The 57,671-nt window shown below is 38.3% G+C and carries 53 protein-coding genes, 1 pseudogene and 1 riboswitch (1 of these 55 running past the window's edge); of the genes and pseudogenes, 23 read left to right on the forward strand and 31 right to left on the reverse strand.

Features of this window, described 5'->3' with window-relative positions; genetic code table 11:
- Nucleotides 1–234: 234 nt before the first annotated feature.
- Nucleotides 235–1,014, reverse strand: a complete 780-nt coding sequence (locus M992_RS13000) for a sulfite exporter TauE/SafE family protein (protein WP_053908991.1) — start codon at nt 1,012–1,014, stop codon at nt 235–237.
- Between the two features lie 541 nt (nt 1,015–1,555).
- Here M992_RS13000 and sanA point away from each other — a divergent pair.
- Complete coding sequence (sanA, locus tag M992_RS13005; RefSeq protein ID WP_053908992.1) at nt 1,556–2,257, forward strand: outer membrane permeability protein SanA; 702 nt, start codon at nt 1,556–1,558, stop codon at nt 2,255–2,257.
- A gap of 36 nt (nt 2,258–2,293) precedes the next feature.
- Here the strand turns inward: sanA and yeiB are convergent, their stop codons facing one another.
- On the reverse strand, nt 2,294–3,430 hold the full coding sequence (gene yeiB / locus M992_RS13010; protein ID WP_053908993.1) for a DUF418 domain-containing protein YeiB: 1,137 nt from the start codon (nt 3,428–3,430) through the stop codon (nt 2,294–2,296).
- Nucleotides 3,431–3,439: 9 nt separating this feature from the next.
- Nucleotides 3,440–4,099 (reverse strand): GTP cyclohydrolase I FolE, encoded by a 660-nt coding sequence (gene folE, locus M992_RS13015; protein WP_053908994.1) that lies wholly within the window; start codon nt 4,097–4,099, stop codon nt 3,440–3,442.
- A gap of 509 nt (nt 4,100–4,608) precedes the next feature.
- Here folE and moeA point away from each other — a divergent pair.
- The 5 genes and pseudogenes from moeA to M992_RS15680 form a co-directional block, all read left to right on the forward strand.
- On the forward strand, nt 4,609–5,850 hold the full coding sequence (gene moeA, locus M992_RS13020) for a molybdopterin molybdotransferase MoeA (RefSeq protein ID WP_053908995.1): 1,242 nt from the start codon (nt 4,609–4,611) through the stop codon (nt 5,848–5,850).
- Between the two features lie 4 nt (nt 5,851–5,854).
- The gene (moeB, locus tag M992_RS13025) at nt 5,855–6,613 is read left to right on the forward strand and encodes a molybdopterin-synthase adenylyltransferase MoeB (RefSeq protein WP_072165966.1); all 759 of its coding nucleotides are present in this window, start codon (nt 5,855–5,857) and stop codon (nt 6,611–6,613) included.
- 134 nt (nt 6,614–6,747) lie between these two features.
- Complete coding sequence (locus M992_RS13030; RefSeq protein ID WP_053908996.1) at nt 6,748–7,086, forward strand: DUF1622 domain-containing protein; 339 nt, start codon at nt 6,748–6,750, stop codon at nt 7,084–7,086.
- On the forward strand, nt 7,073–7,807 hold the full coding sequence (locus M992_RS13035; RefSeq protein WP_053908997.1) for a DUF481 domain-containing protein: 735 nt from the start codon (nt 7,073–7,075) through the stop codon (nt 7,805–7,807). The genes M992_RS13030 and M992_RS13035 overlap by 14 nt, the downstream gene beginning before the upstream one ends.
- A gap of 290 nt (nt 7,808–8,097) precedes the next feature.
- Nucleotides 8,098–8,250 (forward strand): annotated as a pseudogene (locus M992_RS15680) (IS3 family transposase); the annotation flags it as partial.
- 25 nt (nt 8,251–8,275) lie between these two features.
- On the opposite strand, the gene M992_RS13040 reads toward M992_RS15680, so the two are convergent.
- Both M992_RS13040 and M992_RS13045 read right to left on the reverse strand, forming a co-directional pair.
- Nucleotides 8,276–9,874, reverse strand: a complete 1,599-nt coding sequence (locus tag M992_RS13040) for an ABC-F family ATPase (protein WP_047255686.1) — start codon at nt 9,872–9,874, stop codon at nt 8,276–8,278.
- 404 nt (nt 9,875–10,278) lie between these two features.
- The gene (locus tag M992_RS13045; RefSeq protein WP_053908998.1) at nt 10,279–10,857 is read right to left on the reverse strand and encodes an LOG family protein; all 579 of its coding nucleotides are present in this window, start codon (nt 10,855–10,857) and stop codon (nt 10,279–10,281) included.
- Nucleotides 10,858–11,274: 417 nt separating this feature from the next.
- Between M992_RS13045 and rhtA the strand changes: the two genes are divergently transcribed.
- The 3 genes from rhtA (at nt 11,275) to M992_RS13060 (ending at nt 13,591) form a co-directional block, all read left to right on the forward strand.
- Nucleotides 11,275–12,159, forward strand: a complete 885-nt coding sequence (gene rhtA, locus M992_RS13050; RefSeq protein WP_053908999.1) for a threonine/homoserine exporter RhtA — start codon at nt 11,275–11,277, stop codon at nt 12,157–12,159.
- A 360-nt stretch (nt 12,160–12,519) separates the two neighbouring features.
- Entirely contained in the window at nt 12,520–13,026 is a 507-nt protein-coding gene (gene dps, locus M992_RS13055) for a DNA starvation/stationary phase protection protein Dps (RefSeq protein ID WP_047255689.1), read from the forward strand.
- Nucleotides 13,027–13,372: 346 nt separating this feature from the next.
- On the forward strand, nt 13,373–13,591 hold the full coding sequence (locus M992_RS13060; protein ID WP_053909000.1) for an alkylphosphonate utilization protein: 219 nt from the start codon (nt 13,373–13,375) through the stop codon (nt 13,589–13,591).
- Nucleotides 13,592–13,666: 75 nt separating this feature from the next.
- Here the strand turns inward: M992_RS13060 and dinG are convergent, their stop codons facing one another.
- Nucleotides 13,667–15,778 (reverse strand): ATP-dependent DNA helicase DinG, encoded by a 2,112-nt coding sequence (dinG, locus tag M992_RS13065; protein WP_053909096.1) that lies wholly within the window; start codon nt 15,776–15,778, stop codon nt 13,667–13,669.
- Nucleotides 15,779–15,967: 189 nt separating this feature from the next.
- Between dinG and M992_RS15155 the strand changes: the two genes are divergently transcribed.
- Nucleotides 15,968–16,177, forward strand: a complete 210-nt coding sequence (locus tag M992_RS15155; protein WP_134473731.1) for a hypothetical protein — start codon at nt 15,968–15,970, stop codon at nt 16,175–16,177.
- Nucleotides 16,178–16,459: 282 nt separating this feature from the next.
- Nucleotides 16,460–17,299 (forward strand): 3-mercaptopyruvate sulfurtransferase, encoded by an 840-nt coding sequence (gene sseA, locus M992_RS13070; RefSeq protein ID WP_053909001.1) that lies wholly within the window; start codon nt 16,460–16,462, stop codon nt 17,297–17,299.
- A gap of 105 nt (nt 17,300–17,404) precedes the next feature.
- On the opposite strand, the gene M992_RS13075 is transcribed toward sseA, so the two are convergent.
- The 3 genes from M992_RS13075 to rhlE form a co-directional block, all read right to left on the reverse strand.
- On the reverse strand, nt 17,405–17,653 hold the full coding sequence (locus tag M992_RS13075) for a GlsB/YeaQ/YmgE family stress response membrane protein (protein ID WP_047255694.1): 249 nt from the start codon (nt 17,651–17,653) through the stop codon (nt 17,405–17,407).
- A gap of 321 nt (nt 17,654–17,974) precedes the next feature.
- Complete coding sequence (gene dusC, locus M992_RS13080) at nt 17,975–18,907, reverse strand: tRNA dihydrouridine(16) synthase DusC (RefSeq protein WP_053909002.1); 933 nt, start codon at nt 18,905–18,907, stop codon at nt 17,975–17,977.
- Nucleotides 18,908–20,239, reverse strand: a complete 1,332-nt coding sequence (rhlE, locus tag M992_RS13085; protein ID WP_174721783.1) for an ATP-dependent RNA helicase RhlE — start codon at nt 20,237–20,239, stop codon at nt 18,908–18,910.
- Nucleotides 20,240–20,545: 306 nt separating this feature from the next.
- Here rhlE and M992_RS13090 point away from each other — a divergent pair, with 306 nt between their 5' ends.
- The 5 genes from M992_RS13090 to M992_RS13110 all read left to right on the forward strand — a co-directional run bounded on the left by M992_RS13090 (nt 20,546) and on the right by M992_RS13110 (nt 26,462).
- The gene (locus M992_RS13090) at nt 20,546–21,286 is read left to right on the forward strand and encodes a CerR family C-terminal domain-containing protein (protein ID WP_082335442.1); all 741 of its coding nucleotides are present in this window, start codon (nt 20,546–20,548) and stop codon (nt 21,284–21,286) included.
- Between the two features lie 151 nt (nt 21,287–21,437).
- Complete coding sequence (hlyD, locus tag M992_RS13095; protein ID WP_053909004.1) at nt 21,438–22,439, forward strand: secretion protein HlyD; 1,002 nt, start codon at nt 21,438–21,440, stop codon at nt 22,437–22,439.
- A gap of 9 nt (nt 22,440–22,448) precedes the next feature.
- Nucleotides 22,449–24,197, forward strand: coding sequence for an ATP-binding cassette domain-containing protein (locus M992_RS13100; RefSeq protein ID WP_053909005.1), 1,749 nt, complete (start codon nt 22,449–22,451; stop codon nt 24,195–24,197).
- Nucleotides 24,194–25,342 carry an ABC transporter permease gene (locus M992_RS13105; protein WP_053909006.1) on the forward strand — a complete coding sequence of 383 codons (1,149 nt, stop codon included), beginning with the start codon at nt 24,194–24,196 and terminating at the stop codon, nt 25,340–25,342. The genes M992_RS13100 and M992_RS13105 overlap by 4 nt, the downstream gene beginning before the upstream one ends.
- Nucleotides 25,343–25,355: 13 nt before the next feature.
- Nucleotides 25,356–26,462, forward strand: coding sequence for an ABC transporter permease (locus tag M992_RS13110; protein WP_053909007.1), 1,107 nt, complete (start codon nt 25,356–25,358; stop codon nt 26,460–26,462).
- Nucleotides 26,463–26,631: 169 nt separating this feature from the next.
- Here M992_RS13110 and M992_RS13115 read toward each other — a convergent pair whose 3' ends face one another.
- From M992_RS13115 to moaA, 10 genes are all read right to left on the reverse strand, one after another.
- Nucleotides 26,632–27,345 carry a Bax inhibitor-1/YccA family protein gene (locus M992_RS13115; protein ID WP_047255702.1) on the reverse strand — a complete coding sequence of 238 codons (714 nt, stop codon included), beginning with the start codon at nt 27,343–27,345 and terminating at the stop codon, nt 26,632–26,634.
- A gap of 276 nt (nt 27,346–27,621) precedes the next feature.
- Nucleotides 27,622–28,371: a fimbrial biogenesis chaperone gene (locus tag M992_RS13120; RefSeq protein WP_053909008.1), complete on the reverse strand. Its 750-nt coding sequence runs from the start codon at nt 28,369–28,371 to the stop codon at nt 27,622–27,624.
- Nucleotides 28,371–29,687, reverse strand: a complete 1,317-nt coding sequence (locus M992_RS13125) for a fimbrial protein (RefSeq protein ID WP_053909009.1) — start codon at nt 29,685–29,687, stop codon at nt 28,371–28,373. Before M992_RS13125 ends, M992_RS13120 begins: the two co-directional genes overlap by 1 nt.
- A gap of 9 nt (nt 29,688–29,696) precedes the next feature.
- Entirely contained in the window at nt 29,697–32,234 is a 2,538-nt protein-coding gene (locus M992_RS13130; protein WP_082335443.1) for a fimbria/pilus outer membrane usher protein, read from the reverse strand.
- Nucleotides 32,235–32,261: 27 nt separating this feature from the next.
- The gene (locus M992_RS13135; protein ID WP_053909010.1) at nt 32,262–32,984 is read right to left on the reverse strand and encodes a fimbrial biogenesis chaperone; all 723 of its coding nucleotides are present in this window, start codon (nt 32,982–32,984) and stop codon (nt 32,262–32,264) included.
- 54 nt (nt 32,985–33,038) lie between these two features.
- Entirely contained in the window at nt 33,039–33,608 is a 570-nt protein-coding gene (locus M992_RS13140) for a fimbrial protein (protein ID WP_053909011.1), read from the reverse strand.
- Nucleotides 33,609–34,412: 804 nt separating this feature from the next.
- Nucleotides 34,413–34,892, reverse strand: coding sequence for a molybdopterin synthase catalytic subunit MoaE (gene moaE, locus M992_RS13145; RefSeq protein WP_053909012.1), 480 nt, complete (start codon nt 34,890–34,892; stop codon nt 34,413–34,415).
- Between the two features lie 5 nt (nt 34,893–34,897).
- The gene (gene moaD / locus M992_RS13150) at nt 34,898–35,143 is read right to left on the reverse strand and encodes a molybdopterin synthase sulfur carrier subunit (protein ID WP_053909013.1); all 246 of its coding nucleotides are present in this window, start codon (nt 35,141–35,143) and stop codon (nt 34,898–34,900) included.
- Nucleotides 35,140–35,619 carry a cyclic pyranopterin monophosphate synthase MoaC gene (moaC, locus tag M992_RS13155; protein ID WP_047255705.1) on the reverse strand — a complete coding sequence of 160 codons (480 nt, stop codon included), beginning with the start codon at nt 35,617–35,619 and terminating at the stop codon, nt 35,140–35,142. The genes moaD and moaC overlap by 4 nt, the downstream gene beginning before the upstream one ends.
- Nucleotides 35,620–35,728: 109 nt before the next feature.
- Nucleotides 35,729–36,709: a GTP 3',8-cyclase MoaA gene (gene moaA, locus M992_RS13160; protein ID WP_053909014.1), complete on the reverse strand. Its 981-nt coding sequence runs from the start codon at nt 36,707–36,709 to the stop codon at nt 35,729–35,731.
- Nucleotides 36,700–36,838, reverse strand: a riboswitch (molybdenum cofactor riboswitch). Its footprint overlaps the gene before it by 10 nt.
- A gap of 427 nt (nt 36,839–37,265) precedes the next feature.
- Between moaA and yvcK the strand changes: the two genes are divergently transcribed.
- Nucleotides 37,266–38,192, forward strand: coding sequence for a uridine diphosphate-N-acetylglucosamine-binding protein YvcK (gene yvcK, locus M992_RS13165; protein ID WP_053909015.1), 927 nt, complete (start codon nt 37,266–37,268; stop codon nt 38,190–38,192).
- 142 nt (nt 38,193–38,334) lie between these two features.
- On the opposite strand, the gene uvrB is transcribed toward yvcK, so the two are convergent.
- The 5 genes from uvrB to bioB all read right to left on the reverse strand — a co-directional run bounded on the left by uvrB (nt 38,335) and on the right by bioB (nt 44,851).
- Nucleotides 38,335–40,353: an excinuclease ABC subunit UvrB gene (gene uvrB, locus M992_RS13170; protein WP_053909016.1), complete on the reverse strand. Its 2,019-nt coding sequence runs from the start codon at nt 40,351–40,353 to the stop codon at nt 38,335–38,337.
- A 669-nt stretch (nt 40,354–41,022) separates the two neighbouring features.
- Nucleotides 41,023–41,703, reverse strand: coding sequence for a dethiobiotin synthase (gene bioD / locus M992_RS13175; protein ID WP_053909017.1), 681 nt, complete (start codon nt 41,701–41,703; stop codon nt 41,023–41,025).
- A complete protein-coding gene (gene bioC, locus M992_RS13180; RefSeq protein WP_174721776.1) occupies nt 41,696–42,577 on the reverse strand; it encodes a malonyl-ACP O-methyltransferase BioC in 882 nt (293 codons plus the stop codon). Before bioC ends, bioD begins: the two co-directional genes overlap by 8 nt.
- A complete protein-coding gene (bioF, locus tag M992_RS13185; protein ID WP_072165967.1) occupies nt 42,549–43,814 on the reverse strand; it encodes an 8-amino-7-oxononanoate synthase in 1,266 nt (421 codons plus the stop codon). Before bioF ends, bioC begins: the two co-directional genes overlap by 29 nt.
- The gene (gene bioB, locus M992_RS13190) at nt 43,814–44,851 is read right to left on the reverse strand and encodes a biotin synthase BioB (protein ID WP_047255710.1); all 1,038 of its coding nucleotides are present in this window, start codon (nt 44,849–44,851) and stop codon (nt 43,814–43,816) included. The genes bioF and bioB overlap by 1 nt, the downstream gene beginning before the upstream one ends.
- Nucleotides 44,852–44,934: 83 nt before the next feature.
- On the opposite strand from bioB, the gene bioA reads away from it, so the two are divergent.
- On the forward strand, nt 44,935–46,251 hold the full coding sequence (bioA, locus tag M992_RS13195; RefSeq protein ID WP_390892503.1) for an adenosylmethionine--8-amino-7-oxononanoate transaminase: 1,317 nt from the start codon (nt 44,935–44,937) through the stop codon (nt 46,249–46,251).
- A 119-nt stretch (nt 46,252–46,370) separates the two neighbouring features.
- Here the strand turns inward: bioA and pgl are convergent, their stop codons facing one another.
- Both pgl and M992_RS13205 read right to left on the reverse strand, forming a co-directional pair.
- Nucleotides 46,371–47,354: a 6-phosphogluconolactonase gene (gene pgl / locus M992_RS13200; protein ID WP_053909018.1), complete on the reverse strand. Its 984-nt coding sequence runs from the start codon at nt 47,352–47,354 to the stop codon at nt 46,371–46,373.
- Nucleotides 47,355–47,501: 147 nt separating this feature from the next.
- Complete coding sequence (locus M992_RS13205; protein WP_053909019.1) at nt 47,502–47,867, reverse strand: hypothetical protein; 366 nt, start codon at nt 47,865–47,867, stop codon at nt 47,502–47,504.
- 405 nt (nt 47,868–48,272) lie between these two features.
- On the opposite strand from M992_RS13205, the gene M992_RS13210 reads away from it, so the two are divergent.
- Nucleotides 48,273–49,088, forward strand: coding sequence for a pyridoxal phosphatase (locus M992_RS13210; RefSeq protein WP_047255713.1), 816 nt, complete (start codon nt 48,273–48,275; stop codon nt 49,086–49,088).
- Between the two features lie 86 nt (nt 49,089–49,174).
- Here M992_RS13210 and modC read toward each other — a convergent pair whose 3' ends face one another.
- The 4 genes from modC to M992_RS14845 form a co-directional block, all read right to left on the reverse strand.
- Nucleotides 49,175–50,239 carry a molybdenum ABC transporter ATP-binding protein ModC gene (gene modC, locus M992_RS13215; RefSeq protein WP_047255714.1) on the reverse strand — a complete coding sequence of 355 codons (1,065 nt, stop codon included), beginning with the start codon at nt 50,237–50,239 and terminating at the stop codon, nt 49,175–49,177.
- Nucleotides 50,233–50,925 (reverse strand): molybdate ABC transporter permease subunit, encoded by a 693-nt coding sequence (gene modB, locus M992_RS13220; RefSeq protein WP_047255715.1) that lies wholly within the window; start codon nt 50,923–50,925, stop codon nt 50,233–50,235. Before modB ends, modC begins: the two co-directional genes overlap by 7 nt.
- 17 nt (nt 50,926–50,942) lie before the next feature.
- Nucleotides 50,943–51,713: a molybdate ABC transporter substrate-binding protein gene (modA, locus tag M992_RS13225; protein ID WP_053909020.1), complete on the reverse strand. Its 771-nt coding sequence runs from the start codon at nt 51,711–51,713 to the stop codon at nt 50,943–50,945.
- Between the two features lie 360 nt (nt 51,714–52,073).
- A complete protein-coding gene (locus M992_RS14845) occupies nt 52,074–52,217 on the reverse strand; it encodes an AcrZ family multidrug efflux pump-associated protein (protein WP_072165977.1) in 144 nt (47 codons plus the stop codon).
- 196 nt (nt 52,218–52,413) lie between these two features.
- Between M992_RS14845 and modE the strand changes: the two genes are divergently transcribed.
- From modE to M992_RS13245, 4 genes are all read left to right on the forward strand, one after another.
- Nucleotides 52,414–53,205, forward strand: a complete 792-nt coding sequence (gene modE / locus M992_RS13230; protein WP_053909021.1) for a molybdenum-dependent transcriptional regulator — start codon at nt 52,414–52,416, stop codon at nt 53,203–53,205.
- Nucleotides 53,206–53,497: 292 nt separating this feature from the next.
- On the forward strand, nt 53,498–54,997 hold the full coding sequence (gene modF / locus M992_RS13235) for a molybdate ABC transporter ATP-binding protein ModF (RefSeq protein WP_053909022.1): 1,500 nt from the start codon (nt 53,498–53,500) through the stop codon (nt 54,995–54,997).
- Between the two features lie 337 nt (nt 54,998–55,334).
- Entirely contained in the window at nt 55,335–56,087 is a 753-nt protein-coding gene (gene gpmA / locus M992_RS13240) for a 2,3-diphosphoglycerate-dependent phosphoglycerate mutase (RefSeq protein ID WP_053909023.1), read from the forward strand.
- Between the two features lie 167 nt (nt 56,088–56,254).
- A complete protein-coding gene (locus M992_RS13245) occupies nt 56,255–57,028 on the forward strand; it encodes a hypothetical protein (RefSeq protein WP_134473739.1) in 774 nt (257 codons plus the stop codon).
- 88 nt (nt 57,029–57,116) lie between these two features.
- Here M992_RS13245 and aroG read toward each other — a convergent pair whose 3' ends face one another.
- Nucleotides 57,117–57,671 carry the 3' portion of a 3-deoxy-7-phosphoheptulonate synthase AroG gene (gene aroG / locus M992_RS13250; protein ID WP_053909025.1) on the reverse strand. Its footprint extends 498 nt past the window's final position, so 555 of the gene's 1,053 nt are visible here — the last part of the coding sequence; its start codon lies off the right edge, out of view; its stop codon occupies nt 57,117–57,119.

Here is a 57,671-nt window from a genome sequence, read left to right on the forward strand (position 1 = left end):
CACTGTTACTCCAGAAAAAATCCCGAAAGAAAATAATAAATAATACATTTACTATGTCAGGTAACTTTATTCTGACTGCTCGACGATAAAGATATTCCTCCAGCAATAAAAAAGCCGTAACGATATGTATTGTGGCATGATTGGACGCTTAACTGGCAAACATTACACCTATTACGATGTGCTTTTTTATACTCTAGTTTTTATATCCTATTATTAAGAAATATGAACATAAACTCATGACACAAATAAATTTATCGACATCATAATGGCACTGCATACAATAATAAACAGAGTAATCAATTGGAAAGTGCGCTCAGATAAACGTAATAATAGATACTTCGCTAATGGCATACTAAAAACAGCCCCAATACACAAAATAAGCGCTAACTTAATATCTGTATGCCCATCTTGCGCGTATGCTAATGCCGAAGCGCCGGATAATATGGTCGTGACAAAAATAGAAGTTCCGATCGCCTGTTTTATATTTAACTGCATATAACGTAGTAATAATGGCAAAACAACGACTCCCCCACCAACCCCTGTCGCCCCCAAAACGATCCCTGCCATAACTGCCGGTAATAGTAATGATTTAATATTATGCTGTTTGGCATCAGGCTTTAAAGGTAGTGAGAAAAATAATCGCTGAAGAAATAAATAAAGTGAGAAAAGGATAGCTACGGTCACTAACGCATTGATCCCCCATTCTGTCTGTAATTGATATTGGGGAAAACTAGCTATCCATGTTACCAATACGCTGGCTAATAGTGTGCTGGGTAACATAATAGCGAGGACAATCATCGCTCCTTTAAAAGGAATATTTCCCATTTTAAAATGCATATATGATGAAGATATCTTCATCAACATCGAAAGGAAATTTGCGGTAGCCACCGCTGCAAGGGCATTTAAACCAAAAAAATAGGTTAAAATAGGCAGTATAATTATACCACCTCCAACCCCGGTAGTACTGATGATTAGGCCAACAATGGCACCAACCAAAAGCTCAGTAACAATCATTTTTGGATTCCCTATAAAATGACATGGCGCTTTGTAATAAAGATATTCTTCACATTTATAACAACAAATATTGGTACTGCATATCAGTGACAATCGGCTGTCAAATTATTGATTTACGCCATACTAAATATATTATTCTCCGCTTAGTTTATCTGTCTTAGATAAGACCTGAAACCCCTTATATCAAATTACATAGGTAGTAAGCATACATAATAAACACGATATAAGCGGATACCTTGGTAAAAATGAAACAAGATTTTATAGAGGATAATTAACAACTAACATAGTAAAAATTTAGTTTAATCAAATGATAAAATATAATTTAATTTATAGACGTAAACTAAACTATAGATTGTTAATATCAGTTACTATACTTCAAGTTGCAACTATACAAATTAGCACGCATTATGCTGTTTGCTATCGGTTATCAAGCGATTAAATTGTCTTATTCGAAAGCATTTAGCTACACTCGCTCTTGCTTCGATAAATGAGGTACAGTAGCCTTGTCATTAATTGTTATTTAGAGTAGAAGGCAAAGACAATGTGGAAACGTCTTATATACGGTCTATTGATCGTAGCAGGGATAGCTATAGCGACTATTTTTTTACTTGACCGTTGGATGAGCTGGCGAACATCATCAGTGATTTATGAAAATATTGAATCATTGCCGGCACGCGATGTCGGTATGGTTTTAGGCACCTCAAAATATTATGCGAATGGAGCCCTTAATCAATATTATTCTTATCGAATTCAAGGTGCAGCAAATGCTTATCACAGTGGAAAGATAAAATATCTACTGCTAAGCGGTGATAATGGCGAACATAGCTACAATGAACCGATTACCATGCGTAAAGATCTCATTAAAGCGGGAGTTCCGGCCTCAAAAATTGTTTTAGATTTTGCCGGCTTCCGAACACTGGACTCTGTCGTACGCACTCGTCAAGTTTTTGATACCGACAATTTCACTATTATTACTCAGCGTTTTCATTGTGAACGTGCGCTATTTATCGCCATGCAAAAAAATATTGATGCACAATGTTTGGCCGTACCTACGCCCAAAAATATGCTTAAAGTGAGAGTCCGTGAAATATTTGCTCGCTTAGGTGCTTTAGCTGATTTATTTATTTTAAACCGCGAGCCTCGTTTTCTAGGTGAGCAAGAATCCATTCCTGCTCCAATAAAAATGCCCGAAGGGATCAAAGGTTATCCGGCTGTTTCACCAGAAGAAATTGATAAGCTTTAATATACCTTAAAGTAACGATACGATATTAAGATGAAATTATAGTTTTAACGTTAATTTTCGCCACATCCACTCAATAGGACCTTGTGAAAAATAAGACAACCATAATGAAGAAAAGGCTATATTAGTCAACCAAATAGGAATAATAAATATTAATAATTCAAGTCGATTAAAATCGCCAAAATAATCTAATTGATAAAAAATCGTCGTACAAATTAAGGTTTGCAATAAATAATTGCTCAATGCCATACGGCCAATATTAATTATCCATCGACTAAATAGCGTTGCCTTTATCTGCTCCCAATAACCATAAACTAATGCTATATATCCTATCGATTGGAACGGGATCACTATTTCATTGACGATATATCCCACAATACTGGTTGAAAAATAACTCCACTGAGCTTGTTGTTGCCAATAAAGACAAATAATTTGAACTAATATTGCAGGTAAAATAAATACTTTACTTATAAATTGGTAATGCCCTTCACTATATGCTCCCAGCAACCAGCCATTATTAATTAATATCGCGCCACCTAACATCAGCGCTAGCAGCTGCCAGCCATATTGAATAAATAATGACACTATCATGTTGCTAACTTCATGATAGCGATAAGCAATGCCGGTCATTCCTCCGGCTGTTTTCAATGTTATTTCATCAATAATTTGTGATTCAGTAAGAACCCAATAACCTTCTGCATCAATATGATAGCCAATAAATAATAATACCAACAAGCCGATCAAATAGATTGATATAGCGATCTTAATTAATTTTTCTGATGAATAACGATAAATAAGTGTAATAGCTAACATGCCTGTAATTGCGTAAGGTAATAAAATATCGCCTTCCCACAATCCAATACCGTGAAGCAGTCCAATTAACATTAAAATAATCAGCCGACGATAATTCCATTCTTGCCCTTTACGGACTAACAAAGTCAAAGTCGCGCCAAATAATAATGAAAAAATAGCCAAAAATTTGCCTTGGGCAACAATATTCAATATCGACCAAACCACAATATCTGAAGTGCTCACCGACAACGTATACGCTGGGTTCATATAAGCAATTTGCGGTAAACCAAAACCGTAGATATTCAGTAATAGAATACCTAAAATCGATATACCCCGTACGGCATCAAGTTGCTCAATACGCCCTGAATGAACAACTGATTTCATGAAAAATAATTATAAATGACGAACGGCACGTAAAAATTCCTGACGCGTATTCTGGCTAGATTTAAATAACCCGCCTAAGGAGGTAGTTGTAGTACTACTAGTCGCATCACGAATACCACGCGCTTTGACACAATAATGAACTGCATCAATAGAAACTGCTACATTATTAGTCCCTAATAGTGTTTGTAATGCCGTCAATATTTGCTGAGTCAAACGTTCTTGAACTTGTGGGCGCTGAGCAAAAAATTGTACGATACGATTAATTTTAGATAAACCAATCACTTTATCTTTAGGGATATAAGCTACAGTGGCCTTACCGTCGATAGTCACAAAATGATGCTCACAAGTACTGGTCATCGTGATATCACGCACCGTAACCATTTCATCAACTTTCATTTTATTCTCGATCAGCGTAATTTTAGGAAAATTAGCATAATCAAGCCCCGAAAATATTTCATCGACATACATTTTAGCAATTCGACGCGGAGTATCAGCTAAGCTATCATCGGTTAAATCTAAATTAAGTAGCTGCATAATTTCTGTCATATGCCCTTCAATCAAACTTTTACGCTCTTCTCGCGGAATAGATTGAATACGTAAAGGGGTTTCTAGTCCCCGGGCTTCCAGCGCCGCATGAACCAGTTCGGCTTCTTTACTAAGAGATGACATTCACTTCTCCAAATATAAGTTTCAATATCTTCTATGGATATCAATAGCAGGTGTTATCTAATTACTCTAAAACAGCGGATGCAAATAATCCAGTGTTAGAATTTCATGTTATCTGGACAAATCATCATTCTTAGTTGAATAAAAAAATTTATTCTTAATAATCAATTAACTTACTGTAAAAACCTTATGGAATATAGGTTATAACTTCTCTCTAATCTGTTAATTTGTGAATTCTAAACTCTCTATCAATGGAATAAATAACTTATTAGTCACTTTACGAGTTTCACTGCATCAATTTATCTAGTACAAATTGAATTACATCTTCTCTTTGCCAAGCACTACGCAAAAAAAACTAAAATTTGCGAATAGCCATGCTAATTGATTCACCCTATAGTTCATCTCTGCCATAATAACCGCCATTATTCACAGCTCAACTAATACCTCTTAGCAGATAGTTATATTGGGAGAGTTTGGATCCTAAATTAAATGATAAGCCCCAAGGAGTCACCATGGACCATTGCCATACTGCTGGTTTGATTTCACTTGAACTGGCGCTTGAAAAACTACTCGAGCATCCACAATCTCTTAGTGAAACAGAAACCATTTCTCTTAATGGTGCAGCTGATCGCATTACGGCCACTGATATTATTTCCCCTATTGATGTTCCACCATTTAATAATTCAGCAATGGATGGATATGGCTTATGTTTCGAACAGTGGGATGGTCAAACACCAATGCCTATCGCCGGTAAAGCATTTGCAGGGGCTCCTTTCCTTTCTTCGCTTCCCGTCGGTAGCTGTATACGTATAATGACCGGAGCCCCCATTCCTACAGGCGTTGATACTGTGGTGATGCAAGAAAATACCGAACAAACTGAGCAAGGTATTATATTCACCACCTCAATCCGCAAAGGTGATAATGTACGTATGGCGGGTGAAGATATCCCCCAAGGAGCCACTGTATTACCCATGGGGACTCGTTTGTCCACCGCAGAACTGCCCCTAATAGCCTCACTAGGTATCGATAAACTGACTGTCTATCGTCGACTAAAAGTAGCCGTATTCTCTACCGGCGATGAATTACAATCTATAGGCGCACCACTGCAAGATGGTCAAATCTATGATACCAACCGGTTTGCGGTACGTTTAATGCTTGAAAAATTAAATTGCGAAGTCATTGACTTAGGCGTTATTCCTGATAACCCAGACCAGTTAAAACAAACCTTTATTAATGCCGATAAAATGGCTGATTTAGTTATCAGTAGTGGCGGTGTTTCTGTCGGCGAAGCCGATTATACCAAACTGATTTTAGACCAACTCGGTGAAATTGGCTTTTGGAAATTAGCCATTAAACCGGGTAAACCATTTGCCTTTGGCAAACTTAGTTCTGCTTGGTTTTGTGGTTTACCGGGTAATCCAGTTTCCGCAGCATTAACTTTTTATCAATTAGTACAACCGCTTATTGCTCGTCTTTCTGGTCACGCACAGTGGCGTCCAGCGATAAGATTTAAAGTAAAAACTGTCTCTGATTTGAAAAAAAGCCCCGGACGTTTAGATTTTCAACGCGGTATACTCTCAACCAATGAACAAGGTGAATTACAGGTGGCAACTACCGGCCATCAAGGTTCTCATATTTTCAGTTCATTAAGCCAAGCCAATTGCTTTATTGTGTTAGAACGTGAGCGTGGTCGTGTCAGCGCAGGTGAAAGCGTTGAGGTCGAAATGTTCAACTATTTATTAAAAAGTGAGTAATTAAGTGCTTGAACTCAGCCATGAAGAAATGCTCCGCTACAATCGCCAAATTATTTTACGTGGATTCGATTTTGATGGTCAGGAGAAACTAAAAGCAAGTTCAGTGCTCATGGTTGGATTAGGTGGCTTAGGCTGTGCGGCCGCGCAATACCTTGCCGCTGCGGGTGTTGGCACATTAACTTTGGTCGATTTTGATACGGTATCTTTGTCAAACTTACAGCGCCAAATCCTGCATCGTGATAGCACTATTGATATGCCAAAAGTGTTATCCGCCAAGACTCAGCTAAATGCTATCAATCCATACGTACATATTAATACAATCGATGCGTTATTAGACGACCAACAATTGATTGAATTAATTAATCAACATCAGGTCATCGTTGATTGTACTGATAATGTTGCCATCCGTGAACAGTTGAACCGCCTGTGCCTAACTCAGCAAAAACCGCTGGTCTCCGGCGCAGCTATTCGTATGGAAGGTCAGCTAAGTGTATTCACTTATCAACCAAATACACCGTGCTATCACTGCCTAAGCCGGCTATTTGGTGATAATAGCTTAACTTGTGTAGAAGCTGGAGTTATGTCACCTCTTGTTGGAACAATTGGAACACTAGAAGCTATTGAAACTATTAAAATATTGGCGGATTATGGTCAAATTAATAGCGGGAAAGTACTATTTTTTGATGCGATGTCGATGGAGTTTCGTCAATTCACTCTGAATAAAGATCCACATTGCGAAGTGTGCGGTCAAGAAGCATTTTAAATAACGCTTAATTTGAATTAATAATATTTAATACTTTTATTTATCTCTATTTTATGATGGATAAGTGTCATTACTGTTCATTTAGTTCGTTATTTAACCTCATTATTTAATCCACATAGATAGAGATAAATACCGTGGCTGATATTATATTTTTTCGTGAGCTATTAGTTTCAAGTGTTGGTGTACTGCAATTAATATTAGAGACGATATCTGTTATATGCGTGGTGATTGGCTTAACTAAGACCTTGTTTTTATTGGTCACACTAAAACAAGGTTCTACTGCTCGCTTCTGTTTTGGTAATTGGCTAGCGACTGCACTCGAGTTTCAATTAGCCGCCGATATTTTAATTACAACAGTAGACCCTGATCTCGATGGTCTAATTAAGCTAGCGATTATTGCGGTGATACGTACTTTCTTAAATTATTTTCTTACTAAAGAATTAGAACATAGGCCACTAAATGAAAAAATATGATTATTCTAAATTTATTCCTTATGTTCTATTAGCTATCGGTGCTCCTGCTCACGCGGATAATTGGGTATTTCAGCTGTCACCTTATCTTTATATGCCGAATGTGACCAATACGATTAATACGCCATATACCTCATCAATGACACTAAAGCGCCCTTTTTCTGACGTTTATTCGGCCTTAGATCAAGCTTTATTTTTACAGTTGATTGCCAGAAAAGACCATTGGATTACATTAGCTGATCTTAATTATGCCAAACTAAGCCAGAAAGGACAGATAGCTATACCCCATTTTGGCGCACAATCCGCCTCAGGAAATCTCAAATATATCTCACTCAGTCTACTCTCTGGCTACCGATTTACATCGAGTAATTATCAGCAGCTGTCTTTGGATTTATTAGGAGGGATGCGTTATTGGTCATTTAATAGTGACTTGGCGCTCAGCAATTATTCTCTCTCGTTATCTAAGGATTGGATCGAGCCTGTAATTGCAAGTCGATTCCGTTATCGTCTCACGCCTAAAATTTCATTAGTTGGCTATATTGATAGCTCTCTGTCACTGGATAATCAAAGCTGGCAGTGGAATACGCTACTGAATTATGATCTAACCGACAACATAACACTATCTACCGGTTATAAAGCACAGAGGATTAGCCCTGAGCTATCAAAAGAAACCGTTGTCAGTAAATCACAAGGTATATTAGTTGGATTTTCATCTCGTTTTTAAAGCATAACTTAACAATTAAACGCGAAAAAATTATTAACAATAAATTTGCCTTAAAATGCGATGATTGATGCAGTGATTAACTAATAGCAAGACAAAATTTTCAATTCAATCTTCGGCTGCTAATGATCATGAACTTACCATACCAGTCACACCACAGGGCTTGAAACGCGTTAATTTTAATTCTAGTTTGAGTGGGTAGAGCCAGCAAAAAAGCTAACAATTCAGTAATATATTCAAGATAATCAGTATGCTTAGGAAAATATAACGACTGCCATTTTTAAGATGCCGATGAACTGGTTGATAAAACTGACGAATATATAGAGTATTATAATACCAAATGGATTAAAGCTAAATTAAAAGGCCTGATTGCGATTAAATATCGAAATCAGGCCTTACAAACCACTCAACTAAAAGTGTCCAACTTTATGGAGCCACTTCATTGAGGAACTTTTTATGTATTAATATTGATTATTCAACCACACCTTGACTGGCCAAATATTCACTATACGTACCTCTGAAATCAATTACTTTATCTTCTTTAATTTCGATAACTCGGCTAGCAAGTGAACTCACAAATTCACGATCATGAGAAACAAAAATTAATGTTCCTTGGTATAACTCAAGAGCCATATTTAACGATTCAATTGATTCCATATCCAAATGGTTGGTTGGCTCATCCATAATAAGGATATTTGGCTCTAACATCATTAGCTTACCAAATAACATCCGGCCTTGTTCTCCACCAGAAAGGACACGCACTTTTTTCTTAATATCATCTTGGCTAAATAATAGACGGCCAAGAATACTACGAACCGCTTGCTCATCATCACCGGCTTTTTTCCACTGGCTCATCCAGTCAAATACGGTTAGATCGCAATCAAAGTCTTCTGCGTGATCTTGAGCATAATAGCCAATTTGGCTATTTTCAGACCATTTTACTGTGCCGCTATCCGGTAATAAAGAACCGACTAACGTTTTTAAGAACGTGGTTTTACCGATACCATTGGCACCGATAACCGCGACTTTATCGCCAACTTCAACCAACATATTGACATTTTTAAACAACGGACCTTGATCATAACCTTTGGTTAACGCTTCTAATTCCAAAGCATTACGGAACAATTTTTTCTCTTGTTCAAAACGAATAAATGGATTCTGGCGGCTAGACGCTTTGACTTCTTCCAATTGAATTTTATCAATTTGACGAGCACGCGAGGTAGCTTGTTTTGATTTAGAGGCATTCGCACTAAAACGGCTAACAAATGATTGAAGCTCAGCTATTTGGGCTTTTTTCTTCGAGTTATCTGCCATCAAACGCTCACGCGCTTGTGTTGCTGCAATCATATATTCGTCATAGTTACCGGTGAAAAAGCGCAATGCACCGTAATCTAAATCTGCCATATGCGTACAGACTGTATTCAAAAAATGTCTATCATGCGAAATGATAATCATAGTGCAACTACGGTCGTTCAGTACTTGCTCCAACCAGCGGATAGTATCAATATCCAAGTTATTAGTCGGCTCATCTAATAACAAGATATCGGGATCAGAGAACAGAGCCTGAGCTAACAGGACACGTAGTTTCCAGCCAGGAGCAACTTCGCTCATCATGCCATAATGCTGTTCAACAGGAATACCGACACCTAACAGTAATTCGCCAGCGCGAGCTTCGGCACTGTAGCCATCCATTTCACCATAAGCAACTTCCAGATCGGCGACACGATAGCCGTCTTCTTCGCTCATTTCTGCCATCGCATAAATACGATCACGTTCCTGTTTAACTTCCCACAGTTCTGTATGACCCATGATGACGGTATCAAGCACCGTAAATTCTTCAAAAGCAAATTGATCCTGACGTAATTTACCAATACGCTCATTTGGATCAGTGGTACTGACATTACCCGCTGAAGGAGTCAGATCGCCACCTAAGATCTTCATAAAAGTTGATTTACCTGCGCCATTCGCACCGATAAGACCGTAACGATTGCCCGTACCAAATTTTATGGATATATTTTCAAACAGCGGCTTACTGCCAAACTGCATAGTGATATTATTTGTCGTTAACACATCTACACTCTTTTACTTGATCCCTAACGAGATCGAAACATCATCAAATAGCGGCGCATTATGCCACAACCATCAACAGAGATCTCCCGCTGATTAATCAAACAGAATGTTTCACTATATTTCACCGTGTTTAGCTATCAAACTACGCACTAAAATTAACTTATTCGGGCGTAAAGATGCTTATCTGTAGACATGCCTATATGAATATGATTGATACTAAACTGCTGTAATAGCTTATTTTATATTTATCTCAGCATAATAAAATATAGGAATATTTATTCTAAATTTAATAAATATTTCTCAACATAGTTATTAATAGAGCTTATTATTAATAATAATTAAATTAATTTATAATAAGATAAAAAGAAGTATATTTAATATACCTCTCTTAAATCTAAAAAATATTATTTACTGTAAGTTTTTACTGCGGGTGCAATATAAGTTTCAAACTGTTCAAATATCCGGGCCGGATTATCGTCAACAATCGCCATATGACGATATTTTTCATGCAAAAAGCCTTCATCTGCCATTTTGTTGGTCATATCAATTAGTGGTTGCCAGAAATTATTAATATTTAATAAGGCACAAGGTTTAGTATGTAAGCCAATTTGGCTCCAAGTAAATACCTCACTATATTCTTCTAATGTCCCATAGCCCCCTGGTAATGCCACAAAGCCATCAGCCAACTCAATCATTTTATTTTTACGCTGGTGCATAGTATCGACTTTGTATAATTGGGTCAGATTATTATGTGAAATCTCGCGTTCTTCTAATAATGCAGGAATAACACCAATCACTGTTCCGCCTAAGCTTAAAACAGTATCAGCAATCAGTCCCATAATCCCCACGCTTGCACCACCATAAACCAGAGTAATCTCACGCTTAACCATCTCTTTAGCAAAAGCAATAGCCTGTTGTTGATAAATATCAGAATGACCCAAACTAGAACCACAATAAACAGCAATACTGGTTATTTTTTTCATTTATATCCTCACGTTATGTTGTGCAATTTCACTTTATTATACGTTAGCTAGCACCAAGCTCAATCAATCATATTTAGGCCATTAGATATTATGATAAAGCACAACACAAGATTAAATCTACCGTCAAACTTGACTCATTGGCAGGGCCGTTTTAATAGGATTGGGGGAATTTTCGTTGATAGCTTTAGATTTATTATCGTGAACCTAAATCTCAATATTATCTTTCATCATTTTATGGCATAATCAGTAAAATTTTTGCTAGCAAAAATAACTTAATTTGTTTGAAATTTCATAGCGCTATTTCTGATGGTCCTACTTTTGATTATTTTATTTATGAATAGTCAATATCTGCCATCATTTTACAATAAAGTAAGCTATTTAATAGTATATCACTCCGCTTTAGAGGCTTTGTCATACATGTCAGCCAGTTGGAAAAAACGTCTTGCTCCGCTACTCCCTGTATTTTTATTGCTCATGGCAATGATGTCGATTCAAAGTGGGGCGTCGCTTGCAAAAACACTGTTCCCTATCATTGGTGCACCCGGTGTTACAGGACTGCGTTTATTACTCGCTACAATTATTCTATGTGCAATATTCAAGCCATGGCGCCTAAAATATAGAAGAAGTTCTCTATTTCCATTATTCGCTTATGGTCTTTCTCTTGGGATCATGAATTATCTATTTTATTTATCGCTAGAACGAATTCCTTTAGGGATTGCAGTCGCACTTGAGTTTACCGGGCCATTGGCTGTGGCAATGTTTTCATCACGACGTCCTATCGATTTTTTATGGATTGGACTAGTTATTACTGGTTTACTCTTTCTATTACCTATTGGCGATAATATTCAACAACTTGACTTACTTGGTGCACTCTATGCTTTAGGCGCAGGTGTCTGTTGGGCGCTATACATTATCTTTGGTAAACGCGCTGGCGCAGGTTATGGTACCGCAACCGTCGCTATCGGATCATTTATTTCCGCAATGATTTTCTTTCCTCTTGGCTTAATGCAAACTGGGGCAGAATTAATGTTTGATCTGTCTATATTGCCTTTAGCATTAGCCGTTGCTGTATTATCAACAGCATTTCCTTATACTTTAGAAATGATTGCATTAACCAAACTGCCTGCAAAAACTTTTGGCACCTTAATGAGCTTAGAGCCTTGCATGGGGGCATTTTTAGGTATTGTATTTCTCAATGAGCATCTCACAATAACTCAATGGCTTGCTTTACTGTGTATCGTCTGCGCCTCTATTGGCTCGACATCCACAGCCCGAACCAAAACTAAAATTGAAGAAATTTAAATTTTTCATAAATAGATCCAGTTCTGTAAATATGAAAAATCTTGTATTTACAGAATTTTTTGCTAAAAAATTAAATATAAATTAAACCTCTTTTAAGAATGAAGAATATAACTTATTGATTTAAAATTATGTTTAAAATTATATTTATGTCATTAGTTTGTAAATAAGCTTAACTTTCCTTGATATATCATCTCATTAATAGCATGGTACATACATATCTATTTTATAACTTCTAAATAAAAACAATTTTAACTATCGATTTAATAGTATATAACTATATGACAAATTATCTATTAGGCGTTATATTTGTTTACAGATAAATAGTTAAATCACTTATTCATTAAGTAAGGGAGAACAATAATGAGCACCGCTAAATTAGTTAAAGCACCACAATCCGAAATGCTGTATACCCGTAACGATATTGAAGAAAGTGTTAAATTAGAAACTATCGAAATTCTTAACCATATGTTGGTTCAGTTTATTGATCTTTCTTTAATCACAAAACAAGCACATTGGAACATGCGCGGCCGTAATTTTATTGCAGTACATGAGATGTTAGACGGCTTCCGCAGTACTATCGTTGATCACTTGGATGAATTCGCTGAGCGAGCAGTACAATTAGGTGGAACCGCGCTAGGTACCACACAGACTATCAATAAACGTACAAGCTTAGAAGCGTATCCAACAGATATTCATGATGTGCAACAACATATTAAAGCACTTGCAGACCGTTATGCGGTTGTTGCTAATGATATCCGTAAAGCGATTGAAACAGTCCGTGATGAAGATACTGCAGATATATTTACAGCAGCATCACGCGATTTAGATAAATTCCTTTGGTTTTTAGAAGCCAATATTGAATCATAATTGTTAATTGATATTTATCTAAAATTTTTTAAAGCCACACTTTAGTGTGGCTTTTTCTTGGATAAAGCAGATGTAACGATATAAGAGCAGAACGCATATAAATAGCCTACTCAGTGAATTTTATTAGCTTTAAAATAATAACCCAGATCTGATGGTCGAATTTTAGTGAATCTAGCGCTCTATTCTGAATTATTTTATTATCTTTCATCGCTAATTTTAATCATACAAAATCATCAATAGTGATATAAATAGTGCTTATTAATAAGTTTTCCTTCCTAAGCTTTATAAAACAACTAAGTTTGTTTATAATCAATATTTAACCATTCAAAGCTTAAGGATTAAATCAATGGATTTCGACGTTAAAGACAGCAATGGCGCAGTATTAAATGATGGTGATACCGTACAGGTAATCAAAGATCTAAAAGTAAAAGGTACATCTAAGACATTAAAACGCGGAACAACGATCAAAAATATTCGTCTGACTAATCGTGAAGGCGAGATTGAATGTAATGCGGATAAAATTAAGGGATTGGTATTAAAAACCGAGTTCCTGAAAAAAGTATAACTGTTTCTATGAAGATGAAAAAAACTATTTAGCTAATTTTTTTCATCTTTTTTATTTTAACTTATCCTAACAGACTCAATCTTTAGGTTTCGGTATTTCAGCTCGCTCAATCGGGAAAATAGGCAGCGAATTTAATAATCTCTTCCCATAATTTTTTGTCACTAACCGCTTATCGTAAATAACTATCTCACCATGACAATGATGGCTACGAATAAGACGCCCAGTCTGTTGTATTAAGCTAAATGATGCGCTAGGTAAACTCTGTACTTCAAAAGGATAGCGCTTAAGTGATTTCAACCATTCACCCTCTGTAATAATGACCGGATTGGTAATAGGAGGGAAAGCAATTTTATGAATATGCACTTGAGTTAGATAATCACCTTTTAAATCAAGTCCTTCGGAAAAAGATTGTAGCCCAATCAATACACTGGTTTGGCCCTCATCGATACGCTGACAATGAGTTTCGACTAAGCGATAACGGGGTTGATCGCCCTGCACTAATAATTGTAATCGTAGATCGGTCACATGCGTTAGAAAGCCTTCCATCGCCCGTTGACTACTAAATAGCATTAAGATCCCACGATGTTCGCCCTGCGCTAATGATGCGCGAAAATAGGTTGCCATCTCCTTTAAATGTTCTGCTTCATTATGAATTGTTGGCTCATTAATCATTTTAGGAATAACTAATTTTCCTTGATTAACATGATCAAAGGGAGAATCTAAAGTAATAAAACGGTCATCGCTATGCTCAGATAATCCAGTTAATTCCTGTAAGCGAGAATAGCTATTAAGCGATCTTAACGTGGCAGAAGTCACCACCACATGCGGTATTTTTCGCCATAGTAACTGATTTAACTGATCACTCACTCGAATGCCGGCACAATGGAAGAAAATGCGAGATTGATTTTTTTCATAACGTCGGCTTAACCATTTTGATACCGGTGCCCCCGAGGCTTGCTCTAAACCCGCTAAGCGCCATAATTTAGCCATATTTTCAAAATAACCGACAGAGCGACTCGTCAATAAAATAGCTCGATGTAAACGAACAATATCTTGCTTCGCCGTTTGTTCATTTAAATCATTCAATATTGCTTCTGCTAAGCCACGAAAACTGTCAGTTAACCGAAATAATAACTGACAACAATTCTGTAATGTTTCAGGTAGTTGACCAAGAGCAAATAAATATTCATTCTCCGCACTGGTTTCTGGCAAAAAAGCATTAGCTAACATCGATAATTCATTAAAACTACTACGTAATTTTTCTGCATGATCGTGTAACTTATGGGGATCACTTAATTTTGGTGGCTTAGCGGGCTGAAATTGTGCAACATATTGACTAACATGCTGGGTAAAACTGTCCAATTGCGCCAATAAATGGGGCAGCGTAATTTCAGCTTCGACTTCTAATGCATCACGTGCGACATCGGGAATATGATGCCCTTCATCTAAAACTAGCAATAAATTTTTAGCTTCAGGTAATACTGAGTCATTTTCCATCGCAGCCATAACCAAGGCGTGATTAGCAACAATTACATCTGCATTTTCTATTTCTCGACGAGCCAAGAAAAACGGGCAATTTTGATAATATTGGCAATTTCGCCCCAAACAATTCATTTTATCCGTACTAATTTTGCGCCATAAACTGTCACTTAAAGAGCGTTTATAATGATCTCGCAATCCGTCCCATGCAAAACTGTGAAAATCGTTTCGCAGTTGCTGGCACAATGTACGCTCTTCGCTACTGGCAATTTCAGCTTTATCCTCAACCAAAAACATTAAATCAATTTGTTCACCCTCAGCAGCACAAATCGCCGCCATATTACGTGGGCAAACATAACGAGCACGACCAAATGCACCGGTAAACTTAAGATCGGGAATAATTTTTTTAAGTAATGGCAAATCTTTACTAAAAATTTGATCTTGTAATGCCACATTTGCCGTACTCACCACCAAAGGTTTTTGTTCTTCACGGCTAACCGCAATACCGGGGATCAGATAGGAAAGTGTTTTTCCTACTCCAGTTGGTGCTTCAATCACCAGATGACGTCCTTCTTCACTGGCAAACGTTTTAGCGACCTCAGCTATCATTTTGCGCTGAGGTGCACGAGGGATAAATCCGTCTATCTGTTGTGATAACCCTTTATACCATTCGGTTATCTGATCTTTAACTTTTCCGGAAAGAGGCATAGAACTCGTTGAATATTCAATATTGATAGAATGGTATATACCGTTCTCAATTAAGAAGATAAGAAGTAATTTCTGCTCAGAATCACGCAAAACTACTGTATTAAAAACCATTATGCCATAAATTCACGCGCCCATTCGCAATTTATCTATGGCATCTTAAAAAGTCAGCGGATTAACTTGTTTGTAACAATGATAACGATATACTCATACTTTATTTTTATTTTAGGTCTGCTGATGAAAAAAGTATTTATTGCCCTTTTCGCTCTCTGTGCTCTCGCCTCAATTGGTGGAACAATGCTTGCTGGTATGAATATCTATACTCGTTCAACTACCCCAATTGAACAACAACCGTCACAAGCGGAACAGCCCTCTATATTGCCTGCGCCCAACCAACACTAGCCTTTTTATTGGTTTACTGGTTTTTATTGATATTATTTCCATTCTAATACTTTCACGACGTATAGTTTGCACCACTTATACTTTTATACCACCGAGATTATATCCGGCTACTGCACATTAAGGCTCATATCGCGAAATAAAAAAAACCCGTGTGCCGTCGGTATCTCCGATGGCTCATCAGTTTTTTACTCTAATAAAACTATGTTCAAATATAGTGAGATATGATGATATATAAATAAAATATCTGCATGCAACGGCTGGAATGGATAAGGAGCTTTATTTATGTACCAAAATTATTTTGTAACCCCAGAATGGTTACATGCCAATTTATATAATCCGGATATTATTATTCTGGATGCCTCTTCTTCACCTCCAACAGCACCCGCGGATTGTCGTCAATTATGGCTTGCTGAACATATTCCTGGCGCTCAATTTTTTCATCAAGATGAAATTGCCGATACCCAAAGCCTTCTTCCGCATATGTTGCCAGATGAACAAACCTTTAGTGATGCCGTGGGTAAAATGGGGATCGGCTCTCAAACTCAAGTGATCATTTATGACCAAGGTAATTTATTTGCTGCACCGCGTGCTTGGTGGACATTTAAAACATTTGGCTGTCATCAGGTTAAAATCCTTGCTGGAGGACTCGCCGGCTGGAAATTGGCCGGTTTTTCAGTTGATTCTGGTGAAGTATCCGCGCTACCGGCTCAAAAATTTACTGCCGTTAAACAATCTAATAGTGCACTTTCACAAGCAGATATAATTGATATCGTTAAGAAAGCCAATAAACAGATAATTGATGCACGTTCTGCAGACCGTTTTCAAGCCTTAGCACCTGAACCTCGTCCCGGATTACGAATGGGGCATATTCCTGGCAGTAAAAATGTGCCTTGGAACCTATTGGTAGAAAATGGTCGATATAAATCCCCCGAACAATTAGCTTTGATATTTAAGCAACAACAAGTAGATATTGATGCACCTTCAGTAACTACCTGCGGCTCAGGAATGACTGCTGCTGTTGTTTTATTAGGATTAATATTATTAGGCAATGATCAAGTACAACTTTATGATGGCTCTTGGGCCGATTGGGGGCAAGATAACGGTTTGCCTATAGAGCAATAATGTTGGGCATAAAACACAGCTAATAACTATAAAAAAGCCCCTGATATTTATCTATTAGGGGCATATTTAATCTATTAGTATCACTTTTAATCAAAAAAACAGCTTTTAGCTTGAAAATACACCAGCTAAGAATAAAACAGCGATAGCACCAATAACTGCAACAATAAAGCTACCGAAATTAAAGCCATCAACTTTGCCTTTGCCGAAGAAAGTACTAATGTATCCCCCGACAACAGCACCGACGATCCCCAGTACAGTCGTCATTATAAAGCCAAAATGGTAGGTTCCAGGCATAATCCATTTAGCAAGTACACCCGCTATTAGACCAAATATAATCCAGGAAAGAACACCCATCATTAACCTCCGGTTAGTTATTTAAAATAAGTAATTGCTATTAAAATAGTTACTGCAAGTATTCATCCGTAACACTTAGTAATTAAAGCTTTAATATGCATATTTTGCAAATTTACAGCGTAAAATTATGACTAGATGAATCTGAAAATAATAAGATATTGGCTGATTAGTAAATAAATATCTACTAATAATAGCTAATCGCTCCAATAATGAGCATCTAATGTGGAATTAATATATGGGGTAATTGAAAAATATAAAATAACTATAAATATAAAGATATAAAGTGGAATACTGTTTTATCGTATTAATATCACTTAAAAATTAATAGCTTAAGATTGTTTGATTGATTTCATGTGATGTTTTTAGTGCTCTAATTTCACTAAATAATACATCAGCTTGCGTATATTCTTTACGTAAATAACCGAGCCATTGTTTAATTCTCGCCATATGATAATCACCAGAATCCCCACGTTTTTCTAACTGGGTATATTTGCGTAATATCTGCATCACGTCAGCCCAATCCATTTTAGAGTGATTAAATTTAATAACTCGACTCAAGTTGGGTGTGTTTAATGCACCTCGACCGATCATAATTGCATCACAGCCTGTTACTTCCATGCATTGTTTAGCGCTAGCATGATCCCAAATTTCGCCATTAGCAATCACGGGAATGGATAATCGCTGACGAATTTTTCCAATTTCCTGCCAATTAATGCGTTCAGCACGATAGCCATCTTCTTTTGTTCGACCATGGACAGTAATTTCCGTCGCTCCAGCCTGTTCAACTGCGTCAGCAATTTCATAACTTAATGAATGGTCATCCCATCCTAAGCGAACTTTTACTGAAACAGGTAAGGATTGAGGAACCGCACTGCGCATCGCCAAAGTAGCTTGATAAATCAGTTCAGGATTTTTTAATAAACTGGCACCACCACCATGGCCATTAACTGTTTTGGAGGGGCATCCACAATTTAAATCCACACCGTAAGAGCCTAAATCAATCGCTCGATTGGCATTTTCAGCCAACCATTGCGGATGTTGTCCCAATAGCTGAATCCGCACCAAGGTTCCCGATGAGGTTCTGCTATTGTGATTTAATTCAGGACAAATACGGTGGAATGTCTTTGCGGGTAATAAGCTATCGACAACACGAACGAATTCCGTGATACACAAGTCGTAGTCATTAACTTCAGTTAATAACTCACGAACCAGAGAATCTAAAACTCCTTCCATGGGCGCTAGCAAAACACGCATTTATGCTTCACTGCTCCGAGGTTTACGTCTAGGCATGCTCATTTTTTTATTTCCTGATGGGCTTGCTGGACGAGACTGTCCATTCCCCCATGGAGAATTTGAGCTGCGTGGATTTGCACCACGAGGTTTTGATGCAACACGTTCTGTTCTACCGCGCTGTTTGCCATTAATAATGGGCTCAGCTTTGATAGAAGGATCGGGTTCATATCCCGGGGTTTCCATACGTGGAATCGGTTTTTTCAATAAGCGTTCGATATCTTTCAATAATTTAGCTTCATCGACACACACTAATGAAACTGCTTTACCGGTAGATTCCGCACGGCCAGTTCGACCAATACGATGCACATAATCTTCGGGAACATTTGGCAACTCGTAATTTACGACATACGGTAATTGTTCGATATCGATACCACGAGCAGCAATATCGGTTGCTACTAATACTCGTATTTGGCCCGATTTAAAATCGGCCAGTGCACGGGTACGAGCGCCTTGACTTTTATTACCGTGGATAGCCGCAGATTTAATCCCATCATGATTAAGATTTTCAGCTAAGCGGTTAGCACCATGTTTGGTCCGAGTAAATACCAGCACTTGCTGCCAGTTATCGCGGCCAATCATATAAGATAATAATTCAGCTTTTCTTTTCTTATCAACTAAATGAACAAATTGCTCAATTTGTGATGAAGCTGAGTTACGTGGGGCTACTTCAATCGTCACTGGCTTATGTAAGATTTTATTCGCCAGTTGCTTGATTTCATCCGAAAATGTCGCCGAGAATAATAAATTCTGTCGTTTCGCCGGTAATTTACTGGTGATACGGCGAATATCATGGATGAAACCCATATCAAGCATACGGTCTGCTTCATCCAATACCAGAATTTCTACTTTGGATAAATCCACCGCATTCTGGTGTTCGAGATCTAATAAACGTCCAGGGGTCGCGATTAGAATATCTACGCCACCGCGGAGTTTCATCATTTGAGGGTTAATGCTAACACCACCAAAAACCACTAATGAGCGTATTTTTAAGTGTTGGCTATATTCTTTAACACTTTCAGCAACCTGAGCAGCAAGCTCACGAGTTGGTGTCAAAATTAAAGCACGTACTGGACGACGATTTTTCGGGACGTCAGTATTTTCAATCAATTTTTGCAAGATAGGCAGTGTAAAACCTGCTGTTTTTCCGGTTCCTGTCTGGGCACTTGCGAGCACATCATGGCCAGCAAGAACGGCAGGAATTGCTTCTTGCTGAATAGGGGTTGGGGCTTCGTAGCCCTGTTCATGAAGTGCACGCAGAATATCTCCGTGCAATGCGAGAGAATCAAAACTAATCAAAATAAGGTACTCCAGACTTCGCCACTCTGATAAATCAGATGCAGTTCAATGGGGAAGGATCACATAAAAATGGATAAAAGCGCAAACTGCCAAGCATAAGAGAGATTAATTCTAACACCATTAGCAGATAACAAGAATATTAATTTAGTTAATTATCTAAATTAATATAAAATGACATAAATATCGCATTAATAACTATTTGACGCTAAAAGCAATCAAATTATGCCTTCAATATCAGTAATCTGACCGGAGAGTCAGTGTATAGGCATGGTTAATTTTTTATTCTTTATTTGAGGAACAACTATGACAGCTACAACATCAGATTCAATCATATCCCGATCGTCCGCCGCAACGACTCCAACTACAGTATCAACAGCTAGAGGTGAACACGCTAAATACCAATTATTACGAGCTGCTGCTGATATCTATGGTGAACTAGGTCTTGATGGGGCAACAACTCGAAAAATATCACAAATTTCTGGTCAAAACATCGCCTCTATCGCTTATTATTTTGGTTCTAAAGAAGGACTTTATCTCGCTGTTGCACAACTTATTGCCGATTCGATTAAATCCACGTTTAGTCAACTACTCCATGAAATAGATTTGTATTTATTACAGTCAAATGAAAATAAAGTTCCTGAACAAGCACTTAAGTTAATTCAGCAAGCCTTAATGGATTATAACTATTTTCAATTAGAGAAAAATAATCTCAGCTTTTCACGAATTTTAGCTCGGGAACAACTTAATCCAACTGAGGCTTATACCATTATCCACGAGCAAGCATTAGGCCCTATTCATTCACGTTTGAATAGACTCATTGCAATATATATTGAGGCTGATCCCACTGATTTATCTACCTTAATCCATACTCATGCCATTTTAGGAGAAATTTTATCATTTCGTATTGCTCGAGAAACACTGTTACGGCAAACAGGTTGGCAGCATATTAATGAAGATGAATACAAAATTATTAATCAAGTTTTAATTCAACACACCAGCATATTATTAAATGGATTACGCCATCGCAAGAACGCAGAAAAGTGATATGATTGATAAATATACATTATGATTTAAATTGTTTTATCAACGATCCCTTGACTATACTGACTCATACCGCGTATTACGTGCTGTTCATAATGCCGGCCACTCAATAGACTAGGGATTTAGCCTGATTTTCTGAAAACTAAGGTTAGCAATGAACAATAAACGCAATTCAATTTTCATTCTAATTATTGTTATATTCATCGGTATTGCGCTGAGTGGTTATTATTTCTATCAATCACAACAGCCCAAAACATTAATATTATACGGCAATGTGGATGTCAGAACGGTTAACCTTAGTTTCCGTGTTGGCGGTAAACTTGCCGCATTAAATGTCGATGAAGGCGACCAAGTCACTACCGGCCAATTACTGGGGAAATTAGACGACAAGCCTTACATCAATGCATTAAACAAAGCCAAAGCCGTTCGTGATAGCGCGAAAGCGACATTGACCATGATGGAAAGTGGCTATCGAATCCAAGAAATCGCACAAGTCGAAGCTGAGGTCGCGCAACGTCAAGCTGCATGGCAATATGCAGATAGCTTTTATAAACGACAACAAAGCTTATGGGCGCAGAGAGTGATTTCCGCAAATACGCTCGACGATGCAAAAAACAATCGTAATCAAGCACTTTCAGCACTTAAAGCGTCTCAAGATAAACTTAATCAATATCAATCTGGGTTTAGAAACGAAGAAATTGAAGCTGCACGTGGGGAATGGCAGCAAGCTGAAGCTGCGGTTGCACAAGCCGAGCTTGATTTAGCGGATGCACAATTAGTCGCCCCATCTGCGGGAACCGTGTTGACGCGAGCAATTGAGCCGGGCACTATTTTAGCCCCAGGAAATACAGTATTTACTGTTACTCTCACCCACCCTGTATGGGTAAGAGCCTATATTAGCGAACCTAATCTTGGCCAGGCTATCCCAGGGCGTAAAATCTTATTGTATACCGACAATCGCCCTGATACCCCATATCATGGTCAAATTGGCTTTGTTTCACCTACTGCCGAATTCACGCCCAAAAGTGTGCAAACACCGGATTTAAGAACGGATTTGGTTTATCGCTTGCGTGTTATTGTTGATGATCCCGACGATGCTTTAAGGCAAGGAATGCCAGTGACACTGCGCTTTACTGATGCTAATAATGCACAATAAGGAGTCATTATGGCGGGCACAAGCTACCAAATTCGGCTACACAATATTGAAAAAAACTTTAAGGGATTAGCTTCGCCTGCGGTCGCTAAGCTAAATACGGTGATTACTGGCGGTTCAGTCACTGGGCTTGTTGGGCCTGATGGTGCAGGGAAAACCACGCTGATCCGCATGCTCGCCGGATTATTAAAGCCCGATCACGGTAGCATAGATATTTTGGGGCTAGACCCAATTACTGATGGCGTGCAGTTACGTGCAAATCTGGGTTACATGCCGCAAAAATTCGGTCTATATGAAGATCTAACCGTACAAGAAAACCTTGATTTATATGCAGATTTGCGTGGGCTAGTCGGGCAAGAACGTAAACAAACTTATCAACAATTATTATCATTTACCGATTTAACTCGTTTTACTCAACGTTTAGCGGGAAAATTGTCCGGTGGAATGAAACAAAAATTAGGCCTCGCTTGTACCCTATTAGGTAAACCTAAAGTTCTGTTATTAGACGAACCAGGCGTAGGTGTCGATCCCATAGCCCGCAAAGAATTATGGCAAATGGTGCATTCACTGGCCGATGAAGGGATGTTAATTTTATGGAGCACCTCTTATTTAGATGAGGCAGAACAATGCCGTGAGGTGCTACTACTTAATCAAGGGCAGTTATTATATACCGGGCAGCCAAAACAACTCACTCAAAAAATGGCTGGCAGATCCTATCTTTTAGATATTCCCGCCCAGTACCGACGTGCCACCTTACAAAATGCTTTAGTGTTGCCAGAGACCACAGATGGCGTTATTCAAGGCCGTTATGTTCGGCTTATTTTACGCCCCGACGCCGATAAATCGGCTCTTTTACAAGCACTAAAGATGCCTCAAGCCCAGCTAATTGATGCCGAACCGCGTTTTGAAGATGCATTTATTGATCTCCTTGGTGGCGGGCCGTCGCATCGTTCAGAATTAGCTGAAATCATGCCGCAAATCCCTCCTGCACCGCATGAAACAGTAATAGAAGCACGCAACTTAACCAAAAAATTTGGTGATTTTGCAGCAACAGATCATGTCGATTTTCAGGTTAAGCGCGGGGAGATTTTTGGCTTACTCGGTCCCAATGGAGCGGGAAAATCAACTACGTTTAAAATGATGTGCGGGTTAATGAAACCCACCGAAGGCCATGCGTTGGTGCTAGGAATGGATTTAAAAACCAGCTCAGATAAAGCGCGCCAACATTTAGGCTATATGGCGCAAAAGTTTTCTCTGTATGGCAATCTAAATGTAGGGCAAAATCTCAAATTCTTTTCGGGCGTATATGGGCTAAAAGGTCACCAGCAAGCAGCAAAAATCAATGACATGGTCACTGCCTTTAATTTAACCCCGATGCTAAAACAACTAACCGATGAGTTACCTTTAGGGTTTAAACAACGATTAGCCTTAGCTTGCTCATTAATGCATGAACCAGATATTCTTTTTTTAGATGAACCAACTTCTGGAGTAGACCCACTCACTCGGCGTGAATTTTGGTTACATATCAATGGAATGGTGGATAAAGGTGTGACAGTCATGGTTACGACTCATTTTATGGATGAGGCCGAATATTGTGATCGTATAGGCTTAGTTTACCGCGGTAAAATTATTGCTGCTGGCACACCGGATGAACTAAAACAGCAAGTGGCCAGTAAGGAAAATCCTGACCCATCAATGGAAGATGCTTTTATTGAACTGGTATTAAATTACGATAAAACGTTGCAGGAGGCAGAAAAATGAGCCTTCAACAAGCTAATAATGTGCATTTTTCATGGCGGCGACTCAAAGCGCTATGCGTTAAAGAAACTAAGCAAATTCTGCGTGATCCTAGCAGTGCATTAATTGCGTTGGTTATTCCATTAATGCTGCTGTTTATATTCGGCTATGGAATTAACTTAGATTCTAGCCGTTTAAAAGTCGGCATCTTGATGGATCAACAAAGCCAATCCGCTCGAGAATTAGTGGATACGTTTACGGGATCTCCCTTTATTGATGCTACTATTAGTGATAATCGACAAGCATTAACCGATAAAATGCAGGCGGGTGAAATTCGCGGCATTGTAGTTATTCCCGTTGATTTTGCTGCACAATTACAACGCACTGATGGGCATGCTGAAATTCAAGTTATTACCGATGGCAGTGAACCCAATACGGCAAATTTTGTACAAGCCTATACACAAGGTGTCTGGCAAACATGGCGGATTCAACAGGGTGAAAATGAAGGGTATTCAACATCACCATTAATTGACGTTGATATGCGATATTGGTTTAATCCGGCAGCAATTAGCAAACACTTTATTATTCCCGGTGCCATTAGCATTATTATCACTGTAGTCGGTGCTATTTTAACTTCGTTAGTTATCGCCCGAGAATGGGAGCGCGGTACCATGGAAGCGTTATTATCTACCCAAGTGACTCGCAGCGAATTATTGTTGTCTAAATTACTGCCTTATCAATTTCTTGGCTCTCTGGTCATGCTGCTCTGTATGCTAGTTACTGTATTTGTTTTAGATATCCCTTATCGAGGTTCACTGTGGATACTGTTTATTATAACTAGTCTTTATCTCGCGACAGCGCTCGGAATGGGGTTATTAATATCTACCCTAACCCGCAATCAATTTAATGCAGCGATGGTGGCATTAAATGCCGCATTTTTACCGGCGATTATGTTATCTGGCTTTATTTTCGAGATTGACAGCATGCCGGCCATTATTCAAGCCGTAACCTATTTCATTCCTGCCCGTTATTTTGTTAGCAGTCTACAAACTCTATTTTTAGCGGGGGATATCTACATTGTGTTATTGATGGATATCTTATTATTGATTGCTTCGGCGATATTATTCATCGGATTAACGGCGTGGAAAACACGGCGTCGTCTGGATTGATTGAGGAGCCATCATGTTTCATCGACTGTATACTTTGATCATCAAAGAATTACAATCTCTGTTACAAGAGCCGCAAACGCGAGCTATTTTAATCTTGCCGGTCATTTTCCAAATGGTGTTATTCCCGTTAGCGGCAACCTTAGAAGTCACAAATGCCACCATTGCTATTTTTGATCAAGATAATGGCCCAGCATCAATTGAGCTCACGCAACGTTTAGCTAAAGCGGAAGCTTTTTCTCAGGTTTTATTATTAAAAAGTGAAAATGAAATAAAACAAACTATCGATGAACGGGCGGCATTACTGGTAGTTCGCTTCCCGCAAAATTTCAGCGCTAATCTAGCCAGTAACAACACCGCGTCAATAATGTTATTGCTGGATGGACGTAATTCTAACAGTGCTCAAATCGCCGCTAATTATATCAACCAAATCGTGATGGACTATCAGCAATCACGTCTAGTAGGTAAAACGCTCCCTAATAACAGTCAGTTAGTAGTCCGTAATTGGTATAATCCAAATTTAGATTATAAATGGTTTATTGTGCCGTCATTAGTGGCTTTAATCACCACTATCGGTGTGTTAATTGTCACCTCATTATCTATCGCGCGTGAGCGTGAACAAGGAACGCTAGAACAATTATTAGTCTCTCCATTAACCACCTGGCAGATTTTTGTCGGTAAGGCTATCCCAGCATTAATTGTCGCGACAGGACAAGCTAGCATCGTGTTGATTATTGGGATTTTTTGCTATCAAATCCCTTTCTCAGGCTCGCTATTGCTATTTTATGCAACTATCTTAATTTATGGATTATCTTTGGTAGGATTTGGGCTATTAATTTCCGCGCTCTGCTCTACACAGCAGCAAGCATTTATCGGCGTTTTTGTCTTTATGATGCCAGCTGTACTGCTTTCAGGGTATATTTCCCCGGTCGAGAACATGCCCGTTTGGCTACAAAATATTACGTGGGTTAATCCTATAAGGCACTTTACCGAGATAACCAAACAGATCTATCTAAAAGATGCTGGCTTTACTGTGATTTGGCCCAGCCTATGGCCTTTATTGGTGATTTGCGTTATCACTAGTAGCTTTGCTTATTATTTGTTTAGAAAGAAAATCGCCTAGAATCATAGCAATAAAAAACCCTCAGAACCCAGAGTGACTCTGGAAACTGAGGGTTTTAATATTTATTCTAGCGTTTATTCAGTAAAACGATGAATTATTCTATCCTTCGTTCACCATAAGGCATTCACTATAATGCCTTTGCTGTAATACTTTGACTGTAACGCCAATATTAACGACGATCACCAAAGATGCGTAGCAGCATCAAGAACAGGTTGATAAAGTCCAAATACAGCGTTAATGCACCTAAAATTGACGATTTACGCATCATTTCTTTATCGTTTTCGTCAATTTGAGCACCCATTTCTTTCAGCTTTTGAGTATCATACGCGGTGAGTCCAGCAAAAATCAGTACTCCTGCGTAAGTCACTATCCAGTACATTGCCGGGCTTTGCAGCCAAATATTGACCAGTGAAGCGATAACTAAACCAATCAGTGCCATGAACAGGAAATTGCCCATACCCGTTAAACTGCGCTTAGTGGTATAACCATAAACGCTCAACGCACCAAACATCGCGGCTGTAATAAAGAAGGTGCTGGCAACAGACACGGGAGTATATGCGGCGATAATTACCGATATAGTTAATCCTGTCAGCACCGAATAGAGCATAAACATCCCGGTTGCTGCCATTCCATTTAATTTAGGCAGTAAAAAGGATAATCCAAGCACTAGGCCGAATTCAGCAATAATTAAGCCAAAAAACAAGATGTTATTAGTTGCAATAGTGTAATATAAACCACTGCTAATTGAATACCAGGCAACAAATGCGGTCAGTAATAGACCGACAGTCATCCAGCCATAGACCTGAGCCATATAAGCCTGAATGCCTGCATTTGCGCGCTGGACGAGAGAATCATTACCACTACGTTGATTAAATCGATCCATGATGGTTACCCTTCATCATATGTGAAAATTAATAGCTGAACATTCAGCCACACTACAAATTCATTCAAAGTTTATCACAACTGTATGACATTGCCATGCAACAAACTGCTAGCCAGTAGATACATAAGTTAACTCATGCAAAAATCATTAGGTCTTTCTGCCAGCTCTGGAGTAAAACTATCTATCCAATATGTTATCCATGTAAGCAATGTCTATTATATAAATAAGTAAACTATATCGATGCAAAAATCATTAGCTAGTTTAAATAGAAAATAATTAATTCTTTTTAATCTTATAAACAAATGGCTGAGATTGGCCATGATCATCGATAATATTTGCTTCTACATTGATATTATCTAGATCAGAAATTTGATGAGGCAGCTTATATTCCCTTGAAGATAAAGGAGAAGTCATCATGTCACTTTCAGGTAGAACATTTACACTTATATTTTTTATTTTTAGTGTTATTCCTGAAAAGGATATATAAAATGGCGTTGGATTATGACAAATAAGTTTAGTTTCATTACCACTATTAGATAATGAGAAATAAATATCATCCATGTTCTTATTTATTTCTTTTAGACTTTTAGGCCGATAAAAAATTTTCATTTGAGTATTCATAGCAACAAGCACTTTAGTCTGTTCCTTATTACTTGAATTTTTTACCGCGGGGATTTCATAAAGATTTAACCAAAATACTGATTCTCTATCGCTAGGTAATTCTTTATTGTTATAAATAATATTAAGATTAGTCATCTCACCTTGATTCAATACAAAAACAGCAGGAACTGATACAAAGGGATAGGCTTTTTGCTTAAACTCTCCACTTCCTTCACCATTATCAATCCATGTTTGAGCAAAAATAGAATACTCATTGGTATTACCAAGAATTAGATTTTTTTTAAAATCACCTTCATTAAATATAACTCGATTATTTGATGCAATAATCCCAGAATAAGCAGGTGATATTATCATTATCCCTAAAATAATAAATAACCAATAAATAAAATTATGTTTATTTATCATTATTGAACCTTAATTATAATATAGGCTTTTGCATCAACTGCTCCAGAAACAACTTTTTCTGTGGGTAATTTCTTTAAGCTTGCAGTTAATTGGATAAGATAATTAGTATAACCAGAAGCAGAACTACCGACTGAAGATGAGCCCGCAAGAACAGGAAACCATCCTGAGGCAGATGATGTAGCCGCTGAACATGGTGTATTTGTTGAACATCCACTCCAGCCAACAAAAGGCATCACTGCTCCAGTTGATGTATTACTTAACTCAATTCCTACACCTGTTGCTATAGATGGATTAACACCATAGCCATCAGACAATAAATAACTTACTCCACCTTGAGAATTAACTAAATTTAATTGTTGAGCTTTTTGAAAAGCTTCAACTGTCGTCTGTAATCCTAATGATGTATTATCAGTTTGAATTCCTGACTGCATTGTATTGTCACATTCGATATTTATATCAAAAGTACTGCTACTAACCTTACCAGCATTTAATTCAGTTACAGATATTGTCGGCAATATAACTAAAGGCGTATGGTTTCTAACGACACAGGTTGCAGTATGCGATAACGATGCAATGGGTGGTGTTCCCATACCGATAACCATCCAGCGCCCTGTTCCCCAAGTTCCATAGTGGTCATTAGAGTCAGTACCCGCAGTTTCACCAGAAATACCTGGGCCTTTAAAGTGGACATAGCCATTGGGTTGCGTACAAGTGTAGGACGATTTACCTGTAGTTGGTGCCATTGTATTACTGCCACAATAAGAAAATTTAGCGCCGGGTAATGAGCTAACTTTAATAGCATCCGCACGTATCTGACTAAAATCTTTAACCCGGATCTGTATTTTATTGCCTACCGTGTTATAACTTTGTATCGGATACTCTTGCCAATTACGAATAAAATCCTTACCTGAATTTAAGTGAGTTAGTTTTATTGCCACATATGGAAAATAGGTAGCAAAATAATTAGGATAACCATCAGCTGCACCTATATCCCAATATCCGCCAACGCGATCATCACCATTAGTAGCAAAAACCTCATAAATACTATCCTTATCTGTAATATCACACTCGTACAATACAGCCTCAGGGTTCGGATAAGAATAGGAATTAGAAAAACTAACAATTGATGAACCTAACGGCGATCCTACAGGCTGTAAATAATTACTTGTAATATTTATATTACCTAATCCAGAACTTGCACCTCTACCATCCGCTCCAGCATTAATTGATGTAACACGAGTGCATCTAGCATAGCTACTCAAGCTAGTAAATAGGCCACATATAAGCATGATAATATAAATTTTTTTTGTTTTCATAGCTAAATCCTAATTACAAACTTGCATCAATTGAATTAATGGCTGATCGTTATCTTTTGGTAATTCATAGTCAATCGTACATTGTTGATTTAATGATTCACCCCAAAAAATATTTAGCGTTCCTTTTTCTTTATTTGCCCGAAAATAAAACTGATTTCCTTGGCCTACCATACCAATAATTTTATTATCTTCATCAAATGCTTGGCTTCCCATAGGAATAGAATCTTTATCTTTTCTTAATAATGTAACTAATACCGGTCTACCATAACTTGTTTTATATTTGACACGAACCATAGCGCCAGAATAAGGTGCTACTCGTTTATCAGGAGTATTAATCTCAACTCTACTATCAACATTTTCCGTCCCTAATAATAGTGTATTATATTGATAAGGGACTAATGATGGAACTATTGCGTAACCAAACCTATCAACTACAACATCATTTCTATTTGCTACTCTAGCCCCTTTAGCGTCAGGAGCATCAATTAGAGCAAACGTATCTCCTAAATAAGGTCCTAAAGTAATACCACCTCTATGCGCAACAACTCCACCTTGAATACCGCCAGATACTTGCCAATAATCTTTATTTTTAGACGTCGTAGCTCTTATATTGGTATAAGGTAATTGCGTTTGGAATGAACCAGATAATGTACCTTGACTAATCTGATTTTCAGATGAATAACTTAAACCATAACTAATAGGTTGATTATCTGAGCCTATTAGACCCGACAAACTGGTTTGATAATTATTTTCACCATCATAATGCAACGTCGAAAAAGAAAGATTCGGGGAATTATAATTATTTCCTAATGGAATACTTAACCCGAGGGAAATATAAAGCTGGCTTTTTCCTTTATCAGCATTCTGCCCATCATAATACCAACTACTGGCTAAAGAATTACTCATTTTAGCAATTGATACGCTACTAGAAATACCATTAGATAAAATTTTACTCCATGTAAATTGGAGCTGATCATTTGTTCCATTTGAATTATGGTAATTTTCACGTGACGCAGAAAGTCCTACATTACCATAATCTTTTAAATTTTGATTAAGAACGATATCAAATCTAGATCTTTGTCTTAGAATTTTATCTTGCCAATTGCTTACATTATTATCAGATAAGTACCTTGCATTTAAGGTATCACTCAACGAACGAAATCCACTAGTTGAATAATGATAACTAGATAATGTGACTGAAGTATCTGTCGGTTGAAATGTTTTACTATAAGAAGCATGAAACTTCCAACCTGTTTCTTCAGAGTTTTTAGGTAACTCAGCATGAGAAAATGTAGTATTGAAGCTTAATGCGCCAAAATAGGCTGTATAGACGCCTCCCATAGTTACTGCTTGATAACCTTTAGCTAATTGATTAGCAATATTTAAAGTAATCGAATTTGTTAACCCATGTTGAATAACAAATTCACTAAATAAATTATTATCCCCAATAAAACGTGTTTTACCGGCAGTAACTGCATACTTAGTATATCCTGGACGTACTGATTCAGGTACAGCAGAAAACGGAACAATAAAACTACTTTTCGTACCATTAGATTCTATAACTTCTACTCGTAAATCCCCTGCATAATTAGTTGAGTAGAGATCATCTATTGTAAATGGACCAGCAGGAACTGTTGTTGTATATATAATATTACTGCCTTGCCATACTTTTACTTCAGCATTACTATTTGCAATACCTTGGATTAAAGGTGCATATCCACGTATATTATTCGGTAGCATTCTATCATCTGAGCTTAATTGTATACCTTTAAACCCCATACCTGGTAATAGTTGGCCCGAGGTAAACCCCTCACCGATTAATAATTGACTACTAATATTATAAATTGCACGTTGAATATAACGACGTGTCGTCTTCCATTGGCCGCCACTAGAATTTGAGTAACTATAATGACTATCTTGCCGATAATTCCATAAACCTAAATTAAAACCCCCTTTAACATCTAAATAAGTAGAGTTTATATCTTTTATATTATCACTATAATTCACGTGATATTGATTAATATTATAATTAGCAAATAACATTGTCTCGCCACTATCAAGACTTTCAGCTTGAATAATAGTGGTATTTTTACTTTTTAGCTTTGCCTGTGGAATAGTAAGATTCAATTTTAATTGTGAGTAATTAAAAGATGAAATAATATCACTATCAATATCGCTTAAAAAATAACATTTATTTTCATTTTTAATATTTATAGGTGATTTTTTAAAACCTAATAAATAAATTTGATTGGGTTGTAAGCAGGGTTGTATTTTATCTAATAAATTATATTTAAATATAATGGTTACTTGTGTTATAAAAGTATTATTTACATATAACTCCACCTTATAATCACCAGGTGGTATTTTTTGTTTATAATCAAACTGCTGAAGTTCAGAGTTACTTAAACTGTTACCTTTTATTAATGATGGATCGAAATAATAATCATTATCTTCTCCACCAAAAGATTGGTTATTTATCCCTAAAAAACACCACAATATGATCGAAATAAAGCGATTAGATAATGTTATAGATCTCGTATATTTCATATTATTTAATTTTTATGATGGTTATTTTTATAAGATATTAATAGTTCTAAATTTTTCCACGCCATAATCATTAATCAATCCAAGCTGGATATGTATCTCACCTGATTGATATTCAGTTGATATAGGCCATGCTCTCTCTGAAAAAGGAGCTATCATATCAATTTCTACTGTTGATTTCTTATTAGCCTTAGTTATTATCGCAGTTGTCATACTGGCATAATAGGGTGTTGGGTTTTTAATTGTTAATAATTTTTCGTTTCTTTTTATTATTAAATCATTAATTGTATTGTCAGAACTCCCGGATAAGCCATTAGGTCTATAAAAAATTTTCAGACGATTAGTAACAACTAACATTAATTTATTTTGTTCTGCTTCTGATTTCATTACCGAAGGAATACTGAGATAATTAAAATAAAATATACTCTCACGATCTTTTGGTAATGATTCGTGACCAGTATAGACTATCTTAACAATCTGCTTACTATTAGCATCGATATTGAATATAGATGGTATAGCAGCAAATGGACCATCAGCATTGTCTGGTGATGATGATGGATTATTAATATCAGTCCAAATTTGCACTAATGCTGGTGTTTTATCATTATTCGAAAATATTAGTGTTTTATCTTGACTAGATGATGGGTAAATAATTCTATTACCTAGCATAGTTACACTAGCAAAAGAATTCGTCCATACCAGTAAGCTAAACAATACGAATAAAAATGATTTTTTGATAGTTAATAGTCGCATTAATGGCTCCAATAATATGGACACCATATAAAAATGATGTCCATATTAATCTAATTATTTATAGGTAATCGCGTACTGTGCACTAGCAATAACTGAACCCGCTGTTGCAGTAGTCTCTTCTGCATAATAGCGTGCTTTATATGTTGTTGGTGTTACACTGCCATCTTCTGCAATACTGATACTAGTCTGAGAAGCAATGAGATCACCTGCGGTAAACACAAAACTAGAGCTATTATTATCAACTAATTGAATTGATATATCTTTAGCTGTACCAGTATTACCTAAATTATTTCCTGCGGTGACAAGGTTACCTAAGAAACCAATTTTTAAAGAACTTTCCATACCATTACTGCCTGTAGTTGCAGAACAACCAGAAACATTAATAGTAAATTCAGTCTCACCCGCAGTTTTACCTTTGGTTACTGCATCTGCCGTTTTAAATTCATTAATAGAAACTGTTGGAAGTAACACAACAGGGCTTTGTTTATTCCCATTAATATCTAAAGAACAAGTTTGATTAGAAACTTCGCCTTTAAAACGAACTGTATTATCAGAAACATTAGGAACAGCGAGCGCAGACCCTGAAATAAGAATCAAGGATAATGCAATAATATTTTTATTCATATATTCACCAGTATTAGTAATTGTCTATACTCTGTAAATATAATAACTTAGATCCTTATATATTCAACAATTGTAATTATTGTAAATTTACCTTAAGAATTGCAAAGTGTTAATTAATTATTTAAGAACTAAAGAATCTAATAACACATCACAATAGATTAATTTTATTAATTATTTAATGTGAAAATTAACTTATCACATATCAAGTCAAAAAATGATCATCTATATGTAGTTTATTGTATTTAATATAAATTCACTCAATTTTTGAACTAAGTGAGCTGTATGAATAATAAGCAATAATTTTATTAATTCAGGGGGTATTATTTAGTCATCATTAAACAATACAACCAAATTGAGTAATTGTATTATTTATGTTAAATAAAATAGAACATAATAGTTATTAATATTTAGCTAAAAAATTTAGCTTATGTATACATAATTGATAAATTTATTTACTCATTTTGTTTAAATTATAATTTTTTTTCATATTTTTTAATTTTAATGAAAAATTCTTATAGGTCGTAATTCTTATCTAAAAAGATAGAACTATAGTTTTTTCAATAAAATAGAATTTTACTTTAGAATAATTCACTAATAACATTATATATCGACAACTTATCTTTAAAAGAATATCTTTAAAACAATTAAACTAAAAAGCTCACCGTAGTTTATATTAACTACAATCTACGGTGAGCCTATTTTTTTTGCTAATCACCTATATGATTAGCTATAAATAAGTATTGAAAATATAGAGTTATAATGAATGACATCGAACCTTCAATGATAAATTTTAATTTACATTCTTTAACTCAAGTAGTTCAAATAATGGCTTTTCCAACGTTCTGCCGATTGTTTGTCTGAATCTTTGGCTTCAATCCAACGTTCATTAGTCGGAAGTTTCTCTTTTTTCCAAAATGGCGCTTTAGTTTTCAAAAAATCCATAATAAATTCAGCGGCCTCAAAAGCGGCAGAACGGTGGGAACTAGTGACCCCAACAAAAACAATTTCATCACCCGGAGCTAATGTTCCTACACGGTGGATAACACTCACACGCTGTAATGGCCAGCGTTTTCTCGCTTCCTCCACGATGTTATTTAAAGCTTTTTCTGTCATTCCTGGATAGTGTTCTAGCGTTAATAAGCTGACTTCATCACCTAAATTATGGTTTCGTACTTTACCGGTAAAGGTCACAACTGCGCCATCGCTGTCACAACGAGATAACCATTCATATTGTTCAGCCAGACTAAAATTGTCCATTTGTACACTAATATGAGTATTTTCCATGATGATTATCCTCCCGTTACCGGTGGGAAAAATGCCACTTCATCACCAGCTTTCAGTGGATAATCCCCTGCGACAAATGATTGATTCACCGCAGTAAGCAGCTTGCCATCTTCTAATGCTAATGCCCAACGAGGGCCTTGGGCGATTAATTGTTGACGCAATGCATTGACATCCGAATATTCGTCACTAAGTTCCAGTTTATCTATACCGACTAGTTCTCTAACCTGCGCAAAAAATAAAACTGTTATCATGCATCCACCTTAAAATGACCTGATTTACCACCCGTTTTTTCTAATAATCTTATCGGCCCAATAACTATATCTTTTTGAACCGCTTTGCACATATCATAAATCGTTAATGCGGCAACCGATGCCGCCGTTAGCGCTTCCATTTCTACGCCGGTTTTTCCGGTTAAACGACAGCAAGATTCTATGCGTACACGATTATGCTCAACTTGAGCGTCTAGAATAACTTCAACTTTAGTTAATAATAATGGGTGGCATAATGGAATTAATTGCCAAGTACTTTTCGCGGCTTGTATACCCGCAATTCGTGCGGTGGCAAATACATCACCTTTATGATGACTACCGTTAACAATCATGGCTAATGTTTCTTGGTTCATGGTGACAAAAGCTTCTGCTTTTGCTTCTCTAACAGTTTCAGCTTTTGCAGATACATCCACCATATGGGCTTCACCTGCCGCATTAATATGAGTTAATTTAGACATATATAGCTTCCTGGGAATATGTATGAGTGGCAGCGAGGCGGCTCATAAAGAGGCTTCTCATCAATAAACCGACAATAATACAATCACTCAAAAAATGATAAATAGCGAGCTAGCCGCCGATAACCGAAAGATTTGGCGTAATTCCACTGTTACCCTGATGCAGAAAGTGGGTTTCTCGTTTCGATGTTAATCCGCGTTGGATGCGTGATTTTAATTCTTCATTACAGCTATCATCGGCCAGCAGATCACGCAAAGGGATACCATTTTCGCCAAATAAACACAGATGTAAATTACCAACTGCTGAGACTCTCAAACGATTACAACTTTGGCAAAAGTCTTTTTCATAAGGCATGATTAAGCCGATTTCGCCTTGATAATCAGGGTGTGAGAAAACTTGAGCAGGACCATCGCTTCTAGCTTTTGGTAATTGATACCAACCCATTTCAATTAATCGACTACGAATAGTTGCACCGGGAATATGGAAACGATTAAATATTTCGCTGCCCTCTCCCGTTTCCATTAATTCAATAAAACGTAATTGGATTGGACGATGTTTTATCCAGTTTAGGAAGGATGTTAAGGCGATATCATTGACGTTTTTCATTAACACGGCATTGACTTTTATTTTTTTAAAACCAGCATCAAATGCAGCATCGATACCGCTCATCACTTGGAAAAATTTATCTTGTCCTGTAATTGCAGCAAATTGACGCGGATCTAAGCTATCAATACTGACATTAATGGCGTCGAGCCCTGCATCTTTCCATGCTGCAACATCACGCTCCATTCTATAGCCATTGGTGGTTACAGCAATTTTTTTAATCGATTTATTTTCGTTGATAGTCGCGATGATGTCAGTGAAGTCTTTACGCATTGTTGGCTCTCCGCCAGTAATACGTACTTTTTCAGTCCCTAACTCGGCAAAAGCTTGGCCAACCCGCCGAATTTCATCGCGAGTTAAAAATTCATGACGACCACGAGGTTTATATCCATTAGGCAGGCAATAAGTACAACGAAAGTTGCACACATCAGTAATAGATAGTCTTAAATAATAAAATTTTCGGGCAAAAGGATCTACAAGTTGTTGCATATTACACCTTTCCAAATACGGGAGATGCCGACATTTCTATCATGCACCCTGGTGACTCATCGGTCACGGCCAGAGCATCATATTTGTAATCACAAACTTAGACACACAGGCTAGGAGTTTTTATTGCATTTAATTTATAGCTAGTCAGATTACTGCGTTATTAATTAATAACTAATTGATAATGTAAATTAGTGCGGATTGATACGCCCAATAACGCATTAAAACTGGTTAGTTTCAAAAATTGAACACATACATTGGTGATGACTGTAGCGCAAACAAGCTTAAAAATCCAATTAGAAATTCGATATATAATTTAATATACAACGACTTACGAAATAATGATAAAAAATTAAACATAATAAAACAATAGATTTTAACTATTTTGATATGGTCACTGATCCAAAAGTTTGGTTTCATGCTAAATTAGCGCGCAAATTACGAGAGAACAATATTTACGGTCACTAAATAATTGAAGATAACCATAAAAAATAACTTATCATCACAAAATAAGCGTTCAAATATTGCCTGTAAATAATATGATGTTAATAGGAAAATTATGTCAAATAACGGTCTTGCTGCCCTCAATCATGTTGTCGCATTAGGTGGCGGCCATGGTCTTGGGCGTGTTATGTCCTCACTTTCAGCGCTGGGTCCACGATTAACCGGTATCGTTACCACTACCGATAATGGCGGCTCTACAGGCAGGATCCGTCGCTCAGAAGGCGGAATTGCATGGGGAGATATGCGTAACTGTCTTAATCAATTAATTACAGAGCCATCAGTTGCATCAGCAATGTTTGAATATCGCTTTAGCGGTAACGGTGAGCTATCTGGGCATAATTTAGGCAATTTAATGCTAAAATCCTTAGACCATCTCAGTATTAGGCCACTAGAAGCCATTAATTTAATTCGTAATTTATTAAAAGTTGATGCATATTTAATTCCCATGTCAGAACAACCGGTAGATTTAATGGCTATCGATAATATGGGTAATGAAATATATGGCGAAGTGAATGTGGATCAGCTCAACGCAATACCACAGGAATTACAGTTATACCCACGAGTAAAAGCCACTGCGGAAGCGATTGAGGCTATTCATCAGGCCGATCTTATATTGATTGGCCCCGGCAGTTTTTTTACCAGTTTAATGCCTCTGCTGCTTATCGATGAATTATCTGTAGCGCTTAATGAATGCCGTGCACCGCTGATTTATATCGGTAATTTAGGTAAAGAATTGAGTCCATCGGCAGCAAATTTGACCTTAAATGAAAAGCTGTCGATGATGGAACATAAAATTGGTCGCAAAAAAATAGAAGCAATAATTGTCGACCCAAGAACCGATATCGACGCGGTCAATCAACAACGTATTGTCACTCAAATGGTATTGGAAGCTGAAGATATCCCCTATCGACATGACCGCGAATTACTTCATTTAGCCATTGAAAATAGCGTACAAAAACTGATTGCCGCTGCTATATTATAAACCTTGGTTTCTTGTACCTAATATTTTTTATATCCACTATATTTCTAATATCAACATCCAATAACACAATTGAATTAGCCGCGGGGGTTCCATTAAAAAAACGCCGCGGTTAATTCTGCCATTAATATAAACGGATGGTATATTATGAATTAGCAATAAATAACGCTCTTAACGTTAATATTTCATCACGCAATTCAGCCGCCTGCTCAAATTCTAAGTCTTGCGCTGATTGATACATTTTAGCTTCTAATTGCTGAATTTTCACTTCTAACTCTTTCGCCGAAAGATTACGGTAATCCTCATTGATCTGACTGGATTTAGCCGAAGATGCAGATTTACCTTTCGGTTTACCCACTTTGTGACCTATTTGTAATATATCGCCGATTTTCTTGTTTAATCCTTGAGGCACAATCCCATGTTGTTGATTGAAAGCTATTTGTTTTTCACGGCGGCGTTCAGTTTCACGAATAGCTTTCTCCATTGATGCCGTTATCCTATCGCCATAAAGAATTGCTTTGCCGTTTAAATTTCGTGCCGCACGACCAATAGTCTGGATCAATGAACGTTCAGAACGTAGAAAACCTTCTTTATCGGCGTCAAGAATAGCCACCAGCGAAACTTCGGGCATATCAAGCCCTTCTCGCAGTAAGTTAATCCCAACCAACACATCAAACTCACCTAAACGTAAATCACGAATAATTTCCACACGTTCGACCGTATCAATATCAGAGTGCAAGTAGCGAACTTTTTCGCCATGTTCTTCCAAATATTCAGTCAAATCTTCTGACATCCGCTTAGTTAATGTAGTAACCAATACACGCTCATTTTTTTCAACTCGCAAACGAATTTCAGACAATAAATCATCAATTTGAGTCGCGACTGGGCGTACTTCAATTACCGGATCTAGAAGCCCAGTTGGACGTACAACTTGTTCAATAATATCGTTTTCAGATTTCTCTAACTCGTATTTACCCGGTGTCGCAGAAACATAAATCGTCTGCGGAGCTAATGCCTCAAATTCTTCAAATCGTAATGGTCGATTATCCAATGCGGAGGGTAAACGAAAGCCATACTCAACGAGAGTCTCTTTACGTGATCTATCACCGCGATACATAGCGCCAATTTGGGGAATAGTCGCGTGAGATTCATCAATTACTAATAAGCCATCAGCCGGTAAATAATCAAATAATGTTGGCGGTGGCTCGCCCGGACCTCGGCCCGATAAATAGCGTGAATAGTTTTCAATACCGGAGCAATAACCCAGTTCATTCATCATTTCTAAATCAAATTGAGTTCGCTGTGAGACACGCTGTTCTTCGATTAATTTATCATTAGCCAACAAAATCTTACGCCGATCTGCTAGCTCAACTTTAATCTTTTCCATTGCATCAAGAATACGTTCACGCGGCGTCACATAGTGGGTTTTTGGGTACACGGTATAACGCGGTACAGTATGCTGAATTTGGCCGGTTAAAGGATCAAATATCGAGAGTCGTTCAACCTCTTCATCGAATAACTCAACCCGCAAAGCATGCTCATCGGATTCTGCCGGAAAAATATCAATCACTTCGCCCCGTACCCGGAATGTTCCGCGCTGGAAGGCTTGATCATTACGGCTGTATTGCAAATCGGCCAGACGGCGCAAAATGGAACGCTGGTCGATTATCATCCCTACGCTCAAATGCAGCATCATTTTGAGATAACTGTCCGGATCTCCCAAACCATAAATCGCTGAGACCGATGCTACAACTATCACATCACGTCGCTCTAATAAGGCTTTAGTTGCAGAAAGCCGCATCTGTTCAATATGTTCATTCACTGAGGCGTCTTTTTCAATAAAGGTATCGGAGCTAGGAACATACGCTTCAGGTTGGTAATAATCGTAATATGAAACGAAATATTCAACCGCATTGTCGGGAAAGAATTCTTTCATTTCACTGTATAACTGTGCGGCTAAGGTTTTATTGTGCGCCATAATCATCGTTGGACGATTTTCTTTGGCGATAACGTTAGCTATCGTAAAGGTCTTCCCTGAACCCGTCACTCCGAGCAATGTTTGATGGGCTAAACCATCTTCCAATCCTTCGGATAAACGGCGTATTGCCTCTGGCTGATCCCCAGCAGGCTGAAAATCAGAATGTAATTTAAATACTTTACTCATTGAGACGACCTCTTACCGATAACGACATTCATGATGCTGGATATAATTACAGCGCCAAGTATAACGTAAAAAAACATCTCTGTTATTTTTATCCTGTGACTTAATACAGCATCGAGCGAAAAAGTATCGAGAAAAAATGATGTTATCCCCAAAATTTAACTTGACCCGTAATTATTTTTATATTTTATACTGTTGCTAGATATCTCAAATGTCCCCTAAAAAAAATAAACCTTGATTTTAAGTAACCCTTTGTATTTAATAATTATTCAATAAAAGCCGAGAATAGCAACAACTTACGCTAAAGCCGCATGACGCCTTGGGTTAAGCTCTTTTTTAGAATTTAATTAACAGGGTTATCCACAGAAATAGTGGATAACTTGCTAAACCCTTTTTTTATATGCAACTTATATGATTAGTGGTCAGGTAGACTTGAATAATAACGCGATTATTGATCTATTTTCTTTGGCTTATTTTTACGCGCAATTGCATTTAAAAATAGCATTTTTTAGTTTTTTATAATGATCTATTGACTTAATTAATAAGTAATAAAGATAAGAGCATTATCTCGGTACGACAAATTTTCAGTATTTTATCAACTTATTTTACTATTATCGTACCAAGAATAATGCGCACTAAATGCCGGCTAAAAATATATGAATCGATAATAAACTACACCGCCAATTTGTTTAATTGCAAATATTGACCGACAGACGCGATATCGCCTTCTGTTAAATGCGGAATAATTCCCAAGCACGGTGCTGGGATCATACGTTCTAACGTAGCTAAATATTCGGCTTGATAGGTTCCTGCTGGCTCGATTTCATTCGCCACCCATCCAGCCAAGGTTAAATTGGCCTGTTTTATGGCTTGTACAGTTAGTAATGCGTGATTAATACAGCCTAATTTAATCCCAACAGTTAAAATGATAGGAAAGTTCCATTCAATCGCCCAATCGGCAAATGTTTGTTCTGCGCTTAAAGGTGTATACCAACCTCCTGCGCCCTCAACCAGTAACCATTGTGCTTTTTGCTGCAAATGAACCAATCCCCGAGACATCACTGAAAACTGTATCGGTTGGTTTAATTGTTGACTAATAATGTGTGGCGATGTTGGTTGCTCAAAAACGACGGGATTAACTTCAGCGTAATTTAGCCTTAATGTACTGTTTTTTTGAAGTAATAATGCGTCACCATTGCGCAGTCCGCGCTCGGTTTGCTCACTCCCTGAGGCAACCGGTTTATAACCTGCGGTCTGGTAACCTTCAGCCGCGGCCGCTTGTAATAAAGCACAACTGACCACTGTTTTACCCACCTCGGTATCGGTCCCGGTAATAAAATATATTTTAGTCACGATATAACACTCCAAAAACTGTTTGATAAGTCAGCGGGTAACGGTCATTAACTGTAGGATAAACTTGTTCTAGTTGATTTAATTGCTGACGAGTCATCAAACCAGACTGCCGGCCTTGAGTTAAATGTGTCGCACCAATACCTTTTAAAGAACGTAATAAGCCATTAAGAGTGGTATAAGTTGGTGTAATAGGCTGTAATAACAAATTGTTACGCCAACTAGAACACGTCGACTTTATTGAGGAAAGCGCTAAGAAATGGTTAACGTGAGTTTTATTGTCGACCTGCTGCCAAGCTTGGGATAATTCAACTAATGATCCCTCGGCTAAGGTGGTAAAAATGACCCATCCCCCCGGTTTAGTCACCCGATACAATTCACTCAATGCAATATCGAGAGGGTCACACCATTGAATAGCTAAATTACTAAAAGTTACGTCAAAACTTTTATCGGCTATCGGTATCGCTTCCATATCCGCGCAGATAAAATGTTGAGCGCTGCCTTTTTTACGGGCAACCTCTAACATGCCAGAGGATAAGTCTAATGCGGTAACTTCTGCCCCTTGTTGTTGAAATACATCGCTAAAATATCCAGTACCACATCCCGCATCTAATATTTTTTTACCACACAATGGCCGTGTAGAGACGGTGTTCTGCAATGATAATTTACTGGCTTTACTAGCAATGGCTGAAAACAGCGATGAATTCATCGGGTCGGTTGTAGGAAATTGCCGAATTAATTGAACCAATAATTGATACAGTAAATATCCAGTTTGTTGCTGAAACTCTGCCACATTGTCATAGTGCGCTGCCGCACGACCAAACGCCTGAGCAATTTTATGCTTTTGTTCACTTAACGCCATAGTTATCAATACCATAGTTCTTGATACCATAACTCTTGATACCATAGTTCTCAATACCACAGTTGCCAATACTATAGTTACCAATGGCTTCCACTAACTTTTCTATATCATCCAGACAATGCGAGGCACTGAGCGTAATCCGTAACCGTGCACTCCCAGAGGGAACAGTCGGAGGGCGAATAGCTTGTGCCCAGATATTCTGTTCAGCTAAATAGCAAGCTAACTGTAAACTGCGTTGATTAGACCCGACAATGACCGGCTGGATAGCGGTTAAAGATGGCCCGAGAGTCAACATTTGCTCAGCGGATAATGAAGCATTATTGCTGCCCATCAATTCAGCAAAACGTTGGCGAAATAACTGAATATTGGTATTTAGTCGTTCTCGTTGCTCATCGGCTTGTTGAATTTGTCGAACCGTCTCTTGTAAGGCGATCGCTTGAGCAGGCGGCATAGAGGTGCTGTAAATTAAATGGCGTGCGCACTGGATAAAATAGTCGGCACTGTCGTTATCACACAGAACAGCCGCACCACTCATACCAAATGCCTTACCGAAAGTAACAATTAATATTTCCGGTTTGATACCGTTGGCGTCACAGCTTCCGCGCCCTTGATATCCTTTCACGCCAATACCGTGCGCATCGTCAACCATTAACCAGGCCGCATGCTGCCGCGTCAAACTCTGTATAGTCGATAAAGGCGCTTCGTCGCCATCCATACTAAATACTCCCTCAGTTACCACCAGCGTTTTTCCTATTGTTGGTTTATTGAGGAGTTGCTCGAGTGACGCTAGATTATTATGTTTAAAACGACGTAAATTCGCATTTGACAGCATCGAAGCTTCAATAATAGAGGCATGGCTGAATTTGTCGGCTAAAATCGTATCATTTTTAACCATTAATGCAGAGATCACCGCTTGATTTGCGGCAAAACCAGAAATAAATAACAGCGCCTTAGGATACCCCAGCCATTCGGCTAAACTCTGTTCCAATTGATGATGTGCATGGGTATATCCAGTTACATGACCCGATCCACCACTACCAACGCCATATTGATCCGCCCCACTTTTCCACGCAGCAATGACCTCGGGGTGCTGGCTTAATCCTAAATAATCATTTCCAGAAAAATTCAAATACGACTGGCCATTCAGCTGAATAAATCGTCCTGTGGAACAGTCGATGACTCTGCGTTGACGCCATGCGGCATTTTCTCGCCGCTTAGCCAATTGCTCATGAATAAATCTATTCCAATTCATCATACGGCCGCATTATAAAATTGCGCATTATCCTTAGTCAGAATTGCTTCGGCTAATTGTGCTGCTTGTTGATTATCGCCCAGTGGAGTCTGGATTTTCTCTGGATTAATATTCAATTTACGGAACAATTGAATATCAGTATTTTCATCTGGATTAGGTGTAGTTAGTAGCTTACAGCCATAAAAGACTGAGTTTGCCCCAGCCATAAAGCACAGAGCTTGTGTTTGCTCGTTCATATATTCACGACCCGCAGACAAACGAACATAAGATGTTGGCATCATAATTCGAGCTATTGCAATAGTACGAATAAAATCAAATGGATCGACTTCTTCATTATCGGCCATTGGCGTACCTTTAACTTTCATTAACATATTGATAGGCACGCTTTCTGGTGGTTTGGGTAAATTTGCCAATTGGACTAATAAGGCCGCCCGATCGCTAATTTTTTCCCCTAAACCTAAAATCCCCCCCGAGCAAACTTTGATCCCGGCTTCCCGTACATTCTCAAGAGTATTAAGCCTGTCTTGATAGCTGCGCGTGGTAATAATATTGCCGTAATATTCTGGCGAGGTATCTAAATTATGGTTGTAATAATCTAATCCCGCTTGTGCTAATCGGTCGGCTTGCTGGGTATTAATCATCCCTAACGTCATGCAGGTTTCTAGGCCGAGTGATTTAACCTCACGTACCATCATTTCTAAATACGGCATATCTCGGTCATGTGGATTACGCCAAGCCGCCCCCATACAGAAACGAGTCGAACCCGCGGCTCGTGCTTTCTTCGCAGATTCAATAACTTGCTCAACTTCCATCAGGCGCTCGGTTTCTAATCCGGTTTTATAACGCGCACTTTGAGCACAATATTTGCAATCTTCGGGGCAAGCCCCCGTTTTTATCGATAATAGCGTGCTAACTTGTATCTGCTGTGGGTCAAAATGCTGCCGATGAACTTGCTGAGCCTGAAATAATAACTCAAAAAAAGGCATATTAAACAATTCACTAGCTTGCTGCACTGTCCACTTTTTTAATTCACTCACGCTTCTATCTCCAGTAGAAAAAAGTGTTGCCAGTTTAAATAATGCGATTATCATGTCAACCAAAATAACCAATAAAAGTTTACATGAATATGATTAATCAATCTGAATTGAGCGCTAATGATCTTGAATTTGATGCCCGACATATCTGGCATCCATATACTTCAATGAGCCATCCTATTCCGGCTTATCCTATTGTGGCGGCTGAAGGTGTCGAGCTACAGCTCGATGACGGTAGAAAATTAATTGACGGTATGTCCTCATGGTGGTCAGCAATCCATGGTTATAATCATCCCGTCCTGAATGCTGCGGCTAAATCACAATTAGACAAAATGTCACATGTAATGTTTGGTGGCATTACACATCCTCCGGCGGTTAATTTATGTCGTCAATTAGTGGCTATCACTCCCGCAGCGCTTGAATGCGTTTTTTTGGCGGATTCAGGTTCAGTTGCGGTAGAAGTCGCCTTAAAAATGGCGCTGCAATATTGGCAGGCACAGGGTGAAAAACGCCAAACTATTTTGACTATTCGCCATGGATATCATGGAGATACCTTTGGTGCGATGTCAGTCTGTGACCCCGATAACTCGATGCATGGGCTGTATAAAGGTTATCTTCCGCCACATATTTTTGTAGCCGCCCCACACTGCCGCTTTGACGCACCGTGGGATGATAACGACCTCGCGCCATTACGTGGGCAATTAGAACAAAATCATCAGCATATTGCTGCGATCATCCTCGAACCTATCGTTCAAGGCGCCGGAGGCATGCGAATTTATCATGCCAATTATTTGCGTGGCGTACGTAAGCTTTGTGACCAATATGGAATTTTGCTTATTGCCGATGAGATAGCGACGGGATTTGGCCGAACGGGCAAACTTTTTGCTTGTGATCATGCAGAAATCGCGCCTGATATTATGTGTCTAGGCAAAGCGTTAACCGGAGGATATCTTACGTTATCAGCCACATTGACTACTCGCCACGTCGCTGAAACTATCAGTAATGGCGCCGCCGGTTGCTTTATGCATGGTCCAACATTTATGGCCAATCCTCTCGCCTGTGCAGTCGCACACGCAAGCTTACACTTACTACTAAATAGTGACTGGCAAACTCGTGTTCAGCGTATTGAACAGCAATTGTATGATGAATTAATACCATTGAAATCACTTTCAACGGTTAAAGATGTGCGGGTTTTGGGGGCTATCGGCGTGGTTGAAATGCAATCAGCGGTTAATACCGCACAGTTACAGCAACAATTTGTTGCCGAGGGCGTGTGGATCCGACCATTTGGCAAGCTTATTTATTTAATGCCGCCGTATATTATTCAGCCGGAACAATTACGTAAACTTACCGCCGCAATAAGTAAAATAGTCGAACAGAATAGTCTTACGAACGCATATTAAGCTCAATCTAAATATGCCTGAGATTAATCGGTGATTAAACACGATAAGTTAGCCGTAAAATTTCACTAATTTCCTCGTGATTTACGAGTAATACACAAATCACGAGGAAAAAATCGAGGCTATTTGTTAACGACAGTCACCCACATTGGACCTTTTCCTACCGGATAACGGCCAAGTTCAGTCAGTTCGCCCGTAATCTGATCAATTCGCGCCACAGAAACATGGTTTGATTTCTGCCCACAAGAAATCAAGAAACGCCCTTTCGTATCCAAATTAAACCCTCTCGGTTGAGTTTCGGTTGGATAAACACCGGCTAAAGTCAAATGCATCCCATCGTCAGAAACTAAAAAATGACTCATAATACTGTCCGAGCGCTCACAAGCATATAAATGACGACCATTCGGGGTAATATGAACATCTGCAGCCCATGGAGTGCTATTAAATCCTGCCGGATAGACATTGATATTTTGCATTTCACGATAGCGCGTAAATTGATGATAAACATTCAACGTTGCATCGAGCTCATTAATACAATAAATAACTTTTTTACTCGGATGGAAAGCTAAATGACGTGGACCAGCACCTGCTTTGGTAGTAATCCTGTCTGCTGAGGCTTCTTTCAATCGCCCTTCAGCATTGAGATCAAATAAACGAATATGATCTTCGCCTAAACATGGCACCCACAATTGTTGATTATCACTATCTACATGGGAAGAATGTGGATTTTTTAGCCCTTCAATTACTTGGATTGGCGCGCCCGGTATGCCTTGTTGAATCGGTAATACGGCGAGGTTATGCTGATGATAAGAAGGAACAAACATAAAACGGCCGCTATTATCTAAAGAAAGATGGACCGGCGTACCTGGTATCGAAGTTTGCGCCACTAAATTCAGCGTACCTTGCGGCTCAATTAGATAAGTAAGCACCCGGAAATTTGGACGCACACCGACATAAAGATATTTTCCATCCTCGCTCGCCAACATTGGCTGAGGCTGCCCCGGAACATCCAACGTTTGAAGCAGTGATAATTCACCTGCACAATTCAATGACCAAACGTGGATCTGTTGGCTTTCCGGGCTAGCAACATAAACTATCTGCTTCATCCTGACTCCTTCATTTATCTATTCATCGAGTTACATCTACAAATCAGTTTATCAAATGACACACACTTTAGTGGCTCGATAATCAATCTGTAAACGCAATAATCTATTCTGAGGCTGCTCCGCTATTATAATATCTGAGTGAGCAGCTCATTGCTGGCAAATTCTTGTCGCTTCATCAATCAACGGAAATAACAATAAAACCAATGATTTTGGTGTTGATGACAGCCAGATGTTTATCTGATCAATGGCTTGATCAGCGGCCGGGGAAATAACCACCTCATTTTTATTAATTAGAGAAGAAGACAAAGATTGACTATTTTCAACCATCGTATATTCACCTCCAATAAATTGATTAATATCAATAGGCTGGGTTTCTAAACTTGGAATAAAAGACCAAATAGAAACATATGTTTTCCGCTGTTGGGCACGCTGGATAGCCGCCTGTAAACTGGCCGCTATTATTGAATTCTGTTCAGTTTGCAATCGGCCCTGACAAAATAAAGTGACTGACATAACCGTACTTTCCACTAGGGATCAATAGACTAATCATAACGAATTTATGATAAAAATGCGGGGATTATCACTAAACAATAAAACTATTTGTTTATCAACAATAAGCACTAAAACGGTTCAGTCGATGTTTATTATCAGTTATGATGATGACACTATAATCAAAATGTTTGCTTTCTGGGCAACTTGTTTTATTTATTCGAAAAATTTATACCTTAACGTTCAAGAAGATGAAGCTTTAATCAGTCGAGTAATCATCAAGATTATTGCCGTTGCCATATTGAATATTCGATCTACGGTTTAATAATCTCGTTTTTAAATCATGATACTAATCAGCATCTTTCTAACTTGAGATACGATAGGTATATCATCGTTAAAAATATAATTATTACTAATGAGGCCGATTTTATGTCATACCGCGTTATTGCGCTCGATCTAGATGGAACATTGCTTGATAACCAAAAAAGAATTTTACCCGAGTCACTTGAAGTCCTGCAACAAGCTCGCCAACAAGGCGTTAAAGTCCTGATTGTTACCGGACGCCACCATGTTGCTATTCGTCCTTTTTATCAAGCGCTAGAATTGGATACACCAGCTATTTGCTGTAACGGTACCTATTTATATGATTACTTAGGCAAAAAAGTTATTGAATCTGATCCATTAACGACCGATGCTGCAAGCCAAATCATACAACGCCTTGCCGATACCAATATTCATCGCTTAATGTATGTCGATGACGCTATGTTATATGACAATCAAGAAACCATCGCCAGAACCCTGCAATGGTCGAATACTTTGCCGGTTGATCTGCGCCCTAACCTGTTGCAAGTTGATGATTTCAATCAAGCCATGCACGATTATAAATCTATTTGGAAATTTGCATTAACTACGCCAGATCGTAATGAGTTGCATGAATTTACCCAATCGATTGAAAAAGATTTAGGGCTAGAATGTGAATGGTCATGGGAAGATCAGGTCGATATTGCACAAAGCGGCAACAGTAAAGGCAAACGCTTAAAGCGTTGGGTTGAATCGCAAGGATTATCGATGCAAGACGTACTTGCGTTCGGTGATAACTTTAACGATCTCAGCATGCTAACCACCGCCGGTTTAGGGGTGGCAATGGGTAATGCGGTCGATGAAATAAAGCAACAAGCTGCGTTAGTTACTCGTGATAACACCCAGCCAGGGATTGCCGAAGTGATCCGTAAATACGTGCTGTAACCGTTTTAATCCAGCTCAGGAGCGATAATCTCCTGAGCCGATTATTATCCGTTATGATCAATATAAGATATTATCAATATAAAAAACTATAAATGTCGGCTCAATGAAATACTCTTCACTTGGGCAAATAACCATTGTTCAGGCTGAATATTCAGTTCATCTTGCGCCCAACGCGTAATTCGTGCCCATAAGAAATGATCACCTAATGCCAGCTTTACATCGACCTGTTCATTATCTTCAATACATTCGACCACTTTGACGCGTAACACATTGCGAATACTGCTATTTTCAGCTTTAGTTAATGCTAAAGATACATCCGCTGCATCAATACGAATACGCACCTGATCATCTGGCTGACTGGTTATTCGAGGCATCCATAATATCTGATTTGCCACCAATACCGCGGTCATAGCATAGTCTGGGTGCTGCTTAATTACCGTAACATTAAGCACGCTGCTTAAAGAATCTTGTTGTAACCACGGACGCAAAGCACTACTGGCCCAAATATCTTCGAGCGTGCCATAGGCTTTTACTTTCCCCTGCGCCATTACGATTACGTTATCAGCTAAGCGCAATATTTCATCTAAGCTATGGCTAACATACAAAATGGGTATTTTGACATCCTGCGATAACTTTTCTAAATATGGTAATAACTCACGTTTGCGAGGTAAATCTAAAGAAGCTAACGGCTCATCCATTAATAATATTTCGGGGGCGGTTAATAACGCGCGGCCAATAGCCACACGCTGCTTTTCACCGCCAGACAATGTAATGGGGAAACGATTTAATAGCTTTTCAATCCCCAGTAACTCAATCACAGAATCAAAACGCGATGCCATTTCAGGTACCATACCGTATGTTAGGTTACCTTTAACCCGATAATGTGGAAATAAACGCGCATCTTGAAAAACATAGCCAATACTGCGTTTTTCTGGCGGTAGACAAATCTTTTTCGCTTTATCCACCAGCACGCGGCCATTGAGGACTATACGCCCGCTATCCGGTTTAGTTAGCCCACCTATCACATTAATTAATGAGGTTTTTCCTGCCCCCGATAAACCAAATATTGCTGTAATGCTTTCGGTCGGTAGCTGGGTTTTAACTTCTAATTGCAGATCGCCAAGACGCTGAGAGAAATCTAATTCTAACATGCTCCTCCCATTCGTTTTTTACCCCAACGGGTTAACCATTCGGAGGCTAATAACGAGGCCAATGCTAAACCAATTGCAATAATACACAAACGAGCCGCATCGGACTCAGCCCCCGGAGTTTCAATTAAAGTGTACATAGCCAGAGGAATGGTTCTTGTTTCCCCCGGAATGTTAGAAACAAAGGTAATTGTGGCGCCAAATTCGCCTAACGAGCGAGCAAATGCCAGTACAACACCAACGATAATCCCCGGCAAGGAAAGCGGTAAGGTGATAGTGAAAAAAACTTTAATCGGTGATGCTCTGAGCGTTCTAGCCGCTTGCTCTAACCGTTGATCTACGGCCTCTAACGCCAAACGAATGGCTCGGACCATCAATGGAAATGCCACTACCGCTGATGCTAATGCAGCGCCGCGCCAGCTAAACGTAAAACTGAAACCAAACCAGTCGTATAGCCATTCACCAATAAATCCGCGCCGTCCCATACTTATTAACAATAAATAACCTACCACCACCGGCGGTAACACCAGTGGCAGGTGGATAATACTGTCAAGTAATGTCTTACCGGGGAACCGACAACGCACTAAAATCCACGCCATTAAAATCCCCAACGGTAGGCTAAAAATTACCGCGACCGTAGAGACCTTTAGGCTCAAATAGATTGCTTCCCATTCATACTCACTTAACATCTGCAAAAGTCTATTTCCTACAGTGGACTAAAACCATATTGTTTAAAGATAACAGCTGCTTGAGGCGTTTTTAGATAGTCATAAAATTGGCGTGTTGCTGAATTATCCTGGCCTTTAACAATCGCCATTGGATATTCTACAGGTTTATGGGTATCCGCAGGGAAAATACCAACCACTTTAACTTTATCGCTAGCTACCGCGTCAGAACCGTAAACGATACCTAATGGCGCTTCGTCACGCTCAACTAATGCCATGCCACTACGCACGTTATTTGTTCTGGCTAACATTGGATTAACCGTATCCCAAGCGCCTAATTTTTCTAACGATTCTTTAGCATAGATACCAACAGGAACATGATCAGGATCACCAACAGCCATACGACCACCGTCGAGCAGTTTTTTCCAATCTGTTTGCTGATTAATTTCAACGTTATCTAATTTTGCGGTTTTAGGGGCGATCAACACTAATTCATTGCCTAGCAAAGTATAACGAGTATTTTTAACCATCAATTGCTTATCAATAACATAGTCCATCCATTGCTGGTCAGCAGAAATAAATAAGTTCGCCGGAGCGCCTTGTTCAATCTGACGAGCTAGGGTTGAAGATGATGCGTAAGAAGCCACAACTTGGTTATTGGTTTCTTGTTTATATTGTGCCGCGATTTCATTCAATGCATTAGTCAGCGATGCAGCAGCAAACACTGTGACTTTTTCAGCGGCAACCGCATTACCAGCTAAAGATAGAGTTACGGCAGCACCTGCGAAAAGCTTGATTAAATTTTTTTTCATTATTAAATACCTATGTATTAAATATCTAGTTATTAAATAGCTATAAGTGCCATTCAGTCATTGGATTGGAAACGTTGTATATATCAAGATATAACGAAAAATGAAAGGCAATAAGTGCCAAAGAGTGCACAATCTCGCTAAAAAATAAAAAGAATGAAATTTTCACTGGAAATCAATCCAGTCACGTTGATAGCTAGCCATATGAAAAGCAAGCTCAGCAATATTGGCTAGAAAATAGATGCCCAGTATAGTGTCAAAGGAAATATATCAGATGGGTAAGAATGAATAGCTGATGAAAGGCAAAATTAAAGCTAATAATTACCCGGCATATAAACCGGGTAACCAATAGATAAAGGAGAATTATTTTTTCTCGGTATGATGAACATGAGCTTTAGAAAGTAGGTTGAAAAATGTCCCTAACCCATAAATTAATCCCATGATAATGGCCATTACGACTGGAACCATCAGTAACGCAAAGCCCATACTTTTTAAAATTTCTAACATTGCGGCCTCTTTCAGTGATACTGTACCCATCAAGTCAACCTGAAGGGGCGACGGAGGGAAATATTTAGATATTACACAATTATAACTGATATTAGCGTTATAATTGATTATATTCTATATAATTTACTTTTATAGCAAAGTACTAAACGTGCTTTCCAAGTGAATTCCTCAAGCCCTAATAAAAAGAACAGATATTATGCAAGCTGAAATTTTACTGACCTTAAAATTGCATGATCGGTTATTCGCTGATCCACGTCGTATTTCATTGTTAAAACAAATTCAAGCAACTGGTTCTATCAGCCAAGGCGCTAAATTGGCGGGCATCAGCTATAAAAGTGCTTGGGATGCAATTAATGAAATGAATCAAATGGCTGATGATATTCTCGTTGACCGCGCAACTGGTGGAAAAGGCGGCGGCGGAACTACGCTTACCCATTATGGCGAACGCTTATTACAACTTTATGATTTATTAGCAAAAATTCAGCAAAAAGCTTTTGATGTCCTCAAAGAGGATTCTCTACCTCTTGACAGTTTATTAGCTGCTATTTCTCGTTTCTCACTACAAACCAGTGCTCGTAACCAATTTTTTGGTACTTTAATTCAACGTGATCATAGCCATATCCAACAGCATGTTAAAATCCGTTTAGCTGATGGCAATACTCTGATTAATGCTGCATTGACCGAACAAAGCGCTAATCGTCTTGGCTTAAATGAAGGTAAAGAAGTGCTGGCCTTAATCAAAGCGCCTTGGATAAAATTGATTAAAGGCCAATCGACACTTCATCAATTCGATAATGCTCTGAGTGGAAAAATCATTACCCTAGAAATAGGAAAAGAAAATAGCGAGATTATGGTGAGCCTAGATGGTGGAGAAACCTTATGCTCAACCCTTTCAAATCAAGAAGTTGACCAACAAAAATTGGCAGTAAACGATACAGTCACCGCACTATTTAATGCAGATCAAGTGATTATCGCTACTCTCTGTTAATAATTCTGCGATAAATTCTCCGATGAACCCAACTTCTTCGGGGAATTAGCCTATCCTACCAAATTATTTTATCACCACAAGCTATTGACATTACTCCAATTCACGCTTATTTGTGTAACACATCATGTGGTTAAATCAAGGTATAAATTAATCACCCGTGATTGGCGTAGCTTTCTCTTTGCTCGCTAATTTAAGCGTAAATATACAATCTACCTATCGACATTAATTTTTTAAGTTAATTTCTAAATTAGTGATGTTATCAAACATGTTGGGTAAATAATAAGGAGAACTAATGACTACGCCATCACACACGCCCGCGACAGCGCTTAATATAACTGATGCTAAATTTCGCTTAAGCGATATAAAAACACTGAATATAAAACAGCTACAGATTAAAAAAGGCCAAAGCTGGGCATTTGTCGGAGCGAATGGCAGTGGTAAATCCGCTCTTGCAAGCGCACTAACTGGCGATTTACCTCCGTTAAGTGGACAAATAGAAACTCCTTTTACCCACAGTATCCGCATCTCATTTGAACAATTACAAAAAATAATCAGAGATGAATGGCTACGCAATAATACCGATTTGCTCGGCGAAGATGAAGACGATACAGGATACAGTGCCGCGCAAGTTATTCAATTAAATACCAAAGATAATGAGTACTGCCTAGAATTAGCCAAGAAATTTGGTATTAGCGATTTACTCTCACGGCGCTTTAAATATCTATCAACCGGTGAAACGCGTAAAGTTCTGCTATGTCAGGCCTTAATGGGCCACCCAGACCTACTGGTGCTAGATGAACCTTTTGATGGTTTAGATATATTTTCGCGGAATAGCTTAAATGAATTGCTGCTTGAATTAGCTGAAAAAGGTCTAACGCTAGTGGTTATAGTTAATCGCTTCGATGAAATCCCAGAATTTATTCAGCATATGGGGATCCTCGCAGATTGCCAACTAACTATGGTGGGTAGCAAAACTCATATTCTAGCTGATAGCTTAATCGCCCAACTAAGACACAGTGAGAAAATCAACGATTTAACTCTGCCTGACGTTGAAGACTCGACAGTAGAACCACTATTATTATCAGATCAGCCCAGCGTGATCCTCAATGATGGCGTAGTAAAATACAATGATAAGGCCATTCTTCATCATTTAACTTGGCAAATTAACCCCGGTGAACATTGGCAGATTATTGGCGAAAATGGGGCCGGGAAATCCACTTTATTAAGTTTAATTACCGGCGATCATCCTCAAGGCTACAGCAATGATTTAACCTTATTTGGACGCAAACGGGGAAGTGGTGAAACGATTTGGGATATCAAACGACATATAGGTTATGTCAGCAACAGCATTCATCAAGATTACCGCGTATCTACTAGCGTAATAAACGTGATTATTTCAGGGTTTCATGATTCAATTGGTCTGTATCAAACACCAACCGACCGTCAATTGCAATTAGCCCAGCAATGGTTAGCTTTATTAGGCTTTACGCCTCAAATCGCAACTCAGCCCTTTCAACAGCTTTCTTGGGGGCAACAACGTTTAATCCTAATCGCTAGAGCACTGGTAAAACATCCCGCGCTATTGATCCTCGATGAACCATTACAAGGTTTGGATGAACTTAATCGTTTGTTAGTCCTTAGATTTATTGATGTGATGATAAGCAAAGGCAGCACTCAATTGTTATTTGTAAGCCATCATCAACAAGATGCACCAACCTGTATTACGCACCGCTTGAAATTTATTCCCGAAAATGGGATTTATCGCTATGAAAGTGAAATAGTTGAAAAATAGTGAGCTGTATCGCAAAATGAATCGATAATGGCTGTAGCGCTAAAAACAGTAAATTATGCCTTGCTGTATCGTTTCACTTCGGGTTAAATCGGATATATATATTATATTTTCATCTATCTACGAACGATCTACGTCTGAGATCAATAATCAGAATCTCAACTATGATAAATTAATTTGCAGATAGGTTATCCGCTGAACAATAAATCTACCTTGAGCAAAAAATATTTGATTTAGTCAGGGTAATTAGTCAGTTCAGACTAGCGTTCGGCTTGATGATCCCTATAATGTGATCAGTGATAACGAATTTTTATGAATGTACTTATAGGAGTTTTGAACTATGGCAGTAACTAAGCTGGTTCTAGTAAGACACGGTGAAAGTGAGTGGAATAAAGAAAACCGTTTCACTGGTTGGACTGATGTTGAACTGTCTGATAAAGGCCGTGAAGAAGCAAAAATAGCCGGGCAATTACTGAAAGATGATGGTTTCGTATTTGATTTTGCCTACACTTCAGTTTTAAAACGTGCAATTCATACCCTGTGGAACATTCTAGATCAAGTCGATCAGCAATGGTTGCCAGTTGAAAAAAGCTGGAAACTAAACGAACGTCATTATGGTGCTCTGCAAGGTTTAGACAAATCAGAAACTGCAGCAAAATACGGTGACGAGCAAGTTAAATTATGGCGCCGCGGCTTTGCAATTACGCCTCCAGAACTGACCAAAGAAGACGAACGTTATCCTGGTCATGACCCACGTTACGCTCAACTATCAGACAGTGAATTACCTGTTACTGAAAGTTTAGCCACAACTATCGAACGTGTTATTCCTTACTGGGAACAAGAAATTAAACCCCGCGTCGCGAAAGGTGAAAAAGTCATTATCGCAGCACACGGTAACTCTCTCCGTGCGCTGGTAAAATACTTGGATAACATGGGCGAAGATGAAATTCTGAACCTAAATATTCCTACAGCAGTACCTTTGGTTTATGAATTCGATGAAAACATGAAACCAATCAAACATTATTACCTAGGTAACCAAGAAGAGATCGCTGCAAAACAGGCCGCTGTCGCTAACCAAGGTAAAGCTAAATAATTTTAGTCTAACAATTTAGCCATCTAATAAGCCACTCTCAGAAGTGGCTTTTTTTATCCTACGCCAAACTCACATATTAGGCGCAGGCAGTAATCTATTTTTTATCATTAGCCAAACAGTTATGATATAACCATCTTATGCCTTTTTTTACTAACTACGATAACAAAATGAATAAATTCAATATGTATGTCTGGATCGGCTTAGCTATCAATATTGCTTTGCTAGTGACACTGATTTATATGCTACAAACCGATGAACTAACGGTAGGGTTTTCCCATGAGCCATCGGGTAATGCATTAAAATTTATGAAGTTTCTCATTGTAATCGCGGCTATTAGTGTACCGTTACAAATTATCAGTATGCTAACAATGAGCTACTGGCCTCAAACCTCGATGGTATTAGCTTTTCTCGGCGGTTTGGTGTTTATTCCTATCAGCCTAGTGTTTATTTTCGGTATGACTTTTTCAGCGACTCGCTGGCGTTTTAGAAAATTTGAGCCCAGCTCTCCATTCGCAACCTACGATATTTGTCTTAACTTTACCAATCAGAAAAATATCTCTTTAAGTGGAATGATGCTGCTATTAGGTATAGTGCTGTTTGCTATGGGGCAAAGCATAGGGATGTTTTTGATAGTATTGGCTATTTTTCGTTATATCATCGGAAGGCGCATCAATGGTACGCCATTATTGGCAATTAAAAATAAAACACTGACATTTCGTCCAACCTTTTTCAGCGATAGCTATCAAATCCCATTAGATGCGGTCACTGTCGGTAAAGAGAAAAAATCGCATTTTTATTTACTGATTAATCACCAAGGGTTAATCGGTAAATTTGTTTTTTATCATAAAGATATACAACAAGATCAAGATACTGATATCGCTCGTTTACTAACCCAGATTAAACAAGCAGGGCCTGAAGCGCAGACGACTGTCAGTATTTAACTATTTATTTAACTATTCATTTAACTATCCGTTAATAAAAAAAACCAGTGCATTAATTGATGCACTGGTTTTTTATCATACTCTCAGCTTACTTTTGACGTCGAGTTTCTACTGCATCAGACAACTGGCGTAATAGTTTTTCAGTATCAGCCCAACCAATACAGGCATCAGTAACACTTTGGCCATAGACTAAGGGTTTATCTGCTAAATCCTGATTACCTTCAACCAGATGACTTTCAATCATAACTCCAGTGATGGTTTTATCACCTCGGCTAATTTGTCCTGCAACATCAGCGCCGACATCCATCTGTTTTTGAAATTGTTTGCTGCTATTCGCATGACTAAAGTCAATCATAATGCTTTCGGCTAAGCCGGCTTTCTTTAGTCCTTCGCGGACAGCACTGACATGCTCAGCGCTGTAATTCGGCTCTTTGCCTCCACGTAGAATAATATGGCAATCAGGATTACCGGTAGTTTTAACAATCGCGGAGTGTCCCCATTTAGTCACAGATAAGAAGCAATGTGGGGAACGAGCGGCATTAATCGCATCAATCGCTACTTTGATCGTACCATCGGTACCATTTTTAAAACCAACAGGGCAAGATAAGCCAGAGGATAATTCACGGTGTACCTGAGATTCAGT

Origin of the sequence: Moellerella wisconsensis ATCC 35017 (genome assembly GCF_001294465.1) — a bacterium.
In the GTDB taxonomy this organism is placed as follows: Bacteria; Pseudomonadota; Gammaproteobacteria; order Enterobacterales; family Enterobacteriaceae; genus Moellerella; species Moellerella wisconsensis.

Bases quoted from the DNA above. Each gene is read 5' to 3' on its own strand.
- M992_RS13000 (WP_053908991.1), bottom strand. From the start codon at position 1,014: ATGATTGTTACTGAGCTTTTGGTTGGTGCCATTGTTGGCCTAATCATC.
- sanA (WP_053908992.1), top strand. From the start codon at position 1,556: ATGTGGAAACGTCTTATATACGGTCTATTGATCGTAGCAGGGATAGCT.
- yeiB (WP_053908993.1), bottom strand. From the start codon at position 3,430: ATGAAATCAGTTGTTCATTCAGGGCGTATTGAGCAACTTGATGCCGTA.
- folE (WP_053908994.1), bottom strand. From the start codon at position 4,099: ATGTCATCTCTTAGTAAAGAAGCCGAACTGGTTCATGCGGCGCTGGAA.
- moeA (WP_053908995.1), top strand. From the start codon at position 4,609: ATGGACCATTGCCATACTGCTGGTTTGATTTCACTTGAACTGGCGCTT.
- M992_RS13035 (WP_053908997.1), top strand. From the start codon at position 7,073: ATGAAAAAATATGATTATTCTAAATTTATTCCTTATGTTCTATTAGCT.
- M992_RS13045 (WP_053908998.1), bottom strand. From the start codon at position 10,857: ATGAAAAAAATAACCAGTATTGCTGTTTATTGTGGTTCTAGTTTGGGT.
- rhtA (WP_053908999.1), top strand. From the start codon at position 11,275: ATGTCAGCCAGTTGGAAAAAACGTCTTGCTCCGCTACTCCCTGTATTT.
- dps (WP_047255689.1), top strand. From the start codon at position 12,520: ATGAGCACCGCTAAATTAGTTAAAGCACCACAATCCGAAATGCTGTAT.
- M992_RS13060 (WP_053909000.1), top strand. From the start codon at position 13,373: ATGGATTTCGACGTTAAAGACAGCAATGGCGCAGTATTAAATGATGGT.
- dinG (WP_053909096.1), bottom strand. From the start codon at position 15,778: ATGCCTCTTTCCGGAAAAGTTAAAGATCAGATAACCGAATGGTATAAA.
- M992_RS15155 (WP_134473731.1), top strand. From the start codon at position 15,968: ATGATAACGATATACTCATACTTTATTTTTATTTTAGGTCTGCTGATG.
- sseA (WP_053909001.1), top strand. From the start codon at position 16,460: ATGTACCAAAATTATTTTGTAACCCCAGAATGGTTACATGCCAATTTA.
- M992_RS13075 (WP_047255694.1), bottom strand. From the start codon at position 17,653: ATGGGTGTTCTTTCCTGGATTATATTTGGTCTAATAGCGGGTGTACTT.
- dusC (WP_053909002.1), bottom strand. From the start codon at position 18,907: ATGCGTGTTTTGCTAGCGCCCATGGAAGGAGTTTTAGATTCTCTGGTT.
- M992_RS13090 (WP_082335442.1), top strand. From the start codon at position 20,546: ATGACAGCTACAACATCAGATTCAATCATATCCCGATCGTCCGCCGCA.
- hlyD (WP_053909004.1), top strand. From the start codon at position 21,438: ATGAACAATAAACGCAATTCAATTTTCATTCTAATTATTGTTATATTC.
- M992_RS13100 (WP_053909005.1), top strand. From the start codon at position 22,449: ATGGCGGGCACAAGCTACCAAATTCGGCTACACAATATTGAAAAAAAC.
- M992_RS13105 (WP_053909006.1), top strand. From the start codon at position 24,194: ATGAGCCTTCAACAAGCTAATAATGTGCATTTTTCATGGCGGCGACTC.
- M992_RS13110 (WP_053909007.1), top strand. From the start codon at position 25,356: ATGTTTCATCGACTGTATACTTTGATCATCAAAGAATTACAATCTCTG.
- M992_RS13115 (WP_047255702.1), bottom strand. From the start codon at position 27,345: ATGGATCGATTTAATCAACGTAGTGGTAATGATTCTCTCGTCCAGCGC.
- M992_RS13120 (WP_053909008.1), bottom strand. From the start codon at position 28,371: ATGATAAATAAACATAATTTTATTTATTGGTTATTTATTATTTTAGGG.
- M992_RS13125 (WP_053909009.1), bottom strand. From the start codon at position 29,687: ATGAAAACAAAAAAAATTTATATTATCATGCTTATATGTGGCCTATTT.
- M992_RS13130 (WP_082335443.1), bottom strand. From the start codon at position 32,234: ATGAAATATACGAGATCTATAACATTATCTAATCGCTTTATTTCGATC.
- M992_RS13135 (WP_053909010.1), bottom strand. From the start codon at position 32,984: ATGCGACTATTAACTATCAAAAAATCATTTTTATTCGTATTGTTTAGC.
- M992_RS13140 (WP_053909011.1), bottom strand. From the start codon at position 33,608: ATGAATAAAAATATTATTGCATTATCCTTGATTCTTATTTCAGGGTCT.
- moaE (WP_053909012.1), bottom strand. From the start codon at position 34,892: ATGGAAAATACTCATATTAGTGTACAAATGGACAATTTTAGTCTGGCT.
- moaD (WP_053909013.1), bottom strand. From the start codon at position 35,143: ATGATAACAGTTTTATTTTTTGCGCAGGTTAGAGAACTAGTCGGTATA.
- moaC (WP_047255705.1), bottom strand. From the start codon at position 35,619: ATGTCTAAATTAACTCATATTAATGCGGCAGGTGAAGCCCATATGGTG.
- moaA (WP_053909014.1), bottom strand. From the start codon at position 36,709: ATGCAACAACTTGTAGATCCTTTTGCCCGAAAATTTTATTATTTAAGA.
- yvcK (WP_053909015.1), top strand. From the start codon at position 37,266: ATGTCAAATAACGGTCTTGCTGCCCTCAATCATGTTGTCGCATTAGGT.
- uvrB (WP_053909016.1), bottom strand. From the start codon at position 40,353: ATGAGTAAAGTATTTAAATTACATTCTGATTTTCAGCCTGCTGGGGAT.
- bioC (WP_174721776.1), bottom strand. From the start codon at position 42,577: ATGGTATTGATAACTATGGCGTTAAGTGAACAAAAGCATAAAATTGCT.
- bioF (WP_072165967.1), bottom strand. From the start codon at position 43,814: ATGAATTGGAATAGATTTATTCATGAGCAATTGGCTAAGCGGCGAGAA.
- bioA (WP_390892503.1), top strand. From the start codon at position 44,935: ATGAATATGATTAATCAATCTGAATTGAGCGCTAATGATCTTGAATTT.
- pgl (WP_053909018.1), bottom strand. From the start codon at position 47,354: ATGAAGCAGATAGTTTATGTTGCTAGCCCGGAAAGCCAACAGATCCAC.
- M992_RS13205 (WP_053909019.1), bottom strand. From the start codon at position 47,867: ATGTCAGTCACTTTATTTTGTCAGGGCCGATTGCAAACTGAACAGAAT.
- M992_RS13210 (WP_047255713.1), top strand. From the start codon at position 48,273: ATGTCATACCGCGTTATTGCGCTCGATCTAGATGGAACATTGCTTGAT.
- modC (WP_047255714.1), bottom strand. From the start codon at position 50,239: ATGTTAGAATTAGATTTCTCTCAGCGTCTTGGCGATCTGCAATTAGAA.
- modB (WP_047255715.1), bottom strand. From the start codon at position 50,925: ATGTTAAGTGAGTATGAATGGGAAGCAATCTATTTGAGCCTAAAGGTC.
- modA (WP_053909020.1), bottom strand. From the start codon at position 51,713: ATGAAAAAAAATTTAATCAAGCTTTTCGCAGGTGCTGCCGTAACTCTA.
- M992_RS14845 (WP_072165977.1), bottom strand. From the start codon at position 52,217: ATGTTAGAAATTTTAAAAAGTATGGGCTTTGCGTTACTGATGGTTCCA.
- modE (WP_053909021.1), top strand. From the start codon at position 52,414: ATGCAAGCTGAAATTTTACTGACCTTAAAATTGCATGATCGGTTATTC.
- modF (WP_053909022.1), top strand. From the start codon at position 53,498: ATGACTACGCCATCACACACGCCCGCGACAGCGCTTAATATAACTGAT.
- gpmA (WP_053909023.1), top strand. From the start codon at position 55,335: ATGGCAGTAACTAAGCTGGTTCTAGTAAGACACGGTGAAAGTGAGTGG.
- M992_RS13245 (WP_134473739.1), top strand. From the start codon at position 56,255: ATGAATAAATTCAATATGTATGTCTGGATCGGCTTAGCTATCAATATT.